Raw genomic sequence first — 57,043 nt, 5'->3', positions numbered from 1 at the left:
TCAATATGGATCAGTTTTCCTTTTTCAATAATGGCATAACGGTCGCACATCAGTTCCATTTCTGAAAGCAGGTGCGAGGAAACGAGGACAGATACCCCGCTTCCTGCCAGCTCCCGCAAATAGCCCCTGAATTCGCGGATGCCTTGCGGGTCAAGGCCGTTTGTCGGCTCATCAAGGATCAATAACGAAGGCTGGTGCAAAATCGCCTGGGCAACCCCGAGCCGCTGCCGCATTCCCAACGAATACGTTTTGACTTTTTGTTTAAGGGCATCTTCCAGTTTGACAAGCTTTGCGACTTCCCATAATCTCTCTTCGGAAACGGGTTTCCTTGACATTCTCTTATAGTGGACGAGATTTTGATAGCCGGTCATGTACGGATAAAATTCCGGATTTTCAACGATCGCGCCGATTTCATTCAAAGCCCCTTTGAAATCTTTATCAAGGCTTTTGCCGTTAATAAAGATTTCCCCGCTTGTGCGTTTCATCAATGAAACAATCATCCGGATAATCGTTGTTTTACCGGCGCCGTTTGGACCGAGAAGGCCGAAAACCTCACCTTTTTTCACTTCAAAACTGACCTGGTCCACAATTTTGCGCGAGCGGATTTGTTTTGTAATCCCTTTGACCGAGAGCGCCATTTCACTCATAACATCCCTACTTTCTGCTAAACGAGTCTAATCCATATACGAAACTGGCCTTAAAAAGTTTCAAAAAAGATTCGGTTAAAAAAGCATTTGATTGTGGTATATACATATTTTAATGAAGAGCCCCATAAAGATATTCATAGAGACGTTCTGGGAGTAGAGGGATGACAATGGAAAAACTGAAATGGAAACTGGCTTTATTCATCATCTGTCTGGCCGTGCTTGCAGGATTGATCTTTTTTCAGCGCCCGGTAAGCTATCAGCGCGTAAAGATTATCGATAAATTTTACACGCCCAACCGGAAAGAAATGCCGGTTGCAACCGGTGTGAAAACAAAGCGAAAAATAAAAGTGGCACCAACAACGACAAAACCGTATTGCGCGATCGCATTCAATAACGGCAAAACGCTTGCGATCGACTGCGATACGTATTTAAATTTTAAGATTGGCGATCAAGTGTACATCAAATACCGTGGAAACCGGTTAACCGATATCCACCGGAAAGGATGAAAAACATCCCGGTTCCTTTGCGTATAAAAGAACCGGGATGTTTTTTAATCTTCCCCGATAATTTTTACTTCTGTCTCAAGATCCACCCCGAATTTTTCTTTCACCGTTTTTTGGACAAATTTGATCAAATTCATATAATCCGTTGCCGTTCCGCCGCCGACATTCACCATAAACCCGGCATGTTTGGTCGAAACCTCGACGCCCCCGATGCGTTTCCCCTGGAGCCCGCTGTCCTGGATCAGTTTCCCTGCAAAATAGCCGGGCGGCCTTTTAAACACGCTGCCGCACGATGGGTATTCAAGCGGCTGTTTCGATTCCCTGAGATCAGTCAATTCATCCATTTTGGCTTTGATCTCCTGTGCGTCGCCCGGCTCCAGGCTGAACGTCCCTTCAAGCGCAATCTCCCCATTTTCCGCAATGGAACTTTTCCTGTACTGGAAGGACAAATCGCTTTTTTCAAGTCTTTTCATCTCGCCTGTTTTGGTCAGGACAAGCGCGCTTTTCAGAACATCTTTGACTTCCCCGCCATACGCCCCCGCATTCATATACAGCGCACCGCCGACAGATCCCGGTATCCCGCAGGCGAACTCAAGCCCTGTCAGCTTTTGCTTTAAAGCATAGCGCGATACATCGATAATGGCTGCACCACACTGGGCTGTAATGTCATTGCCTGTGTGCGATATTTTCGCTAATTTGGTCAGAATCAGCACAATTCCCCTGATGCCGCCGTCTTTGATGATCAGATTGGAGCCGTTGCCGAGGATCGTGTACGGCACGCCGTTCAGAGAGGCAAAACGGACCGTCTTTTGCACTTCTTCATATGTCTCAGGAAAAATCAAAATATCCGCTTTTCCCCCTGTTTTTGTAAAAGTATATTTGCTTAACGGTTCATCTTCCAGAATTTCACGCGGATAAATGAGCGAACGCAAGTCTTGTAAAATTGTCTTTTCAGCCATGCTCTTCTCCTTCTTTTCTTTGATGCCTCTTTATTTCCGGATAGTGGAGGATCATCGCCGCCAAACAAAAAAGCGGATACCCGATCAGCACCACACCCGAAACAAAACCGTTTTTCGTAAACCATTCATGAATGATTGTATGTAAAATAAACGGGACCGTCATGACAAAGCATGACATTTTCCATAAATGCTGGTACGCCAGTTTTCTCTTCCACAGCTTCCTGAGCCCGTATCCGGCACAAGCGAGCAGGGAAATGCCGGCCAATACGCCACACAGGACAACGAGCACATAAGCGAACAGAAAATAAAAAACAAATTGGATGGCATTCAGGGCATCAAGGGATCCGCCGGTTAAAAGTGCAGGGATATGCAGACAGGAAACCATAAGAACAAGCAGAACCACATACAAAACAGTCCTGTCCATCGGAAGCCTGTTCAAACGAAAAGCAGCTCTTTTTCCCGGCAATAAACAGCTGTATTTGAATGCAGTCCAAATATCCATCCTGTTATCCCCCTCTCCCGAATGCTCCACTCCACATTATAATATAAAAAACAATTTGAAACGAGAACCATTTACGACAGATTCTTTAATTCCGTTTCAATTGCTGCTTTTATTTTTTCAAGGCAAGCCTCAGGCGTTTTGGCAAAAATCCTTTTTCCGTTCACCATCGCAAACGGACTGTAGGTGCATAACCCGCACGCCATTAAGCATTCATTTGAAATCACCGCAACTTCAGGATACCGGGATTCAAGTTCTGCTTCCACATCAATTGTGTTGATCAGGCTGCCTTCACATATTTCGACTAAAATAATGCCCAATCCCGTTTCCTCCTTTTGCTTAAAAGCCGTAAAACGGCATCTTTATCCATTATACTGTAAGCTTTAAAAAAATCCCAACAGGCGCGCTTTCCCGGAGGTCCCCGTTCATCGGAAATCGTATACACGGACACTTCTTTCCCGGAAAATATAAATATTTTCCGGCCAGGCTGTCTTTTTCTTTATAATAACAGGAGATATTTGGTACAATAATGTAAGACTTCCATTTTGCTTGCAGCCACCTGCGCGCAAAGGAAAGACTTTACAATCTAATCATGTTGAGGTGTCTACATTGGAAAAACAGCAAATCGGCGTCATCGGTTTGGCCGTCATGGGGAAAAACCTTGCGTGGAATATCGAAAGCAAAGGTTACACCGTTTCGGTCTTCAACCGTTCCCGTTCAAAAACCGAGCAAATGTTAAAAGAATCGGAAGGAAAAAATATTTTCGGTTATTTTACAATGGAAGAATTCGTCCATTCGCTTGAAAAACCGCGAAAAATCCTGCTGATGGTCAAAGCGGGCGAAGCAACAGACGCCACGATCGAGCAGTTAAAACCGTTTCTCGACAAAGGCGATATCTTGATTGACGGCGGCAACACATTCTTTAAAGATACACAGCGCCGTAACAAGGAATTAAGTGCACTCGGCATCCATTTTATCGGCACCGGTGTCTCAGGCGGTGAAGAAGGCGCGCTGAAAGGCCCTTCGATCATGCCTGGTGGGCAAAAAGAAGCATACGACCTTGTTGCACCGATTTTAAAAGACATTGCTGCTAAAGTAAATGGTGACCCGTGCACAACCTATATCGGTCCGGATGGTGCCGGCCATTATGTGAAAATGGTTCATAACGGCATCGAATACGGCGATATGGAGCTCATCTCAGAGTCCTACAATCTGCTCAAAAATATCCTCGGCCTCACTGCGGACGAGCTGCACGAAGTGTTTGCCGACTGGAACAAAGGCGAGCTCGACAGTTATTTAATCGAAATTACCGCTGATATTTTTACAAAAAAAGACCCAGAAACCGGCAAACCGCTTGTCGACGTCATTTTAGATACGGCCGGCCAAAAAGGGACAGGCAAATGGACAAGCCAGAGTGCGCTTGATCTAGGGGTTCCGCTGCCATTGATTACGGAGTCCGTATTCGCCCGCTTTATCTCGGCCATGAAAGAAGAACGGAAAGCGGCAAGCAAATTGCTAAAAGGGCCTGAAAAACCCGCTTTTTCAGGAGACAAAAAAGCGTTCATTGAAGCGGTCAGAAAAGCATTGTACATGAGCAAGATTTGTTCTTACGCCCAGGGCTTTGCGCAAATGCGGGCCGCTTCGGAAGAATATAACTGGGATTTGAATTACGGTGAAATTGCGATGATTTTCCGCGGGGGCTGCATCATCCGCGCGCAATTTTTGCAAAAAATCAAAGATGCGTACGACCGCGATCGCAATCTTAAAAACCTGCTCCTTGACCCGTATTTCAAGGAAATCGTGGAAAGCTACCAGGATGCGTTGCGCGAAGTCATCGCGACAGCTGTCCGCTTCGGCGTACCTGTGCCGGCTTTGTCCGCAGCGCTTGCCTATTACGATTCGTACCGTTCGGAAGTGCTGCCTGCCAATCTCTTACAGGCCCAGCGTGACTATTTCGGTGCCCATACGTACCAGCGCGTTGACAAAGAAGGCATCTTCCATACGGAATGGCTTGAGTTATAATTCAGAAAAATCCCGCCGCACCTGGCGGGATTTTTTTACTCTCCGTACATTTTGAACACGATTTCGCCTTTGATCACTTTTCCCCCGTCTTGATTGGCCACCACTGCTTCATACGTTTGCCGGGCGCCTTGCGCTTCTTTCAGCGTTGCCGACAGTGTCAAGCGATCGTCTAGAAAAACCATGCCCGCAAAGCGCACGCTAAATTTTTCGATGAATCCTTCGCCAACATACGGTGTAAACAGCTTTCCGAGATTTCCCATTGTCCACATCCCGTGGGCAATAATGCCGGGCAGCCCGGCTTTTTCTGCTGCTTCATCGATCGTATGAATCGGATTAAAGTCGCCGGAAGCACCAGCGTACTTGATTAAGTCCAACCTTGAAACCGGCGGGAGTTCCATGCTTTCCAGGCTGTCCCCGGGTTTTTTCGCGCGAAGGCTCATCCTTTCATCCCCTTCCGGACCGTTTCAGAAAGAATAATCGTTTGGGTTGCGGTCATGACGATTTCACCATTCTTATCTTCCGCCGTGCTTTTTATAAACAGGAAACCCATCTGTCCGAGCTTTCCTTTTCTTTCCTGATATTTTTCAATTTCCCTATAGCAGTGCAATGTTTCTCCGACATAGAGCGGCCGTTGATATTCGAAATTTTGTTCCCCGTGTATGAGCCCAGCTTTCGGAAGGTCCAGGCCTTCTATTATCCCGTAGTCAAACGTGACCGGGAATGTCGGCGGTGCGATGTTGGCTTTAAACCCTTTTTCAGCCGCAAAGGCAGGATCTGTAAAAACAGGGTGCGGGTCACCGATGGCTTCGGCGAACTTTCTGACAGCGCCCCTTTCGATCGTATTTTTGACCGGATTTGACCGTTTTCCAATCAGTTCTTCAAACATCCGCTCGCCCCCTTATTATGCTTTCGGCCCGCCGGCAACATAGAGCACCTGGCCGTTTACGAACGACGATTCTTCCATCGCAAAGAAAAGGACCGCGTTTGCAATATCTTCCGGCTTTCCTGTCCGGCCGACAGGAATCATCGATTGATTAAATGCGATAAAGTCGTCAAATTTAACGCCGAGCCGCTCAGCCGTCGCTTTTGTCATGTCGGTTTCAATAAAGCCGGGCGCAACCGCATTGGCGGTAATGCCAAACTTTCCGAGTTCAATGGCCAGCGTTTTTGTAAAGCCCTGAATGCCCGCTTTTGCCGCCGCGTAGTTTGCCTGGCCGCGGTTGCCGAGCGCGGAAGTGGAAGAGGTGTTGATGATTCTTCCGTATTTGTTTTCAACCATATTTTGCTGGACAGCCCTTGAAAAGAGGAACGCCCCTTTCAAATGGACATTCATGACGGTATCCCAGTCTTCATCCGTCATTTTAAACAGCAGATTATCGCGGATCACGCCTGCATTGTTGACAAGAATATCAATCTTTCCATACCGGGTGCACACAGCTGAAACCACCGCTTCCACCTGCGTGCGGTTTGCCACATCCGCCAGCTGCCCGAATACATCGTAACCGCTTTCTTTGAGAGCCTTTACAGTTTCTTCTAAAGCCTTTTCATTGATATCGACGAGACAGACTTTTGCCCCTTCTTTGGCAAAGGCGGCTGCAACGGCTTTGCCGATCCCTCTGCTTGCACCCGTTACAATCGCAACCCTGTTTTCAAACCTTTTTAAAACCGCTCCCCCCTCGCATGTTCGAATTTTTCTGTTTGTTTTAAATATATACAGTAAACAGTTTAAATTAAACGCTTCCTTTTGTAAATATTTGTGCATCCCTTTCAAGCACTCCACTGCCAAAAATTTTGTCAGCGCTTTATTTTTCGTATATTATAAAAAGTAGAAATATACATAAAGAGGTGGCAAGCTTGGAAAATTTTATTTTAAAACTGAAAGAATTGATCGGCCCGGATTTGGTCAGCGGAAATGAAACGGTTCTTGAGCAGCACAGCAGGGACGAATCCTATCATACACCCCATTTGCCGCAGGCTGTTGTATTTCCCGAGTCGGTGGAGCAAGTAAGGAAAGTGGTTGCTTTTGCCAATGAAAACCGCATTCCGGTGATTCCTTTTGGCCTCGGTTCCAGTCTCGAAGGCCATGTCATTCCTTATCAGGGCGGGATTACGCTTGATATGATGCGGATGAACAAAGTGGTAGAAGTACTTGACCGTGACTTTATTGTCCGGGTGCAGCCGGGTGTGACGCGCACGCAGTTAAACCGGGAGCTGAAAAAGTATGGTTTGTTTTTCCCGGTCGACCCGGGGGCGGATGCAACATTGGGAGGGATGGCCGCGACCAACGCCAGTGGCACCACTTCTGTTAAATACGGGGTCATGCGCGACCAGGTGTATGATTTAGAAGTGGTACTGGCGGACGGAACGGTCATTCATACCGGAAGCCTTGCCGCAAAATCATCGTCGGGCTACCATTTAAACGGGCTCATGGTCGGGTCTGAAGGGACACTGGGCGTCATTACCGAACTGGCTTTAAAAGTATACGGCATTCCGGAAGCAATGGTTGCGGCAAGGGCCGTTTTCGAAACGGTCAGGCAGGCGGTTGATGCTGTTGTCGCGATCCGCCAAGCCGGGATCCCGATGGAAAGGATGGAACTGGTTGACAAACGGTCGCTTCAGCAGGCAAACCGGTTTATGGGGACATCGTATCCGGAATGGCCCACCTTATTTTTGGAATTTACAGGGAACGAATCCGGGTTAAAACAAGATGTCAACTTTGCGAAAGACATTCTTGCCGAATTTCATTGCAAAAATGTTATGTTTGAAAAAGATGAAAAAGCGCGCCATAAGCTCTGGGATGCGCGGCATAAACTTGCCTACGCTTTTGTCCGCGGCACGCCGGGAAAGAAAATGATGGTAACCGATGCCTGTGTCCCCCTTCATTTCCTCCCCGAAGCCATTGAAGATACGCGCAAAACGCTTGACAAAATGGGCATGGACGGGGCCATTGTCGGTCATGTTGGCGATGGCAATTATCATGTCATTTTAATGATCGATATGGGAAATGAAAATGAAATTCGGCAGGCACAGGCGTTAAATGAACATATTGTGTCATTTGCGCTTTCAAAGGGCGGTACCTGCACAGGCGAACACGGCGTTGGGATTGGAAAGGCAAAATATCAGCGTGAAGAACACGGGCCCGCTTATGGGATGATGAAGAAAATCAAGGATCTGTTTGACCCGAATCATATTTTAAACCCTGGTAAAATCTTTATTTGAGACTTTTGCCCGCATTTTTTTCACTTTTTGGGGCAAATGTCTATAACCATGCGCCCTGATCCACATACTCTAATGTTGAACACCGAAAAGGAGTGGGTTGAGATGGAACAAACATATGGAAATTATCCGCAATCTCAGGGGTTAGGGCATTTCGGCAGCTATGCCGGGGGAAGCCAGCCTTATTATGATGATGATATGGATATGATGCAGCATTACTGTCCGATGGGGCAAATGGGCCAGATGGGAGCATCAGACGGTTTGGCAGGGCAATATCCGATGGCAGGGCAAATGTACCCGGGACAGCATTCCGCAACTTCGATGTATCCGGGCATGTACGGCATGCCGGGGTACGGTCAGCATATGGGATTGCCGATGGGCCCGGGGTACACAGGCGCCGGTTACGGCCATGGACAAATGCCGGGTTATCCAGGATATGCGGGCGCTGGGATGGGCATGGCCCCGGGAATGATGCACGGTTATTACCCGGGCATGACAGGCAGGGATTGTCATTGCTGACCGGGGCATACCCGCGAGCCAAATCCATAAGGCGTACCAAATAAATCCGCAGTGATACATGTAAACAGCCGGCCTGCCATTGCTTTAGTGCAACGGAAGGCCGGCTGTTTTTAACATTTCTTTTAATTGGCCGAGCGCTTCGTCGGTATGTCCGGCCCGGATCGTTTTCACCCTTTCTGTCTCCTCTATTCCGAGCGAATGGTCATATCTTGGATCATAATAATATTCGAGCAGCCATTTTACGGCCTCATGATATCGTTCAGTCTGTAAATCTTTCTCGATTTCTTTTGCAACCGGCGTGTGAATCCGTTCTTTGATGCTTTGAAAGGCACGGATGCACGCTTCTTTGTTCTCCCACGGCCGGTAATCATCCAAAATATTGCGGACCCGTTCCTCCACCGGCAATTCAATCATAATTTTCGTGCCGCGCGCTTTGTTTTCCATCAAAAATTCCGGCACCACTACTTTTCCGATTCTTTTGCTTTCCGCTTCCATCAGAATATACGGCGCATTTTTCAATTGTAAAATGCGCTCTGCCAACAAAGCATCGAACGTTTTCTGGTTATGGGAGCTTAGGCCGATATCCCCGAAAATGCTGCCGCGATGATTGGCCATGCCTTCCAGGTCAAGGACCGGATAGCCTTCCGAAGCAAGCGCCCGGAGCATATACGTTTTACCGGTGCCTGTATAGCCGCCCAGCACATACGTAACCGGATGAAAGTCCATATTTTCAAGCAGACCTGTCACCCATTTCCGGTAGGCGCGGTAGCCTCCCTGGAGCCGGTAGGCATGGATGTCCATCAGATCCAAAACGGTTGCCGCCGTTTTGCTCCGCATACCGCCGCGCCAGCAAAATACCGCTTTTTCCCCTTCTATTTCACGGAAAGCCTCGATAAAACCGGGCAACTTTTTCGAAAAAATTTCAAGTCCGCGTTCTTTCGCAGCGCGGTTGCCGGATTGGGCATAAATCGTCCCCACTTCCGCCCGTTCTTCATCATTAAATAAAGGGATATTCACGCTCCCCGGAATCGTTGCGTTCCGGTATTCGGAAGGGGAACGGACATCCACCCATGTGAGCTGCTTTTTCTCCATCCGTTTTCTTGCTTCTTCAATGGTAATGTCTTGAAACAAATATTTCCCGCCTTTCTATGGTTCCTGATGGGACTATTGCACTTTGATACGGCCGGGATGACTCGCGACGACTTCACCGATCAGGCTGGCTTCCACCCCTGATTTTACAAGTTCTTCGAGCAGCTGTTCCGCTTCATCGCCGGCAACGGACAGCAATAGGCCGCCTGATGTGACCGCATCACTTAAAATCCATTTATCTATTTGGTCCATGCCTTCTGGGAAGTCGACGACATTTTCAATATGGGCAAAATTATTCTTTGTGCCGCCCGGAACAGCACCTGCTTCCGCCAGTTCACGCACGCGCGGCAGCACCGGCACTTTGTCTTGGTAAATACGGAGCCCATTTTTGCTCCCCTGCGCCATTTCGGATGCATGGCCCAAAAGCCCGAACCCGGTCACATCGGTCGAAGCATGGATGGTGTAATCCCGGGAAATTTCAGCTGCTTTTTTATTTAAGGTGGCCATGACATTGGTCACGCGTGTGATCTCTTCTTCCGTTAATAAATCCCGTTTAATGGAAGTGGTCAAAATCCCGACCCCGATCGGTTTCGTCAATATCAGCTTGTCCCCCGGTTTGGCCCCTGCATTCGTGCGGATATTTGCCGGGTGGATCGTGCCAGTCACCGCCATCCCGAATTTAGGTTCCTGGTCATCAATCGAATGCCCACCGGCTAAAGTGACCCCGGCTTCTTTGCACTTATCACCGGCGCCTTTTAAAATATCGGCAAGAATGGCTTTGTCGAGGGTATGGATCGGAAAAGCAACAATATTCAGCGCAGTTAGCGGCGTACCGCCCATGGCATAAATATCACTAATTGCGTTTGCCGCCGCCACCTGGCCGAATGCATAAGGGTCATTGACAATCGGTGTAAAAAAGTCGACTGTCTGCACGATTGCCAAATCATCCGTCAGCTTGTAAACGCCGGCATCATCGTTCGTATCGAGCCCGACAAGCAAATTCGGATCCGCTGCCTTCGGTGGCAGCGTCCGCATCACCTGCTGCAAATCCGCCGGACCGATTTTGCATCCGCATCCGCCTTTTGTTGTCAGTGAAGTCAATTTTATTTTTTCTGATTGTGCCATATTGCATCAACCTGACCTTTCTTAAAGCATGTCTGATCCTTGTACCATTATAGACCACTTCGCAGCAAAATGCATTTTCTTCCGCTCCGTCCGCCTAATGAGGACGCTGAAAACGGATCCCGGTGGTGAAACCAGGCAGGTCGGGATAAACCCGCAACCCATTATGGTATAATAAAGGAAACAAATTTTTGAGGTGATCGCGTTGAAACTGGCATTTATATCCGATATTCACGGCAATGCGCATGCGCTCGAAGCCGTGCTGGAAGATATTGAACAAAAGCGGGCCGATAAAATTTTTGTCCTCGGCGATCTTTGCTTTCGCGGCCCGGAACCACAGCGGGCATATGAGATGGTGATGGCTTTAAATACGGAAGTGATTAAAGGAAATGCTGATGAATGGGTGTACAGGGGTGTCGGCATGAACGAAGTGCCGGAAAAGGCTTATGAAATGATGAACCGGGAGCGGGACTGGACGGTTTCCCGGATGGAGCAGAATGCAGTGGAGTCGTTGCACCAGCTCCCCGAAGAGGTAAAATACGAATACGGCGGCATCAAAATTCACGGATTTCACGCCACCCCGTACAGTTTGTTTGAAAATGTGCCGCCGGATAGTGAAAACAGCAAGTTGAAAGAGAAGTTAATGCAGGAAGACGCGGATATTTATTTATACGCGCACATCCACCTGCCGTTTATCCGCACGTTTGATGGCAAAACGTTTGTCAATCTCGGCAGTGTCGGTCTGCCGTTTGACGGGATCGCCAAAGCCTCTTATGCGATGGTGGAAATTGGCGATCACGATTACCAGGTTTCCAATGTCCGTGTTTCCTACGATGTGCAAAAGACGATCGGGTTATTTGAAGCTTCCGATTATCCGAATAAAGACAAGCTGATCGACATTTTAACCCGGGCAAAAAATGATTGAACCCACCCCCGGTTTTAACCGGGGGTTTTTTCGGCAGAAGTTTTTGTGAAATTTTTCACGAAAGAGCATAAAAAAGCGCAGCAGCCCCATGCCAAAAAAGAGACAGCCTTTGGCATCACCCGCCATTTATTTTTTCACCTTATTATGTTATCATTAACAATTGGTATAAATTTTACTGTCATAGAAATGGAGATGTTGTTGCTTTGGCTGTTGTGAATCATACGGCAAAACCTGAACAGCAATCCGAGAAAAAGGCGGCATGGCTTGCCGTTTTGTTTCTCGTCATTGCCGCGTTCGGCCTTTTTTATGTAAAATGGTGGCCGTACTATGAGAAGTCTTTGCTTGCCGCCCATACGCATTCCATCGGGACATCGATTCTCGGGGATCCGGGCAAATCGGCATCATTTTCATGGGATGGCACCTTCCAATATGTGATCGCGTATTTTCAGGCTGTTTGGAAAGCGGCCGTGCTCGGCATTTTGCTCGGTTCGCTCGTGCAAGTGCTCCTGCCTTCTGCATGGCTGCTTAAAGTGCTCGGCAAAACGTCATTTGGAAGTACGGTCATTGCCGGAGCGAGCGCCATTCCCGGCATGATGTGCACATGCTGCGCAGCACCGATTGCAGTCGGGCTGCGCAAAAAACAAGTGTCCACACCTGCGGCACTCGCCTTTTGGATTGGTAACCCGATGCTGAATCCGGCAACGCTGATTTTCATGGCTTTTGTATTATCATGGAAATTTACCCTTCTCCGCATCGTCGCAGGGCTTATCATGACGTTCGGGGTCAGCTGGCTGGCGGGCCGGCTTGTGAAAAACGAACAACCGGTGAACATCCGCCAGTTCGAGCCAGATGCCGGAGAAAACAACGGGTCCTTTTTCTTAAGATGGGGAAAGGCCGCCGGAAATATGATCCTGTATCTTGTTCCGGCTTATTTGCTTTCGGTTGTTGTGTTAAGTGCGGCCCGTTTCTGGTTGTTTCCGGCATTCGGCCAGCATGCCGGAAACAGCATTACGGCGGTGATCCTGCTTGCTCTTGCCGGCATGCTGTTTGTCATTCCGACAGCAGCTGAAATTCCGATTGTCCAGACGATGATGGCTTTCGGGCTCGGGACAGGTCCGGCCAGCGCACTGCTTGTGACGCTTCCGGCCATCAGCCTTCCTTCCTTGATCATGGTTGGCCGGTCGTTTTCAAAACAAACCCTTCTGTTTGTTGCAGCCTCCTGTGTTGTGGTCGGGATTGTGGCAGGATTATGTGGAATGTTTTTTTAACCAAACGATTGCCCGGAGCATATGAATAAAACGGCGCGGCTATCTGGCCGCGCCGTTTTGCATTCATTCTCTGACTTGGCCGCTCCCGTAAATCCAATATTTTGTGGACGTTAAGGCATCCAACCCCATCGGACCGCGGGCATGCAGTTTCTGGGTGCTGATGCCGATTTCCGCCCCGTATCCGAACTCAAAACCGTCTGTAAAGCGGGTGGACGCATTATGGTACACACAGGCGGCATCCACCATGAACATGAAATGTTCCGCCCGGGCCCCGTCTTCTGTTACAATCGCCTCTGAATGTTTTGTGCCGTAACGGTTGATGTGCCGGATCGCTTCATCTGTATCTTCCACCGTTTTGACGCTGATTTTAAGCGCGAGGTATTCGCAATACCAGTCCTCTTCCGCCGCCTCTTTTGCAGCCGGAAAAATTTTTCGCACCGGCTCGTCTCCGTAAATCTCCACCCCTTTTTCGGCCAGTGCGCTAAGCAGCTTTTCACCGTGCTGGGCGAGCCAATGCGCATGGATTAAAAGCGTTTCGATAGCATTGCAGACGGATGGGCGCTGTGTTTTTGCATTGACTGCGATCCGGACGGCCATTTCCGGCTGTGCTGTTTCGTCAATATATAAATGGCAATTGCCCGCCCCGGTTTCAATCACCGGTACAGAAGCTTCGCGGACAACAGTATCAATCAGCTTTTTCCCGCCTCTCGGGATCAAGACATCAAGATAATCACGAAGGTGGAACATTTCTGTTGCCGCCTCCCTGCCTGTATCTTCGATGAGCTGGACGGCATCTTCAGGAAAGCCTGTCTCCGCCAATGCGCGGTGAATGGAAGTGACGAGCGCCTGATTTGAGCAGATGGAAGACGAGCTTCCCCTTAAAATGACCGCATTGCCCGTTTTGATCGCAAGCGTGGCAGCATCGGCCGTAACATTCGGGCGCGCTTCGTAAATCATGCCGATGACACCGACCGGCACTTTCTTTTTGAGGATGAGCAATCCGTTTTCTTTCTTGATTTCCTCGACCGTTTCCCCGACCGGATCTCTTAATTTCACAAGCAGCCGGACCGCTTCTGACATATCATGGATCCGCTTCTCGTTCAGCATCATCCTGTCGAGTATATTTTCCGGAAGGCCTGCCCGACTCCCCCGGCTGAGGTCTTTTTTGTTTTCGGAAATGATCGTTTCCCGGTCCTCAAGCAAAACACGGGCAATCGCCAAAAGCGCTTTGTTTTTTTCTTCCGTTGTTTTTTTGGCGAGCACCATGCTAATATTCTTCGCTTTTTTTCCCTTTTCTGCGGCTTCAGACATTTAACCCAGCCCCTTTCTGTTTAAAGGCACCCAATGATCGCGGTGAATGACTTCTTCTGCTGCCCGCCCGCTAGGCCTCATAAGCACGCGCAACAGCTCTTCTGCATCATAAAGCACTTCCCCTTTTCCAAGCAGCCCTTTTGCGCCGTAGACGTCCACGACATCGCCTTTTTGGAATGTGCCGGAAATTTTTTGAATGCCTGCCGGAAGCAGGCTGCTCCCTTTTTGCAGCAAAGCCTGTTCCGCGCCGCGGTCAATGTATATTTTTCCGGCACTTTCCGAAAACAGCGCGATCCATTGTTTCCGGCTCTTTACAGCTGGGCGGGTGGCTCCGATATACGTGCCGTCCCCTTTTCCTTCGAGTATCCTGACGAGTTTATCGCACCCTTTTCCTTTTCCAATAAACACCCGGACGCCGAGGGAGACAGCTGTATTTGCGGCTTTTAACTTTGACAACATGCCGCCTGTTCCCGCTTTCGACCCGGCGCCTCCAGCCATTTTCATCATCTCGGGCGTAATATGATCGATAAAATCAATGCGCTGCGCACAACGGTCGTATTTTGGATTCGTGCTGTACAGCCCATTTACATCCGTTAAAATGATGAGGCATCCGGCGTGGACAAGCCCGCTGACAAGCGCTGACAGCATATCATTATCGCCGAAAGTCAGTTCTGAGACCGACACGGAATCATTCTCATTGATAACTGGGATGACGCCGCGGCGCAAAAGCTCTGTTATCGTTGAATAAGCGTTATGGTACCGGTCTTTTGTGGAAAAATCTTTCCGGGTCAACAAAATTTGCGCCGGTATTAAGCCGTAAGCACCGAGCGCTTCCCTGTAACGCTGGATGAGCACACTCTGGCCGATAGCAGCAGCAGCCTGCTTCCCTTTTAACGTGACGGGCCGCGCCGGGTAACCGAGCAGCCGGAACCCGCACGCGACGGCGCCGGATGAAACGACGACCACCTCATGCCCGGCTTTGTGCAATGCGACAAGGGCGCCGATATGATCGGCAAACTTCTGTTCATCGATTTCACCGGCGTCATTTGTTAAAGAACTGCTTCCGATTTTTACGACGACTCTGTTTTTCTCCATGGCTTTTCTCTCCTTCTAAAAAAGGTGAAACAAAAAGGCCTTTCCGTCCCTGTAAAAAGGACGAAAAGGCCTTGCTTTTCGCGGTACCACCTTTTTTGGGCGACATTTGCGCCCCGCTCTTTTTTGATAACGCAAAACTTTGCGCCCGGTTTTCCGGGACCCGGAAGGCAGGTTCGGCAGGCCGCCTGCTGCTGCACCTTTCAGCCTGTGGGTGCCGCTCTCTTATGCAAGGGTGATCCGCCTACTATTCCTTCGTTCACGTTCAGTATTTTTAATTATCTTACAACAGCAGTCGCAGAAATGCAAGCAAAATATTTTGCTATGCATAACCCAGGCAGCCGGGACAGAAAATAAGCTTACATGCGGATTTCCCCCGAAAATGGAAAGCAAATTACTTTCTATACGGTGAAAATTTGATATACTAGTCATGTATGAGGTTTCATCACCTTTCTTTGTGAATCTTGGTACGTAATTATGGGAGGAAATTCACAATCAGGAGGGGGGAATCAGGGAACCCGTATATTTTTTTGCATCTACATATGTGTGGGAATTCCATCAGAAAAGGAGAAATAGGAGATGGCAGAAACTTCAGCTCAAAAAGGCAATCCTGAAGAAAAACCGGAAGTAACCCCGGAAACGGCAGTCGCACAGAAAGATTTGCTGGATCAATTATTGGATCCGGAAATCCAGCAATCTTTGACGGTGTTGGTTGAAAGCCTGCCGAAAATGGCCGAACTGGTCACCATGTTAAACAAAGCCTATGATTTTGCGCAATCCATTATGACAGATAAAGTGCTGGTCAATGATTTTAAAGGCGGATTTCAAGGCTTTCTGGATCCCGTTGCCGAAAAAGCAAAGGGGCTTGCCCAAACTGCGATTGAAGCAAAAGACCGTGCCGAGACGTCCACAGACACGATCGGATTGTTCGGCCTGTTGAGATTGCTGAAAGATCCGCAAGCCCAGAAGCTGTTCCGTTTCCTGCAGTCTTATCTTGCAGTCGCGGAAGAACGCAGCAAACAGCAGTAAGGTGAATGAGAATGAATGAAAACGGGGGATCCATATGAGTAAAAAAATTGTCATTTTAGGGGCCGGTTATGGCGGCCTGTTATCTGCGTTATCAGCGCGTGAATATTTGTCAAAAGACGATGCAGCGATCACGGTCGTAAACCGTGTGCCGGACCATCAAATTATTACGGAATTGCACCGTCTGGCAGCGGGCGGCGTTTCTGAAAAACGGGTGTCGCTTCCGCTCAGAAAACTGTTTAAGGGCAAAGATGTCGACGTTCAGGTGGATGAAGTCACAAAAATCTCGCCTGATTCGAAAGAGGTATCGCTTGGAAGTGGCTTTAAGCTGAATTACGATGTGCTTGTTGTCGCACTCGGCAGCGAAACAGCTTTCTTCGGCATTCCGGGCCTTGAAGAAAACAGTTTTCTGTTAAAATCAGTGGACGATGCGAAACGCATTCATGCCCATATTGAGTCCTGCCTTGCGCAGTATGCCAAAACGAAAAACAAAGCGGATGCCACATTTGTTGTCGGCGGCGGCGGCCTGACCGGGATTGAACTGGTTGGTGAGCTGGCGGACAAGGTGCCGGTATGGTCGAAAAAATTTGCGATCGACCCTTCCGAAATCTCGCTTATTTGTGTCGAAGCGGCGCCTTCCATTTTGCCGAACTTCGCGCCAAATCTGATTGAGCGGGCAACGAAGAGCCTGGAAGCGCGCGGCGTGCAATTTTTCACAGGCATCCCTGTTACAAAATTCCAAGACAATGTCGTGGAATTAAAAGACGGCCAGAAAATCGAAACGAAGACGCTTGTCTGGACGGGCGGCGTGCAAGGAAACCGTGTCGTTGCGAATTCCGGGATTGAAGTAAACCGCGGGCGTGCAACGGTAAACGCCTTTTTGCAATCCACTTCCCACCCGGATGTGTTTGTTGCAGGCGACAGCGCGGTTGTCTTCCCGTCAGAAGGCGCACGCCCTTATCCGCCAACAGCACAAATGTCATGGCAAATGGGCGAATTGATCGGCTATAATCTTTATGCTTATTTAAAAGGCGGAAAAATGCAGACGTTCCAGCCGGTCAACTCCGGTACGCTTGCAAGCCTCGGCAGAAAAGATGCCATTGCGTTTATCGGGGAAAACCAAACGCAATTAAAAGGCTTCCCTGCTTCCGCTATGAAAGAAGCAAGCAATATTCGTTACCTGGCCCATATTAACGGGTTATTCTCACTTGTATATTAAGGAAAAAGGCGCATCCAAACGCGGATGCGCCTTTTTTAAGCCTCTTTTTCCCCGGCAAACCTAAGTTGCAGGCCGCGCTTTTTTTTCGTGCAAATTGGCCGCAACCGGCTCTATACCTGCACGAAAAAAAGCCCGGCATCACCGGGCAGCTTTACAAACCACTTTCGCTTCTTTTTTTCTTTTTGTCCATATATTCCAAATACGCCTCATCGTGGGTAAGCCATGCTTGGAACTGGCGCTTTACAAATTTTTCCGCTTCTTCAAAGGCAGAAAAAGAAGGAGACTGCTTTAAGCCTCTTGCTTCGATCGCCCAGCCTTTTTGAGGGTCTTTATAAATAAAGATTGGTTCCCCGCTGCGGTTTTGGTATAAACATCCCGCTTCCTGCCCTTTGATATTGGACTGGTTATGGGCAAAATCGCGTTTCAGCGGTTCTGTTTTAAACGTTTCGACGACAAACTGCCGGAACGCCTCTTCCGTCAGCACGGCCCCCGATGCTTTTTTGTGCCCGCCCCCGTCGTATTTTTTGGCAATTTCCGATACGTCAATATGGTCATGAATCGTCCTGAAACTGATCCGTTTCTTTCCGACCATGCAAATGGCGATATAATCGAGATGCGGGTATTCTTTTGCAACGGCATTCCCCAATTCGGAATGATGCGACTCGGCATGAATAACGCCTGCATAATAACCGTCAATCACAGCCTGGTAGACTTCCCGCTTTTTTCCATTTATATATCTTTCGATTTTTTTCTCTTCCAGATCAAGTATTTTTTCTTCCAAATCATCAAATGAAAACGTTTCACTGCCGCTAAGTTTATGTAGCAAAATCTCTTCAAACTCTTCGATCGGATACAGATAGAAAAGATCATTTAATTTTTTGGCCTGCATATTCCCGTTGCGTTCCCATTCCCATGTATCCATTTGCCGGACAAGTTCGACAAACGCGTCAACAGCACCTGTCGGGTTGATTTTTCCTTCCGCTTGCAGATACCGATAAAACAAAGAAGTGGCGCTTGCCTGTTTGCCGTCTTCCTCCACCTGGACAGAAGCCCATTCATGCTCATTTAAGTGAAGCGCGCTTTTATGGTGGTCAATCAGTTTCACTTTTCCGCCCTGTGCGGCATAGGCATCAAGGAGCTCCGCATTTTTTTCGTTGACCGATAAATCGGTAATCCACAGTATGTCTTCTTTATGTTCCTTTTTCAAAAAAGCTTCAACCTGGGGATTTAAACCGGACACAGAATTATACTGGATTTCAATGTCTTTTCCGAATGCAAGCCTGGCAAGAATCCCACAGCCAAGCCCGTCCAGGTCATTATGGGTTAATAAACGATACATCAATCTTCCTCCGAAATTAAAATTTCTGTATGGTCTCCCATACGGATGTTTTTCACAAAATAATATTCTTTGCCTCCGCCCGGTTCTTGGTATATACCTTGCTGCCGTCCCCGATGACAACAAGATCGCAAATGCCGAGAAAAAGCCCGTGTTCAACAACACCTGTGTAACCATCAAGCCAGGCTCCAAACGCGCCGATATCAGGCGATTTGAGCTTTATATCCACGATATAGTGGCCGCCGTCTGTTACATACGGCCGGCCTTCTTTCATCCGGAGGACAGGGTTTAATCCTTCCCGCTCAAACGTTTTCATCAAATGCTTGTATCCGAACGGGACCACTTCCACCGGCAGCGGAAAAGCGCCAAGTTGTTGAACCATTTTCCGGGAATCCACCACCCAGATATTTCTTTTTGATGCCTTTGCCACCAGCTTTTCAAACAACAACGCCCCGCCGCCGCCTTTAATGCCATTTAAGGAAGGGTCCACTTCATCGGCCCCGTCAATGGTCACATCCATTTGTGCCGTGTCGTTCAAGTCTGCTATCGGAATGCCGCATTCGCGCGCAAGTTTTTCTGTCGCACGCGAGGTGGGCACACCGGTGATGTGCAGGCCGCTTTGCACCCGTTCCCCTAATTTTTTTATCGTGTAATAAACAGTTGAGCCGGTCCCAAGCCCGACAATCATTCCATCTTCTACGAGTTCCGCTGCTTTCTCCCCGGCCATCTTTTTCCCGTCCATACCTCTGCACCTGCCTTTACTTTGATTTTATAACAGTCTTAAAGAATTATAAAGGAAAGCGCAAACAGCCATGAAATGAAAATAAAAAAATCGCTCTGCCTTTCAAGGTTTAAACGCAACACGCACACACACGGGCCATTTTTGGATAATATAACCGGACATGCCGGGCCTTATACAAGCATACATTCACGGGCGGCCGCTTTTTGCGCTTTTTCGGGCAATCCAACAACTTTGAAGCTCGTTTTCCGTCAGGCTTTTTGTTCACCGGATCACAATGGCCTGGCTGCCCATCTGCTTCCACGCTTTCTCAAATGCTTCACGGCCAAGCTGCTTATTTTTTGTTCCATACGGGTCATTCACATAAATATGGCCTGGATCGTACCCTGTAATGACAACACTGTGTTCGCTGTATGTGATGTTAATACTTCCCTGGGGCGTGTCCCATGTTTTGAAATCAGAAACCGGCTGAAACCGGGCTGTCGTAATCACCCAGACAGCATGCCCTTCCTCAACATTTTCCAGGATTTTTGAAAAAGGCTGTCCCGTTAAATCCGCCGCTCTTTTGCCGGCATATTTTTTGGCCAGTTCAAAAACAGGGCCGTGGTACACGCCATACCCGGGACCATCCTCCATGTTCCCGACAAAACCTGCGTTCGGATTGCCGTGCTGCCCGTTTTTATAGGTAAACGGCACATACTTGATTTCTTCCGCCAATTGATTCTTGGTCACATGAAAACCGTTATCGACAAGCAGCATCGCGAGGCTTGTCACTTCACAGCCGTTATAAAGGCGGGGCGCATCCATTTGCCTGATAATCGGCACATCGAGCAGTTTTTTGGCAGCAGCGTTATTTTGCGCGGATTTTTGGGCCGATTCTTTATGGGTCAGATACTCATTTAAGGCGAGCAACATGACGATCAATACGATTGCTGCAAAAATGAGCCTGGATGATTTCATCTGTGCTACTCCCCTTTCGGTTATGGCGAAAGCATTCACCGTCTTTCCGTTCTTTCCTGTATGCACTTTAACCCCTGCCGGCCGGGGAAGCGCACGGGAAACTGTCTGTCCCGCTTTTAAGCCGGCCACGGGAAGCCGCCATTCCTGCAGAGAAACCAGTCTTGAATTATTATATGGATAAATTGGAAAGAACTCAACTCCGCGTAAGAGCAATCCAAAATGAACATCAAAGGACTGCTGTTATGTAATCTCACGTGCCGATGAAAAATACGTATATTTTTGTCAGGTTTTCTTACACAAAGATGGTCTAAACGGCTTTTTTGGTATATATTAATAAAAACACCTTACAAAGGGAGGATGCACCGGTGGCAACGAATGAATCATACTTGGAAAAGAAAGTCATCTCGATCGGAACGGTATGTGAATTAACCGGCTTAAGTGAAAGAAGAATCCGCTACTATGAAGAAAGGAAATTGATTTTCCCGGAACGGACAAACAGAGGGATCCGGAAATATTCATTTACCGATGTTGAACGCCTGATGGACATCGCCAATAAACGTGAAGAAGGCATCCAGACTGCGGAAATCCGCAAAGAATATATGAAAGAGAAAAAATACAATGAACGCACGATGCGCGAACAAGTCATCCGCGGCCAGCTGAATGCTTATTTCCGCACAAGAGAATAATGCATCAAACGGCAGCCGGGCAGGCTGCCGTTTGCGCAAGCTGTTTATTCATACACGCTCCGGATATCCGTGTTTGCAGGAAGGGCGAACGGATTGTCCTTGTTAATATGGTCATAGAACATAATCCCGTTCAAGTGGTCCATCTCATGCTGAAAAACAATCGCGGGATAGCCCTTTAATTTAATGAGCACTTCATTCCCGTCCAAATCGTATGCCTTTACTTTAATCCGTTCATAACGCGGCACAAAACCATCCACTTTCCGGTCAACCGACAGGCAGCCTTCCCCTTGCGGAAGGTAGATCATCGATATCGAATGGCTGACCAGTTTTGGATTAAAAACCGTGTACGCCTTTTCACCGTCTTCATCCGCAATATAAACGGCAAACATCCTTTTATTAAGGCCGATCTGATTTGCGGACAATCCAACGCCTGCACGCAAATTGCATTTGCCGGCAATCTCCGGATCCTGGCTGTTTTTTAAAAACTGGAGCATGCAGCGCAGTTCCGCTTTGTCTTCTTCAGTTGGCGGCATGTTCACTTCATCCAGCACTTTTCTTAAAATCGGATCGCCTTCCCTGACGATATCATCCATTGTAATCATATAATCATCATTATATTTGCTCATAGATTGAACCCTCATCTGCCTTTTTCCTGAAATTCTATTTACCCGGCACGGGACGGCCCCGGAACCGGCTGCCATTATACCTGTTTGGACATTGTTAATCTTACCATACCGCAGCAAAAAAATCTAAACAGACGGAACGCCGGACACGGTTTCCGCCAATGCGAACCCCCTGCCTATCATAAACCGGGCACACCTTTTAAAGGGCGGCCCGGTATTTTCAGCTTTTTGCCGTTTTGGCCCGAGATGGAGCGTCCGGCGCACAACAGCTTGCTGTATTGCAGTGGTTTTTCAATGCACAGGAAGCGCACTGCCCTTCCCTGCTTTTTTTGATAAAACGGATCAGCGTAAATGCCGCATAAGCAAAAATCACAACACCGAGCAAAATACTAAATAACATCGGAACATTCCCCCGTTTTAAAAAGCGATGAACCGCCCAATATTGTAAATCAGAAAAGCGATCAAGTAAGCAATCACAAGTGCATAAGCGATCGAAAAAAGCGTCACTTTCCCCGAACCGGTTTCTTTATGGATAATGGCCACGGTCGAAAGGCATGGAATGTATAAAAGAATGAATACCATGAAACTATAGGCCGAAAGCGGTGTAAAAGCATGGGAAATCACACCTGCCAGAGATGCGCCGTCTGGAACAAAATAGAGGACGTTCATCGTCGAAACGACCACTTCTTTTGCCATAAAACCGGTCAGAAGGGCAGCCGCGGCCTGCCATGTTCCAAAACCGAGCGGCTTGAAGACAGGCGCAATCCATCCGCATAGGATCGCCATAAAACTTTTATCGACAGGCACATTGAATCCGCCCGGCCCCGCATTCGAAATGAGCCAAATGGCTACCGTGCCACCGAAAATCAAAGTCCCTGCTTTCCGGACGAAACCTTTCCCTTTATCCCATGTGCTTCTGTACAAACTCCGCGCATTCGGCACGCGGTACGGCGGCAGTTCAATGACAAAAACAGAACCTTCCGTTTTTACCACCATTGAAAATACTTTGGCAAGCAAAAGCGCAACGACAATGCCGAGCACATACAGCGACAGGACAATGAGTGCCTGATGGTGGCGGAAAAAAGCCGCGACAAACAAACTGTAGACCGAAAGCCGCGCAGAACAGGACATCAATGGGGTCAAAAGCGTCGTTAACAGCCGCTCTTTCGGCTGTTCAATCGTCCTTGCTGCCATGACGCCGGGCACATTGCAGCCGAAGCCGATAATAAGCGGAATAAACGCTTTTCCGTTCAAGCCGACTGATTCCATCACCCTGTCCATGACCATCGCTACCCGTGCCATATATCCGGAATCTTCAATCACCGAGATAAAGAAAAACAAAACAAAAATTTGCGGCACAAAAACGAGAACGCCGCCAACTCCGGCCACAATCCCGTTTAACACAAGATCACGGATAAACGGTGTTGCCCCCGCTTCTTTCAACCCTGCTTCAATCCAGGCGGTCAGCGGGCCTGAAAAAAACTTGTCAAGCCAATCCGATAAAGGGGTGCCGAGCCAGTTGAATGTAATGCAAAATACCAAATACATCATCACAAGAAAGATCGGCACGCCAAGGTATTTATTCGTGACGACGGCATCTATTTTCTCCGTCAGCGTTTTCTTTTCTGCCGCCGTTTTTTCAACAGCGGTTTCCATTAGCCTGTCAATAAATTGCTGCCGCTTTTTAAACATTTCCTGCTTAATGGAAGTATGCGGGTTGGCGGCACGGAGCCTGCGCTCCACACCCGCGCAAAAATCTTCGAGTTCCGGCTTTACATTCATAAACGCCGGAATTTGGCGAATCACTTCATTGCCTTCCAAAAACTGGAGCGCCAGCCATCGTTTGTTCAATGACCGGAAATCCGGCAGCCGGTCCATGAGATAGGTCGCCGCATGCTCCAATTCATCGCCGTAATCAATACGGAAATCGGGCACAACCGCCTTTTCTTGCATCTGCTCCGATATGGCCTTGCATCCTTTTCCTGTCCTTGCAATAATCGGCACGACTGGAATGCCGAGGGCTTCTGCAAGTGAACGATCGTTCACTTTCATGCCGCGCGATTTTGCAACATCTATCATATTCAGCCCGATCAAAACCGGCTTTCCGTACTCCATCAATTGGATGGTCAAATGCAGGTTCCGTGCAAGCTGGGAAGCGTCGACGATATTCAAAACGGATGTGAAGTCTTCCTCAATTAAGAATCTCGATGCCACCGCTTCATCTTTAGAAAGCGGGTTCAAGGCATAAATACCGGGCAAATCAATCAGCACCCCGGCATTTTCCTTCAGCTGGCCCACCTTTTTTTCAACGGTGACACCTGTCCAGTTTCCAACATATTCATATGATCCGGTAAGCTCATTAAAGAGTGATGTTTTTCCCGTATTGGGGTTTCCAAATAAAGCGACCTGCATTATAAACACTCCACTTGGATCCGCATTGCTTCTTTTTTGCGGATGCCGATGCACTGCCCGCTGACTTCAAGCATGCAAGGCCCGCCGAAAGGCAATCCGCATTTATAACAAACTTCCCGGCCTTCAAGCACACCCAAATCAAGAAGGCGCCTTTGAATACTTTGATCAATGCTTGATAAATCTGTAATAATCCCTTTGCTTCCGGGTTTCAGTTCGGTCAAGACCATGGTATGCCCCTCCCAGAGATAGAGAAATAGCGTCTGTTCATTGATAATGATTATCATTCTATATTCCTATCATACCGCATTTCATTGTGAGCGTCTATCTTATTTTCAGGGAACAAGGGAAACTTTCACATATTTATGTGAAATTATTCACATAATATGCATTGACAGCCGGCTTGGCCGCCCCAACATGCAAAAAGCGGGCCCCTTAAAGGAGTCCCGCTTTTTGCGGCAAATGCACGCCGCTTTTTTCAATGCGGCGGACAGCTTCCATAAGCCTTTCTTCATCCTGTACAAGCGCGATTCTGACATATCCTTCGCCGTGGGGACCAAAGGCGTTGCCAGGCGTAACCACAACGCCGGCTTTGTCCATCAGTTCATATGTAAAAGCGAGGGACTTTTTGCCTTCCGGGATTTTGGCCCACAAAAACATCGTAGCATCAGACGGGCGGATTTCCCAGCCGATCCGCGATAATCCGGAAACAAACAAATCCCTTCTTTTCTCATACAGTGCAGCATTGTGGCGCGCGAATTCCTTGCCGTTTGCCAAAGCAGCGGCAGCCGCCCTTTGGACCGGTTCAAAAATGCCGTAATCCATATGCGATTTCATTTGGGCAAACAGCCGGATCACTTCCCGGTTCCCTGCCAGAAAACCGATCCGTGCCCCCGCCAGGTTAAAGCTTTTCGATAAGGAATTAAATTCAACCCCCACATCTTTTGCCCCGTCAACAGACAGGAAACTGATCGGCTTTTTCCCGTTAAAGACGAGTTCACAATAGGCAAAATCGTGGACGACGACGAGATCATATTGTTTTGCAAACCGGACGGCTTCTTCAAAAAACTTTTTCTCAGCAAGCACCGGGATTGGGTTGCCCGGAAAATTCAGCATCATCATTTTCGCTTTTTTTGCGATCTCTTCCGGGATTTTTGACAAATCCGGCATAAATCCGTTCTCTTCCAGAAGTGGCATCGGATAAGGTACGGCTTCCGCCAGTTTTACCCCTGATTCATAGGCTGTATAACCGGGATCCGGAACGAGAATGATATCGCCGGGGTTACAAAAGACGAGTGGAAGATGGATAATGCCATCCTGGGAACCCGCAAGCTGAATGATTTCGTGTTCAGGATCCAGTTTCACTCCGAACTGTTCGTAATACCGGGCCGCCGCCTCGTAGAAAGGTCCGATCCCGGAAATTGTATACCCGTATTGGCGTGGGTCAGCTGCATTTCGGGCCATTTCTTCCATTACAAAAGCAGGCGGTGCCTGATCCGGACTCCCGATGCTTAAGTCAATCATCCGGTTGCCTTCTTCTATTTTTTTCTTTTTGTACGCCAAAAGCTCATTGAATATCAACGTCGGTAACTGGTTCATGCGTCTTGCAGTGTCAACCAAAAGCTTTTCCTCCCAATTTCCCGGTCCTAGGGCTTTGTGTGCCTGTTCCAGGATGCATTAGCATAAGATTAAAAGGTTTATAATGATTTATTGTACCACACTTTCCGGCATCCTGGGAGCTGTTATCATACAGTTATAGTTGGAAGCGAAGGATCCGGCCTGATTAAAAGCCTGACGATTGCGTAAGAAGCCCGTTTCTTATGCTTTTGATTCCGTAGCCACGTTTGCATCCGCTTGTTCAATCCGGTTTGCGGAGTTGTTTTTCCGCCATCTGAAGCTGTGCCGCCACTTGTGCATGTCCTGTTCCCCCGGCGCTGTTCCGCATTTTTACAACATGAACCGGTTTCAGCACTTCAAAAATATCGGCCTCAAAAAGCGGGCTGAACGACTGGTATTCATCCAGTGTCAGGTCAAGCAAATACTTGCCGTGCTGAATGCCATAAAGGACAATCTGCCCGATCACCGCATGCGCCTCACGGAACGGCAGCCCTTTTTTTGCCAAATAATCGGCAATATCGGTTGCATTCGCGTAATCGTTCGAGACAGCCCGGAACATCTTCTCCCGGTTCACTTTCATCGTTTCAATCATCGGCGCAAGCAGCTTAAGCGCCCCTTGAAGCGTATCAGCCGTATCAAAAATGCCTTCTTTATCTTCCTGCATGTCTTTATTATAGGCAAGCGGCAACCCTTTCAGGACGGTCAACAGCCCGATGAGGTTCCCGAACACCCTTCCCGTTTTCCCGCGCAAAAGTTCGGGGACATCGGGATTTTTCTTTTGTGGCATAATGCTTGACCCCGTGCAAAAAGAATCATCCAGCTCGATAAACTGGAATTCCTGGCTCGACCACAGCACCAGTTCTTCCGACAAACGGGAAATATGCGTCATCAATATAGCGGCATTTGCCAAAAATTCAAGCACAAAGTCGCGGTCGCTGACAGCATCCAGGCTGTTCGGATAAATGCGGGAAAATCCGAGCAGTTCGCGCGTCCGTTCCCTGTCAATCGGAAAAGTCGTCCCGGCAAGCGCCCCGGCACCGAGCGGCAGCCAGTCCGTCCGCTTTAAGCTGTCTGAAAATCTCTCTTTATCACGTTCCAGCATCCAAAAATAAGCGAGAAGATGGTGGGCAAACAACACCGGCTGCGCCCGTTGCAGATGGGTGTAACCGGGCATCATCGTTTCTTTGTTTTCTTTTGCTTTCGTCACGATGGCTTCCTGGACGAGCGCAATCAGGCGGATCATTTCTTTTGTCGTTTTCCGGACATACAGGTGCATATCGGTCGCAACCTGGTCATTCCGGCTCCGCCCTGTATGCAGCTTCCCGCCGGCAGGGCCGATTTCATCCATCAGCATTTTTTCGATATTCATATGGATATCTTCATTCTCAACTGTAAATGCTGCTTCCCCGTTTTTAATTTTTTCGGCAATTTTCCGAAGCCCTGCTTTGATCTGTTCCACATCGTTCTCAGGCAAAATGCCGCATTCGCCAAGCATTTGGACATGGGCAAGGCTCCCTTCAATATCTTCAAAAGCAAGCCTTTGGTCATATCCGATCGAAGCTGTATAGGTTTCAACAAGCTGATTCGTTTCCTTTGTAAAACGTCCGCCCCAAAGCTTTGACAATGTCATTTCCTCCTGCTGCAATAGAATTAAAAAATGAAGGCTGCACGGCAAACCGCCACAGCCTTCCGGATATTTTACCGTTTTCTCCCGGCCCGGTAAACAGGTGAAAAATACCTGAACGGGCCGGTTCCAACCTTGAAATTTGCCGTGCTTATGATTTAACATCAGAAACAACGGCCAAATGGCTTATTGATTTAACACTTTCCCGTTTTCCTGGATTTCGGCAAATACTTTTGTCGGCAGCCCCCACAGTTTGATGAAGCCGACTGCAGCATTATGGTCAAACGAATCGCCTTTCAAATAGGTCGCCAGTTCTTCATTATACAGGCTGTATGGGGATTTTCTTGCCACTACCGTGTGGGTGCCTTTAAACAGTTTCACGCGGACCGTGCCGGTGACCGTTTTCTGTGTTTCCTCGACAAACGCATCGAGCGCGGCCTTTAACGGCGAATACCAGAGCCCTTCATAAATGATTTTGGTCAACTGCTGTTCCACCGTTGTTTTAAATTGTGTCACTTCACGTGGCAGCGTTAAAAATTCCAGTTCTTTATGGGCATTGATCAGCACGACTGCAGCAGGGTTTTCGTATACTTCGCGCGATTTGATCCCGACAAGGCGGTTTTCAATATGGTCGATTCTGCCGATGCCATGTTTGCCGGCTGTCAGGTTCAGCTCTTCGATCATTTGGACGAGGCCCATCGCTTTGCCGTTTAAGGCAACCGGGACGCCTTTTTCAAACGTAATTTCAATATATTCTGGCTCATCCGGCGTCATTTCGATCGGCGCAGTCCAGTCGAATGCTGCTTCCGGCGCTTCGTTCCAAGGATTTTCAAGGACGCCGGCTTCGCACGCTCTTCCCCATATATTGGCATCAATCGAAAACGGATTATCTAAGTCTACCGGAATCGGAATATTGTTTTTCTCCGCATATGCAATTTCTTCATCGCGGGTCATGCCCCATTCACGGACAGGCGCAACGACTTTCAGGTTCGGGTTCAGCGCCTGAACGGACACTTCAAAACGGACCTGGTCGTTCCCTTTTCCGGTACAGCCGTGCGCCACGGCAACGGCGCCTTCCTGTTCCGCGACATCTACCAAAAGCTTTGAAATAAGCGGGCGGCTGATCGCAGAAGACAGCGGATATTTTCCTTCATAGAGCGCATTTGCCTTTAATGCCGGCAATATATAATCTTTTGCAAGCATTTCTTTCCCGTCTATGATCACAGCTTTGATTGCACCGACATTCAGCGCTTTCTGGCGGATTGCATTTAAATCTTTGCCTTCGCCGACGTCAATGCCAAGCGCAATAACATCATAGCCGTATTTTTCCTGAATCCATTTAATCGATACGGATGTATCCAAACCGCCTGAGTAGGCCAATACAATTTTTTCCTTTGCCATTTCTCTCTCCCTGCCTCTTTGTATAATTAATATTGAAGTTGAATTTTTATACACCCATTATATCGGATTCATTCAACATTTTCCAGTAGTTTTTTTAAAATGGCTTTATGGGCATGGAGCCGGTTCTCCGCCTCGTCAAAAACCGCGGAATGCGGGCCGTCAATGACCGCCTCCGTGACTTCTTCGCCGCGGTGGGCGGGCAGGCAATGGAGGAAAAGAAAATCTTTTTTTGCCAGTTTGCATAATGATTCATTTACCTGATAATCTTGTAAATCTTCGAGCCGTTTCTTCGTTTCGTCTTCCTGCCCCATGCTCGCCCACACATCGGTGATGACCACATCGGCATTCCGGATCATTTCTTCCGGGTTTTGGCCCATTTCAATACAGACCCCTTTTTTGGCCGCTTCTTTTTGAGCCCCGGCAAGAATGCCGGCATTCGGCAAATAGCCTTCCGGGGCAGCGACGGACATATGCATACCCGCCTTTGCCGCCCCCTCGAGCAATGAGTGGCACATATTGTTATTGCCGTCCCCGAGGTAGCAGATTTTGAGCCCGGCCAGTTGTCCTTTATATTCCTGAATGGTCAGCAAATCGGCCAAAACCTGGGTCGGATGGTGCAGATCGGTCAGCCCGTTGATCACAGGGACATCTGCGTGGCGCGCAAAAGATTCGATGGTTTCGTGCGCGAATGTGCGGATCATCAGGCAGTCGACATAACGCGACAACACTTTTGCCGTGTCATGGATCGTCTCACCGCGCCCGAGCTGAATATCCCTTGAACTGAGGAAAAGAGCGTGGCCGCCGAGCTGGAGCATGCCGGCTTCAAATGAAACCCGGGTGCGCGTGGATGATTTTTCAAAAATCATACCGAGCACTTTCCCTTTTAAGTACGGGGTCTCCTTCCCTTCTTTATGCGCTTTTTTTAAAGCGGCCGCTTCCTGGAGCAGATCGTTCAGCTCCTCTTCCTGCAGCGCGCCGATTGTTAAAAAATCTTTCTTTTTCGTACGGGCCAATGTCGCCATCTGTATCTTCCTTTCTGCTAAACTTCTGCTTTTATACGGTTAAAATCGTGAAGCGGGGCCACTTTTGGCGTTGTCCCTGTGGCATAGCGGGTAATGGCTTCCAATGTATCCAGACAGGTAAACAGCGGAATATGGAAACGCATCGCTGCTTCACGCAGCTTGCTGCCGCCCCTTCTTTGGTCCCGCCCTTTTGTCGGGATGACCACCGCAGCGGTCACGGGTTGCTGTTCGAAAAAGGCGGAGGCATCCTCAAGGCCTACTGTTTCCGCCGCCACGCCGTTTTTCGCCAGGAACCGGGCCGTATGTTCCGTTGCGGCAATCCGGTAGCCTCTGTCCGCCAATGTTTTCAATACCGGGAGCGCGGCTGCTTTTTCGCGGTCCGTCACCGAGCAAAATACAAATTGTTCTTCAAGCGGCGGCTCAAACACCGGATCTTGGACGGACAGAAGCGTTTTTTCGAGTGCTTCCCCGAATGTCCGGGCAAGGCCGAGCACTTCGCCTGTTGATTTCATTTCAGGCCCTAAAACAGGGTCGACATCTTTCAGTTTTATATAGGAAAATACCGGTGCCTTCACGGCGACAAGTTCCGGCGGTGCAGGAAGCCCTTTTTCTGCAAGCGGTTTTCCGAGTTGTATGGCAATGGCGAGATCAATCATCGGAATGCCGGTGACTTTGCTTAAAATTGGGACGGTTCTTGAAGCACGCGGATTCACTTCCAGCACATAAACGGTCCCTTCATAAATTAAAAACTGGATATTGGCAATGCCTTTGATTTTGCCCTTTAAACAGATTTTTTCGGCATACCGGATAAGCGTTTCCTGCACAGACGGGCTTAAATGCTGGGGCGGATAAACGGCCATGCTGTCGCCGGAGTGGACGCCCGCTTTTTCAATATGTTCAAAAATGCCCGGGATGAGCACCTTCTCCCCGTCACAAATGCAGTCGAGTTCGCATTCCGTACCCGGCAAATACTGGTCAATCATAAGCGGCCAGCTTTTTTCGCTTGCGTACTTCAACGCATCCGCATAAGCGTTGAGTTCGTCTTCGTGGTAAAAAATGAACATTGACTGTCCGCCAATAACATAGGACGGGCGGACAAGCACCGGAAACGACAGGTCTTTTGCCCCCCGTTTCAGTTCTTCTGCATCATAGGCGGTATGCCCTTTAATATGCGGAATGCCAAGCTCATCCAGCAGCTTGTAAAAAAGGTTGCGATCCTCAAGCTGGTCGATTTGTTCCACGTTCGTTCCAAACAGTTTCACGCCTTCAGCTTCAAGGCTCGATGCGACATTGATCGCGGTCTGGCCGCCGAATTGCGTGAAGACGCCTGCCACCTGCTCTTTTTCAATAATATGCAGCAAATCTTCCGGGCGCAGCGGGTCAAAATACAATTTATCCGCCATTGAAAAATCGGTGCTGACCGTTTCCGGATTGTTGTTTACAACAATCGTTTCATAGCCAAGTTGTTTGAGCGCCATAACGGCATGGACCGAGCAGTAATCAAATTCAATTCCCTGCCCAATGCGGATCGGTCCGGAACCGATGATCAGCACTTTCGGGCGGTTTGATACTTCCACTTCATCCCGGCCGCCCCAGGTGGAATAGTAGTACGGCGTTTGCGCCTCAAACTCGGCGGCACAGGTGTCCACAAGTTTATAAACCGGCATAAGCCCGAGCTGTTTTCTTTTTTCGCGCACCGCTTTTTCGCTGCATCCGCATAATGCCGAAAGACACTCATCACTGATGTTCATTTTTTTGGCTGCGCGCAGCAAAGCAGCCGGCATCGTATCGATCGTATATTGCTTGCATGTTTCTTCCATATCCACGATATTTTTTATTTTTTCAAGAAACCAGCGGTCGATTTCCGTGTATTTTTCAATGTCATCCAGCGCCATGCCTTTACGCATCGCTTCCGCCACCGCAAACAGGCGGATATCGGTCGCTTCCGTTAAAAGTGGGACCAAATCATCCGGCTGTTTTTCAGCAAGCGCCGGATAGAACAGACCTGAAAGCCCGAGTTCAAGCGAACGGATTCCTTTGTTAAGCGCTCCTTCAAATGTGCGGTCGATCGCCATTGCTTCGCCGGTCGCCTTCATTTGCGTGCCAAGTTTCCGGTCCGCTTCCGTAAATTTGTCGAACGGAAAGCGCGGAATTTTCACGACAACATAATCAAGGGCCGGTTCGAAGGAAGCAAACGTGTTGCCGGTTACCGGGTTTAAAATTTCATCCAGATGATAGCCGATTGCGCATTTCGTGGCAATGCGGGCGATCGGGTAACCGGTTGCTTTCGAAGCCAAGGCGGATGACCGGCTGACGCGCGGATTGACTTCAATAATATTGTACTGGTCGGAGTGGGGATCGAGCGCAAATTGGATGTTGCACCCGCCGATCACCCCGAGCGCGCGAATCACTTTTAAAGAAGCGTCCCGGAGCAGCTGGTACTGCACATCCGATAAAGTCTGCGATGGCGCGACCACAATCGAGTCGCCCGTATGCACTCCGACCGGATCGATATTTTCCATATTGCAGACAATGATGCACGTGTCGTTTGCATCGCGCACGACTTCGTATTCAATTTCTTTCCAGCCTTTGATGCTTTTTTCAAGCAGCACCTGGTGGATCGGGCTCAGGTCAAGGCCGCGCTGGAGCACTTCCCGAAGTTCTTCATCATTGGCTGCAAATCCCCCGCCGGAGCCGCCAAGCGTATAAGCGGGGCGGATAATGACGGGGTAGCCGATTTTTTTCGCAAATGCCAGCCCGTCTTCCATATTTTCCACAATTTTTGACGGCGGGATCGGTTCCCCGATATCAAGCATCAACTGGCGGAACTTTTCGCGGTCTTCCCCCTTCTGGATCGAATCCACCGGTGTCCCGAGCAATTGTACCCCATACTTATCGAGAATCCCCGCTTCATAGAGCTGGACGGTGAGATTCAGGCCGGTTTGCCCGCCCAATGTCCCGATAATGCCGTCCGGACGCTCTTTTTGTAAAATCTGTTCTATCGACTCCACCGTCAGCGGGTCAAAATAAATCCGGTCGGCCATTTCTTCATCAGTCATGATCGTTGCCGGATTGCTGTTGACAAGCACGACTTCAATTCCTTCTTCTTTCAAGGCAAGGCAGCTCTGCGTACCCGCATAATCAAATTCGGCGGCCTGGCCGATAACAATCGGGCCGGAGCCGATCACAAGCACTTTTTTGATCGATTTATTGAATGGCATAAGACAAAACTCCCGCTCTTTGTTGTACTCGTTGTAAAAAGTGGTCAAAAATGTATTCGGAATCACGCGGCCCCGGATGTGCTTCCGGGTGGAACTGGACGGAATAGACCGGCAAGTCCGGATGGATGCAGCCTTCAACCGTGCCGTCATTCACATTCTTAAAGGAAAGCTCGAGTTCCGATCCGGCAAGTGATGCTTCATCGACAACATAGCCATGGTTTTGGGCTGTCATCAACACTTTTCCAGTCTTTAAATCTTTAACCGGATGGTTGCCGCCCCTGTGGCCGAACGGCAGCTTTTTCGTCTTTGCCCCGTAAGCGAGTGCCAATAGCTGGTGGCCGAGGCAAATGCCAAGCACCGGATAAGCGGCGCTTACTTTTTTGATTTCCGGCAGCCACTCGGCTAGTTTAGCAGGATCCCCAGGGCCGTTTGAAATGACAATGCCGTCAGGTGCAAGTTCCGCCATTTGTTTTGCCGTAAAATCAAAGGGCACGACGGTCACTTTGCAGTTGCGGTCAAGCAAGTATTGCAAAATGGATTTTTTGTAGCCGAAATCCATCAAAGCAATGTGCAAAGGGCCATCTCCATACGTTTCCGGTTGTTTTATGGCCACTTCGGCTACGAAAAATTCATCGCCGCCGCATGGCACTTTTTGATCGCGGGACGTTGAAACAAGGCCGCGCACAGTGCCGCGTTTTCTGATCGTTTTTACAAGCGCGCGCGTGTCCACTCCTGCAAGGCAAGGGACACCCGACTTTTCCAAAAAGGATAGGGCCGTCTTTTCCACTTTATAAAAACTCGGGCTTGCGCATATTTCACCGGTCACAACCGCGCGCGCCGAGATGCTTTTGCTTTCGTGATCATCGCCGTTTACGCCGTAATTGCCGATTAAAGGGTAACAAAACACCAGAATCTGCCCGGTGTACGACGGGTCGGTGAGCATTTCCTGGTACCCCGTCATGCCGGTGTTAAATACCACTTCTCCCGTTGTTTCAGCGGGGTTTCCCGCAAAAAAGCCTTCAAAAATTTCTCCCGTTTCAAGAATAAGATATCCGCTTGTCACGATGTCTGTCCTCCCTTGTCTCTTTGCCGGTTAAAGATTGTTTTGGCTTGCCTTAGTAAAAACAGTTTTCATTTTTTCTGCAAAAAGCGCCGTTTCCTTTTCCGTAATAACAAGCGGCGGCAACAGACGGACAACATGCGGGCCTGCTGTTAATACAAGCAAATGCTCAGCCAATGCCGCCCGGGTGATTTTTACAGCTTCCATTTCCGTTTCAAGGCCGGCCATCAGCCCTTTCCCGCGGATTTCTTTAATAAAAGAAAATTGCGTCTTCAAGTCTTCCAATTTTGTCCAAAAATCGATGCTTTGTTTTTGGACATGTTCGATGATATTTTCTTCCGCAAACGTTTCAAGCGTTGCCAGACCGGCTGTCGCAGATAGCGGGTTGCCGCCAAAAGTGCTGCCGTGCGTACCGGGCGTAAAGCTTTGCGCGATTTTTTCTTTCGCGAGCATGGCGCCAATCGGAATGCCGGACCCCAGCCCTTTTGCAAGCGTCATGATATCCGGTTCGAAGCCGTACTGTTCATAGGCAAACAGTGTACCGGTACGGCCCATGCCCGTCTGCACTTCATCTACAATGATTAAACAATCGTTCTTTCTGCACGTGCGGACAAGGGCATCCACCCAATCCTGTTCCGCAGGGATGACGCCGCCTTCCCCCTGAATCAGTTCAAACATGACGGCAATGGGCTTAAGCTTTTCGAGATCGCGGAGTGCCGTGATGTCGTTAAACGGCAAATAGGTGAATCCCGGCACAAGCGGTTCAAAGCCATGCTGGATTTTTTCCTGTGCCGTTGCCGACAATGTCCCGAGTGTCCGGCCGTGGAACGAAGCCTTGAAGGTGACGATGGGCCCCGATTTTCCGCGTTTTTTTGCATCAAGGCGGGCCAGTTTGATCGCCGCTTCATTGGCTTCCGCGCCGCTGTTTGCGAAAAACACCCGGTCAAATACGCTTTGTGCTGCTAGTTTTTCAGCCAGCTCTTCCTGCGGCCCGATTTCAAACAGATTGGAAGTATGCCAGATTTGGTCCAGCTGGCCGGTCACCTTGGTTTTTACCTTTTCGGGGACATGGCCGAGATTGCAAACGGCAATGCCTGAAGTAAAATCCAAATATTTTTCTCCATTTTCATCCCATACATAACTGCCTTTTCCTTTTACAAACTTTACCGGCGTCCGGCTGTACGTTTGCATAAGTGCTTGCTTTTTTACCGTTTGCGTCATCTTATCCATCGATCAAAACCCCGTTCCCTGTAAATTTCGTCCCGGTTTTTCCGCCGCCTGCCAAAAACAGGAGGCTGTCTTCTTCTGTCCCGTCCACAATCACCACTTCTTTTACGCCGGACCGGATGCATTCCGCTGCTGCCCGGACTTTCGGAATCATGCCACCGGTAATGACTTGTTTTTGGATGAGCCCGTCAACCTGTCCGGGGGTAAGATAAGGGAGCACTTTCCCTTCCATCATGACCCCGGGGACATCCGTCACCATCCAAACACGCGCGTTCATTTTCCGGGCAACCGCGGCTGCTGCCAAATCAGCATTGACATTCAGGCGCTGGCCGTTTTTATCCGTCGCAACCGGGGAAATGACTGGGATAAACTGCTGTCGCAATAAAGCAAGCAGCACCTGTTCGTTTACAGATTCGATTTCCCCGACATACCCGAGATTCGGTGTCTCAATCTTCCTGGCAGTTAAAAGCCGTGAGTCGGTTCCGCTGATGCCGACCGCTTTGGCCCCCGCCTGCGAGAGCCGGCGCGTAATCCATTTGTTGATGGAGCCGGAAAGCACCATCTCAACGACGTTTAACACCGGCTCGGTCGTAACGCGCAACCCGTTTTTAAATTGCGTTTTGATCTGCATTTTTTCCAACATGGCTGAGATCGCCGGTCCCCCGCCGTGAACGATGACAGGTTCAAGCCCGAATCGCGCTTTGATTTGCACCAGATTTTCAAAAAATGCATCCGGCAGCTGATGGAGAATGCTGCCGCCGCACTTGATGACAACGTATGCCAATTTGGCCAACCCCTTATAAATAGTTATTGAATTGTATAATTATGCAACAATGCGTGCACAAACATTATGAGCGATAAGTAGCATTGATTTTCACATAATCATAGGTCAGGTCGCATCCCCATGCAGTACCCTGGCAAGTTCCGGCACCAAGGTCGATGGCGATACAGATTTTATCATTTTCCTTTAAATAGGCATGTGCCTCGTCTTCGGAATAGGAAGCCGGCATGCCCTTTTCCACTACGGGAATCCCGCCGATGCGGATAGAAAGCGTTTGTTCATCCACTTGGACACCGCTGTATCCGATCGCATTGATAATCCTTCCCCAGTTCGCATCGGCGCCAAAGACAGCAGCTTTTACCAAATTTGAGCCGATAACGGTTTTTGCGACCGTTTGTGCCTCTTTTTCCGTTTCAGCCCCGGTTACACAGACTTCAACCAGTTTCGTCGCGCCTTCCCCGTCTCTTGCAATTTGTTTGGCAAGTTCCCGGGCAATATAGGCAAAGCTTTCTGCGAATTTCTTCCAATCCGGGTGTGCATAGGAAAGCGTATCGTTTCCGGCCAGCCCGTTTGCCATTACAACGACCATGTCATTTGTGCTTGTGTCGCCGTCCACCGTGATCATATTGAACGTTTCATCGACCGTTTGTTTCAGCAGGTTTTGCAATGCAGCGGCCTCAACTTTGGCGTCTGTCGTGATAAAAGCGAGCATCGTTGCCATGTTCGGATGGATCATCCCCGATCCTTTGGCGCAGCCGGCAACCGTGACCGTTTTCCCATCAATTTCAAGCGTTACGCAGGCGCGTTTTTGAAAGGTGTCCGTCGTAAGTATCGCTTTTTCAAAAAGGTCCGGATGGGATGTGCCCTCTTTCTCGATACGGCGAATGCCGGTTTCAATTTTTTCAACCGGTAAAAGCTCGCCAATGACACCTGTTGAGGCAACGCCGATCAGGCTTTCGTTTACGCCGATTTGAGCGGCGAACCATTCCCGCATCAGGCGGGCGTGGCGGAGGCCTTCATTGCCTGTAAAGGAGTTCGCGTTTCCCGAATTCACAATGATGCCGGACAGCTTCCCACTTTCCATAATGCTTTCTTTTGTAATCTGGATGGGTGCAGCTTGAAACTGATTCGTCGTGTAGACCGCAGCCGCTTGTGCCGGGACAGCGGAGTAAAGCCACCCAAGATCCGGACGTTTTCTTTTAATGCCGCAATGGAGCCCACCGGCAAAAAATCCTGCCGGGCTCGAGATGTTTCCGTCTGTTTTCGTAAAAAATGCAGTACTTTCTTTTTCATATAATTGATTCATTGCCATCCTCCATATATAAACGGTATGTTTAAGATTGCCTTATGGATAAACCGGAACATGGTCGAGCCCTGTATCTTCTTCCAGCCCGAAAAGCAGATTCATATTTTGGATTGCCTGCCCGCTTGCACCTTTTACAAGATTGTCAATGGCAGAAATGACCACGAGCCTCCCCGTCCGTTCATCCACATGGACGCCTATATCACAGTAATTTGAGGCGTATACTTCCTTTGTAGATGGAAAAGAACCAGCCGGCCTGATCCGGATAAATTTCCGGCCTTTATACACTTTCCTATAATATTGGCGGACATCTTCGGTGGTGACTTTTTTTGCTAAAGGCGCGTATATCGTGCAAAGAATCCCCCTCGTCATCGGAATAAGATGGGGCGTAAATGAAATTTTCGCTTCTTTTCCGGCAAACGCCTTGATGAACCGCTCGATTTCCGGTGTATGCTGGTGGCTTCCGACTTTGTACGCACCGGTATTTTCATTTACTTCAGTAAACAAGTTGCCTAGAGAAGGGGTTCTTCCCGCACCGGAAACACCGGTTTTACCATCAATCACAATAAAGGAAGTATCGATGAACCCCCCTTGAACAGGCGGGAGAAGTCCTAAAAGCGCTGCGGTCGGGAAGCAGCCGGGATTGGCGATCAGTTGAGCCTCTTTTATCCTGTCCGCATTCATTTCTGAAAGGCCGTAGATAGCTTTATCCAGCTCTTTTTGCGGGGCGGGTTCGCGTTTATACCATTGCCTGTACGCTTCCCCATCCAGCCTGAAATCCCCGGACAGGTCGATACACTTTAAACCTTTATCAACAAACCGTGGTACCCAGTTTTTGGCTACCCCAGACGGCGTTGCGAAAAACAATAGTTCTACCCTGCCTGCGATTTCATCCGGAACCATGTCTTCCAATCCGGCTTCTATGATTTGCTGGAAATGCGGGTAATGTGCGGTCAGCATCGTGCCTTTTGTGCGGTGCGATATCAACATTTCCAGTTGTGCGCGGGGATGGCGGGCAAGAAGTCTGACAAGTTCCGCACCGCTGTATCCGTTTGCCCCGACAATCCCTATTTTCAACATTTTCATCTCCCTATTGTTATGTATGTGCATTATTATAATTCATTATGTATGATTATACAAGGTTAAAAATATAAAAAAATAGAAACTTTTCGCTTTCAAGCATAACAAAAAAGATCAAGGCCTGCATCCGGCAGGGCTTGATCTTTTTCGTCTGCAAGGAAAATTAGTCGTGTGCCAATACGACGATTTTTCCGTTTGCCGCCGCACCGACATACCGGGTGGCAATTTCAAGCGGAATTCCGAGCTCAAGGACCTTTTCCAATATTTTTTCCGGGTATGTTTTTCTTTTGACCAGTGCTTTCAGTTCATTCATGAGATCCACATCCGTATGAAGGCATATTCCGTTTACACCTTTTCCGGCTTCGCGGCCGACTTCACGGATGGCCGCAGCATTGTTGGCGATGACAGTAATGCGCCCATTTTCTCTATGATGATGTAAAATGGCTTCCGCTGCTTCCCCGGGTCCGGCAAAAATTCCAATTAACTGCATATGCGTGTCCCCATATTAATCACCAAAAGAAATGACGAGTTTTTCCAGTTCCGCCGCGCTGGGTTCCGTCATCGTAAAGCCGAGTCTTTTCATTTCTTCAGCTACTGCCGCTGCATGGCTTTGATCCGTAACAATAAAGGTGCGGTCGCGCTGAATGGTGTCTTTCACTTTCGCCAAAAAGGAAAACAAAGCAGCGGTTTTCGGTTCTTGAATTTCACGCATAAAATGGGAAGATTTCTCGGTTACCGGCAAAATCCAAATCTCACATGCATATGGCATTTTTAAAATTTCATAGAAAGCATCTGTTTTTTCGAGCGGCGTACGCAGCGTATAATCGAAAAACTCATACACTTTCCGGCTGGAAAAAGGGAAGTTTGCAAACGGGCGAGAATCTTCCTTGTCGAACACGTGAATGTCCACTTTCGATTTATTTTTTTCAAAATAATTGTCTTCTGTTTTTGCAACGATATTTTGCATCGTTATGTTCCCCCTTGTATGTAAATCAGATTTCTTTTTATATTGCCTTTTTGCCCCGTTCTTAAACACCGGCGTTCGTTTTTTTCGAATGTTTAACCCGTTTTTCCTAGGGTAGACAGGAATTGAAGATCAAAACCGGAACAGGAGTGGAGCAGATGTTTTTACACAAAAAAGAGTTGCAGTTTGAAGCAAAACCTGAAAGGCCGGATCCGGTTTTCGCCAATAAAGTGCAGGAAGTGCTCGGCGGGCAATACGGGGAAATCTCTGTGATGATGCAGTATCTTCTCCAAGGATGGAACTGCCGGGCAGATGAAAAATACCGGGATATGCTGCTTGATATCGGGACAGAAGAAATCGGCCATGTGGAAATGCTCGCCACATTAATCGCCCGCCTGCTCGATAAGGCACCGGTCAAAATGCAGGAAGAAGCGGTTGCGAAAGACCCTGCCATTGCAGCTGTCATGGGCGGGATGAATCCGCAACACGCCATTGTCGGCGGGCTCGGCGCGTTGCCGGTCAACAGTGCGGGTGTTCCGTGGAGCGGCAGTTATATCGTATCAAGCGGGAATTTAATCGCTGACTTCCGCGCCAATCTCAACGCTGAATCGCAGGGGCGACTTCAAGTCGTCCGCTTATATGAAATGACGGACGATCCGGGCGTGAAAAAAACACTATCGTTTTTGATCGCGCGGGACACGATGCATCAGAACCAGTGGCTGGCCGCCCTGCGTGAACTGGAAGAACAGGAAGGTGTTGTCGTGCCGAGCACATTCCCTCCTGAACAGGAGCCTGAAGAATTTACCCATCTCTTTATCAATCATTCGGAAGGCAAAGAAAGTGCCAAGGGAAGATGGGCGAGCGGCGAAAGCATTGATGGAAAAGGTGAATTTAAATTTGTCGAACCTTTTGCATCCCATGACCGTGTCGGACAACAACCGGCACCGCCCTATGTGCACGGAACACTGCCAATCGTTAAATAAAGCAAAAACCGAAAGAAGACTTTCCTTCTTCCGGTTTTTTTGCCATTTCTTAATATGCACCCGCCATCACCGGTTGGCGGTAGGCAGATAGCGACTCATCCATGATTTTTTGAAAAAGCGGCTCAAGATGTACGGGGATCAGCTGGCCGGCAAAATCCCACGCATTTTGCTCAATCGTAAGTGCCAGTGCTTGCTTTTCCGGTAAATGCCCGGACTCTTCAAAGGCGGCGGACAATAGAGGCAGATTTTCATCCATCGCATGGCCGATTTCATGTGCAAGCACAATCGTGGCGTAAGGCAAAAACCATTCGCAGCTTCCAAACAATAGCTCGCACTGCCGCCGGATTGTCTCTATATACAGCGTAATCGTATCGGTGTGCGGATGGTATTTGCCGCCAACAAGGCGCCCGCCGGGGAACTGTTTCTTTATTTTCAAATGGGCGGTGCACCCGGCGTTTTTTAGTAATTCTGTTGCCATTTCTCTGATTTGCAAAATTCCCCTGTCTCCTTTATCCATATTGGCATTGCTCTTATCATATATTATGAAAGATCGCGATTGCAATATGTATCTATTTTTTATCCGAAGCGGCCGGATTAAAAGGATATTTTTTTTCCTAGCAAAGGGACGTGTGAACCTGATTCCCAAGGCAAAAAAAACAGGCCATAAAGGCCTGTTTTTTATAATTTCGAAACGTTTGCAGCTTGTGGTCCGCGGTTGCCTTCTTCAATATCAAAAGATACGGATTGGCCTTCTTCCAAAGTTTTAAAACCTTCGCCCTGAATCGCTGAGAAGTGAACAAATACATCGCTGCCGCCTTCACGTTCGATAAATCCGTAGCCTTTTTCCGAATTAAACCATTTTACTTTACCTTGTTCCATTTTGTTTCCTCCTAATGTGTTTGAACACAAAATTACTATCCTTGCTCAAGTGATTTCAGGGGGTCAGTTTTAAAACTTTTTCCTTCCTTACCATACCGAACAAAAATAATTCTTTATTATAATAGCAGATTATAAATGTGGTGTCAAGACGAATTGATTATTTTTTTCTTTATTTTTTTCTTTATTTTTTTCTCCACTAATGCCGTGATTTTTTCGGATGAAAACCTTTCATGGCTGCCGAATCCATCCGCCTGGAAAAATGCTGCTGCAAAAATGGGAAAAAGATGCCTGCACGCAGGCATCTTTTTCGGTAAAGCGTTTTATTTTTCTTCCCTGTACCCGTGGCCCGGAAAATTCCCGTATCCGCTGTGGCCGTAATGCCCGGAATGGTAATGATGATGGTGGCCGTGCGGGTAACCATAACCATGTGAGTGGCCGTACGAGTGGCCGTACGAATGCCCGTACGGATAACCGCCGTAACCACCGTATCCTCCATAATGGTGGTGGTGCCCATACGGCATATAATGGCCCGGATAGCCGCCATAATACTGCCTGGATTCTGCCAAATTTGTCACTCCTTTATCCATTGCTGCTTTTACAATATGGCAGTTGGAAGCGCATCGTTTGTGCATCCGCCTGCAAGCGGGAAAACAGGCGCCAATTTAAACGGCCGGATGTGCGTCTGCATTGTAAACCCCTTGCTAGGCCAGCCTGCTTCCGGACATACCGTACGGGCAATAAGTATGCGGTTATGATGAGAACGATATGCAAGCTTATTCAACGACAATGGTTTCGCAAAAATGCAGGCGTTGGCCTACCGTATCCAGTGTGACCGGGATGCCGAGCGGAAGCGCCAGATTCGGGGTACCGTGCCCGGACTGTATGCCGGCAAGCACCGGCTTACCGCTCCCGTAAAAAAACTTTTTCAGGACATCCTGTGCCGTAAACCCATCCGCGTATGCTTCCGGCTCACAGTCCGTCCATTGCCCGAGCACAAACCCGGAGGCGTCATCCAGTTTTCCGGAAAGCTGAAGCTGGGTCAGCATCCGGTCGATCGCATATGGCTCTTCATGCACTTCTTCAAGAAAAAGAATTTTTCCGCTTGTATCGATTTCAAACGGCGTTCCCATCAGTGCGCAGATTAATGACAGATTCCCGCCTGTAAGCGGCGCTGTCATGACCCCTTCACCCCACGCTTCCCCCGTGTAACTGCCGGTAGGAACACCGGTTGACGCCAGCTTGAGCAATGATTGTACCGAAAGCGCATCGTCTGTGATAAATTCGACAGCCGCCATCGGGCCATGGATCGTGGCGAGGCCGCATTTTTGCTGGAAAACGATGTGTAGTGCTGTAATATCGCTGTAACCGATAAATAATTTCGGATTCTCCCGGATCCATTCAACGTCGAGATACGGTAAAATTTGCGGTGTCCCGTACCCGCCGCGCAAACAAAGAATTGCCCGCACGTCATCGTCTGCAAACATCGCATGCAGATCGGCTGCCCGTTCAAGCGGCGTACCGGCCATATACCCACCGTATACTTTCTCCGCATTTTCTCGCACTTTTACCCGGAAACCGAGCCGCCGCAATTTCGCAACAGCAGTTTGAAGCCTTTCGATTGAGACCGGGCTTGCAGGCGCGACCAGCCCGATCGTATCTCCCGCCTGTAATCGTTTCCCTTTTCTCATCCTTCTCCCCCCTGGTTGATGAATTGCAGTACAATTTGCTCTTCCGCTTGATGTACTGCTTCTTCATCCAGTACATTATTGATCAAAATGGAAAAAATCAGCTTTTCCCCGGATGTTGCCTGCATATAGCCGGAAAGTGTGCTGACGCCTGTAATCGACCCAGTTTTGGCAAACACCTGTCCTCGAGCAGCCGTCCCCTTAAACCGGTTTCTGAGGGTTCCGCCTTCCAACCTGTTTTCAGCCCCCGCAACAGGCAGCGCATCGAAAAAGCACGGAAACCAGTCTTTTTCCTGTATCCGGTATAAAAGCGCCGTCAAATCATTTGCCCGGACCAAATCGGCGTGAGATATGCCCGAACCATCACGGAGCATCATCTGGTCAGGGTCCATGCCAAAGTTACCTGCAACGCTGCGAATGACTTCAAGCCCTTTTTCCCAGCTTCCTTCCCCTTTTTCCGTTTTCCCCATTTCTTTTACAAGCATTTCGGCGATGGTATTATTGCTGAATTTTAAAAACGGCACCATGATGCTTGATAAAGGCGGCGATTGCGAAAAGAGAACCGGAACTGCTGCATCCTTCACCCTGCCCGTTTTGATTGTGCCTTGAACGGTGATCCCGTTTTCCTCTAACGTTTTTTTGAAAACAGACAGCACCCATTTCGCCGGGTCCCAGACCGCTTTCCATTGCCGGACTGCGGCGGAATCGGCTGTAATCGTCCCGCTTGCCGTAAACGTATTCCCGCCATGTGCCCGGCTGATGACGATATCGTCCTCCTGCTGCTCACCGTCTCGCACGGTTCGGACATGGTTGACCAGTTTAACCATCCCGCTTTCCGGAACCATTTTGATTCGCGCTTTCATGCCGGGTTTTTTTGCCGGAACAACTTCAAAAATGGCCGTCCCTGCATCATAATCCCGGTTAGGCGATAAAGTTAAAGCCGAAATTTGTGCGCCGTAATATTCCTGTTCATCGCTCCATGGCAAGTCAAGTGAATACCGGGTATCATCATAGCGCGAATCATCCCCGACCAGGTCCCCCTGAATACGCCGGATTCCCTGCTTCTTTAATTCAGCCGCCCAGTCCGCTAAATCGGATTTCAATAAAGCAGGATCTCCTCCCCCTTGTATGTATATATCACCGTAAAGCGTACCGTTTTGGATCGCGCCTGTCCGGTACACGCCCGTTTTAAAACGGGTATTTTTCCCGAGCGTTTCAAGCGCGGCGGCTGCGGTCAGCAGTTTCATATTGGATGCAGGGCGCAGCAGCGTATTGCCATTTTGTTCGTAGAGCAGTTTCCCGCTATCAGCCGAACGGACGCTGATCGCAACGATCCCGCCTTTTAAAGGGGCGGCCTCAAGAATACCGGCAATCTTTGCGTCTGTTTCTTTTTTCCCGCAGCCTTCCCTGTCCCCTGCTGCATAAGGCCCAGTTCCCTGAATAAATAGAAATGCCATCGTCCATATCACGACCCATCTTTTATGCAATCCGTTTCCCTCCGTATGAAATTCTGCCTTGCTTTATCATATTCCTTCTTTATTTTAATCTTTCCGTAAACGCTGTTTTGGCTGCTATCTTCTTTTTTCCAATGATTCATTTCGCGTTTTTAAATATTTTTTTCCAAATTAGTAGAACAAGCATGCCTGTATAGTATAAAATGCTTGTGGGGGTGTAATCATGTACCGGTTTGGCTATTATGTTGTTGCCGGCATTTTTTGGCTGCTTGGCGGCAAAATCAAAAAAGAAAACAAAGAGAAAATCCCTGCGGCTCCGTTTGTGGTCGTTTGTACCCACCAAACATGGCTGGATATTATTTACCTGGCGATTGCCATCTGGCCTGTCCAAATTCATTATATGGCGAAACAGGAACTTTTCTCTAAAAAATGGTCAAAATGGCTATTCACGAAGTTGCACGCTTTTCCCGTCAATCGTGAAAATCCGGGCCCGAGCTCGATTAAAATTCCAATGAAACTTTTAAAAGAAGGGAAGGTCGTCGGCATTTTCCCTTCCGGAACACGCAAAAGCGAACATGTTTCTTTAAAACGCGGTGCCGTGACGATTGCTTTAAAAGCAAATGTGCCGCTTGTCCCGGCCATTTACGAAGGGCCGAAAACGTTCAAAGAAGTCCTCGCGAGAAAGCCGAAACGCGTGCGCTTTGGCGACCCGATCAGGCTGGCAGACGAAAAAAAAGGAACAAAAGAAGAAATTGAAAAAACGATTGTTCTGCTGCAAGACACTTTTGAAGCGCTGAAAAAACAGTAAAAATGCTTTCTGCTTGCCCGAAGCAGATGAAAAAGCACAAAAGAAATCAAAAAAACGGCGAGGCACCGCATTCAAAGTGCCTCACCGTTTTTTTCATGGACAAATAAAGATAAAACATCCCTTTTTCTCTGTCCCCTGCCGGCCGGCAAAAGGGTTTTTCCTTTTTTAATTGAAAAAACAGTCCATCTTTTCTTATAATAAAAGCGAGTACTTGCCAAGGAGGAGAGCGTCATGCTGAGTGGATGGTTTTCTGCCTTTATTTTAATATGGATCCTCTGTCTCGTTTTTCTCTTTTCAGTTGGCGGCTATTTTATGTTCCGGAAATTTTTGAAAAGGCTTCCGAAAGAAGACGGAAAATCAATACTTGACCGGCAGGAGGAGACAATCCTTAAAACGCGGCACCTCTGGACGCCGGAGTACAGGGAACTGCTTGAAGAACTGGTAAGCCCTGTCCCGGAATTGTTCCGCGATGTGGCCAGGAAAAAGATCGCAGCAAAAATCGGGGATGTGGCGCTTTCCAAAAATACAAAAAAAATGACACTGGACAATATCATTCAGGGCTATATTCTCGCTACGCCGAAACGCGACCATAAATTCCTCCGAAAAAAATTGAAGCAGCTGAACATCGACGACAGCCGATATGAGCAATTGTTTGCGCAGGAAAAAACAAAATCGGCCCAATAAATGAAAAAACATCATTCGGCAAAAGCGAATGATGTTTTTTCAAGCACGGACCCCTTCATCCAGTTCCTGCATGAGCCGCCTGTACTGAATATACATGGCGACGCGCCACGGCAGAATCATGCCGAATGCGAGCAGAAAAAACATGCCGCTCAGCTGCCCGATTTGAATCGAAGAACTAAGCACCACCTTCATCAGCAACCGGATGAGAAGAAGCCCGATCAAAATAAACGGAAAAGCTTTCGATCGTTTTAAATATACGTTTCCGTCACGGACTTCGAAACGGGAAGTTTTAATTAAAAATATGGAAAAGAACATTCCGACCACAAATGCTTCCAATACTTCGGCAGGTGTCACACGAAAATACGGGACGACAAACATCAATGCCCCGGTACTCATAAAGACCGGCGGCAACAATATTTTTTTTGTGGAAACGGGCTTGTTCTGCCCTTTTAAACGGACAAAAATGACCAAAGACCCCATCAAAATCGCAACAATGAACGAGATGATAATGCCTTCCATGTCTCAACCCTCTTTAGTAACAGATTTTTAACAAAAGAAATGTAGATACGATAAATATATGTTTCCTATGGTAATATTCAACCATAAAAGCGGGGTTGATGTCCAGCCGGAATGCCTGCCTCCCTTTTTTTGTGGCGCCTGTCAGTTCAAAACGCGTTCAACCGCTTCTAAAACACGCGTTTCATCAAAAGGCTTGACGATAAAATCCTTTGCGCCGGATTCAATTGCTTCGACGACCAGTTTTTGCTGGCCAAGCGCGGAGCAAATAATAATTTTTGCGTCCGGGAATTCGCGCACGATCTTTTTTACCGCTTCAATGCCGGTCATCTCCGGCATAGTAATGTCCATCGTCACAACATCCGGCCTGACTTCACGGTATAATTCAATCGCCCGCTGCCCGTTCTCCGCTTCGCCTACAACGGTATGGCCGCCGTTTTCCAGCATTTTCGCCAAAGTCATCCTCATAAATTTTGCATCATCCACAATTAACACATTTGCCATCGATCGAATTTCTCCTCCTCATTGATCCGTTAAAATGCAACCCGGATTAAAATCCCTGGAATCCCCCGAACAGTGCACTCATATAACCGGAAATGACAGGCATCCAGTCAAAAAAGAGCAGGATTCCGGCGACTATCATCACAACACCGCTCCATTTTAAAAGTTTTACGCTGTATTTTTGCATCCACCCCAACCGTCCGATAAAAAAAGCAAGGACAAAAAAAGGTATGGAAAAGCCAAGTACATATGCAGCCATATAGACCGACGCAGAAGCCGGATGGGCCACTGCCATTGCCAATACCGAGGCAAGAATCGGCCCGGTGCAGGGCGTCCAGCCGGCAGCAAACACTAGCCCGACGAGAAAAGAACCCAAAAATCCCGCCGGCTGCTTTTTTATATCGATTCGGTACACCTTCATAAAGATCCCCGGATGAAAAATGCCCGCTGCAAGCAGCCCAAAAAAAATGAGCGCGACTGCACCGAGCTGCCGGATGACATCCTGGTAACGGATAAAAAAACTCCCGATCCAGGAAGCACCAAACCCCAATGCAATAAAAACAGTGGAAAATCCCGCGAGAAACCAAACGGTATGCAGGATACTTTTCCACTCCCGCATGCCGCCCCCGCTTTTTAACCGGCTGACAGAAGCGCCTGTTATATAAGAAACAAAAGCAGGATAAAGCGGCAGGCAGCAAGGCGATATAAAGCTCATGAAACCTGCCCCGAAAGACAGCCATACAGTTACATCAGCCATCGGTTCACTCCCCATCCCGGCTCATTTTCATTTTAACATAAACTGATTGAAAGAGAAAAAACATCGTAAAAAGCATAAAAATGGAACATGAAATCAAAAACCACCTTTTCTGTGCAGAAAATTGGCAGAAAAAGTGGTTTACAGAATCGTGAGAAGCTTAACAATGGTGATGGATATACCACAAAAGCCGGTCGCCCAGCTTAAGATTTCATTTGTTTGTTCATGGCATTCATCATTTGATTGATTTTCTTTTGAGACGGCTTCATACCCATTTGCATCATCATCATTCTCAGCATTTGTTCATTAATCGGCGGATTTTTCTTCAGGTAATTCATCATATATTTACGGGCGATGAAAAACCCGATTGCTGCGCCTGCCAAAAGAGCAATTAGGGCTACAAGAACGAACACCCAAATCATAATATACCTCCTTCACTCACATACAGTGTACTAAATCCATTTGAATTATACAATACTTGTTTTCTTCTCACACGAATTTTCTTTCTTTAACCGGTTTTATCCAGCCGAATCGTTTATGGTCATAATCGATTGCAAGCAAATCTCCTTTAAAGTTCCTCAGAATTTCAAAAACGGCGGTTTCTGTATCATAACTCCCGTATACGTTCAGCTGGAGCATTCTTTCTTCTATGGTCACTTCCAGCACCTGCCCCTCTTTCTTTGAAAGAAGTTGGCAAGCGCCTGTTTTCGTCATGTTGCTGGTGTCAGAAAATAACGGCTGCAAGACATGATGGACAGACAAGAGCGGAATCGGCTTTGTAATATAATGGATCTGTCTGCTGAGGACATTTTTCAAACTTCCGGAAACGTGCGCATACTGGTGAAAAAGATTAAAAAACATTCGTTCCCTGCCGTAATAATATTGTGCAAACTCCTCTTTTATCAGATAGATAGAATAGGACCGCATATGATCTCACTCCCGCAACTTTGTTACCTTCACTATAATGGACGGGCCTCAAAAAAGTTGTCGTTTGTTGTAACAAAATTTAAAAAATGAATTTGAAACATTTGATTGCATGTACAGACAAGAAAATAAGCGTAAATACATCAACGCGCTGCCGATTATGCGGTAGCATCCAAGGGAAAAGCCATTCAGCTCAGCCCCCGCACTTTTAGTCCCCCTTTTCTTATACCCTTCCTGCATAAAAAATGAGCCTGCTTTCGCGAATACCGCAAAAGCAGGCCCGGAACGATTACATGCCCAATAATTTTTTTACACGTGCCACAACATTTTCAACGGTAAATCCGTATTTTTCCATAACGGTTTTACCGTTTCCGCTGGCGCCAAACGTATTAACCGACAAAATATCGCCTTCATCCCCGGTATACCTTTCCCAGCCGAATGGTGAAGCCATTTCAATGGCAAGGCGTTTTTTCACCTGTGCCGGCAATACGGATTCTTTGTATGCTTTGCTTTGCTGTTCAAAACGGTCCCATGACGGCATGCTGACAACAGCAGCATCAATCTTTTGTTCCGCCAATTGCTGTTGCGCGAGCACAGCCAGATGGACTTCCGACCCGCTGGCAAGAAGGAGAACGTCAGCCGTTTCTTTTTGTGCAGGGGACACGACATAGGCACCTTTTGAAACGCCTTCCAACGCTTTTTCAGACGTCCCTTTCAAGGTTGGCAGCCCTTGGCGCGTCAAAACAAGCGCTGTCGGATGGTTTTCAGATGACAGAGCAAGGCGCCAGGCAGCCGCCGTTTCATTGCCGTCCGCGGGGCGGATGACCGACAAGCCCGGCATCGCTCTTAAAGAAGGAAGCTGTTCAACCGGTTCATGTGTCGGACCGTCTTCCCCGACAGCGATACTGTCATGCGTAAAGACGTACGTTACCGGAAGGCCCATAAGAGCAGCTAGGCGGATGGCAGGACGCAAATAATCCGAGAAAACAAAGAACGTGCCGCCGTATACATGGACACCACCATGAAGCGCCATACCGTTCATGGCTGCGCCCATCGCAAATTCGCGGACACCGAACCAAATATTGCGCCCTTCATAGGCATCCGGCATATAGTCCTTGTCTTCTTTCAGCCGCGTATTGTTGGATCCGGCAAGGTCTGCAGATCCCCCGAACAAAGACGGCAAATGTTTGGAGACGGCATTTAGCACTTCCCCGCTTGCCGCACGGCTGGCAAGGGTTTTGCCTTCTTCATAGACCGGAATGTCCTTGTCCCATCCATCCGGCAGCCCGCCTTTTATCGCCTGTTTTAGTTCAGCCGCAAGCTGCGGGTATTGTTTTTCATAGGCCTCAAACAGGGACGCCCACTCCTGTTCCTTTTTCACGCCATTTTCCACAACCAATTCACGGAACCGTGCGTAAACTTCATCCGGAACATAGAAGTCTTCTTCAAATGTCCATTTATACGCTTCTTTCGTTAGTTTCAGTTCATCTTCTCCGAGCGGGGCGCCGTGGGCAGCCGATTTCCCGGATTTGTTTGGAGAACCGTAACCGATGATCGTTTTCACTTCAATGAGTGTCGGCCGACTTGTATCCGCCTTTGCTTCCTCGATCGCTTTTGCGACCTGTGCCATATCATTCCCGTCTTCAACCCGCAAATACTGCCAGCCGTATGCTTTAAACCGGTCGGCAACACTTTCGGAAAAGGCCTTATTTAAGTCGCCGTCAAGGGAAATGTCATTGGAATCGTACAATACAATGAGACGTCCCAATTTTAAGTGTCCCGCCAATGAAGCAGCTTCGGCAGATACGCCTTCCATTAAGTCGCCATCTCCGCATAAAGCATATGTATAATGGTCAATGACAGGGAAATTTTCTTTATTGTATACAGCCGCCAGATGCCGTTCTGCCATCGCCATTCCGACTGACATGGCAATCCCCTGCCCGAGCGGACCGGTCGTTGCTTCCACGCCTTCCGTATGCCCGTATTCCGGATGACCCGGGGTTTTGCTGCCATATTGCCGGAAATTTTTAATATCATCCATGCTTAATGCATAACCGGATAAATGGAGCAGGCTATAGAGCAGCATGGAACCATGCCCTGCGGATAATACGAAACGGTCCCGGTTAAACCAGTGCGGGTTTTCCGGATTATGGTTCAAATATCTTGTCCAGAGGGTGTATGCCATTGGTGCAGCCCCCATCGGAAGCCCCGGATGACCGGATTTTGCTTTTTCGATGGCGTCAATGGACAATGTTCGGATTGTTGTGACTGCCAGTTCGTCCGTTTTATCAAACATCTGTTAACATCCTTTCTTCATGGGTTACAACTCTATATTAAGGCAAGTGAAACCCATAACACAACTCTTTTACCATTTTGTATGGATTTTGTAAGAAAAAAGCAGGATGGTTTCCTTTTTAGTGCAGCTTTCTTTTTGTTTGAATTTGCTTAATTTTTTCCGGGGTAACGTCCTGGCCAGCCGGGTCAAGCACACGGACATTTTCAATCGTTTTTCTGAATGAAGAGCGGAACGCCTGCAAATACTCGCTTCGCAATTTTGACTGTTCCTTTGCTTCTTCACTTGTCAGGGCGCCGGTTTTCGCTTTTTTCGCCAATTCGTTAATCCTTGCCATTTTTTCTTTTGAAAGCATATTTTCTCTCCTTTTATCCGTAATTGATGCCATCTTACTAAAATATGGACCCGCCTGCAACGAAAGCGCACCCGTGAAACGGTTTTGATACTATTTATCATGCCCCGTTTCCTCCATATATTCCCTGTAACGCCGGTGGACGGTTGCTTTTGAAACTTGGTAGCCGAAACCGCGCATAGTCGCAGCAATTTCTTGAAAAGTCAAGCCGTTATCCCGCAGGCGGATAATTTCTTCAACCGGCACTTCCTTTCGCTCCCTGCCGTCCGGATTCCGCTTCCCTTTTAAATTTTTTTCCGGACGGTAGCCGTTTTTGACTGCACGCTCCATTCCCCTTTTAATTTTTAAGTTATGCAGCTTTCGCTGATACTCTTCAACCATGCTGACAATTTTCAGCACCATTGAATCAGATTCCGAAAGCTCCAATTCTCCGTTTTGCGCATAACAATATACTTTAATCCCTTTTTTATATAAAAAATGAAGCAATGCAATTTTTGCATTTCCTCTTCCGATCCGTGTTTCATCCTGCACCAGTACGGCGTCAATCTTTTCATTTTCAATCGTATCAAGAAGATCAAGGATGCCGGGCCTGTCCAGGTCATAGCCGCTTGCCCGGTCACAGATCACCCCGGCCACTTGAAAACCGTGGGAATCCGAAAGCTTCTCCAGCTCTTCCCGCTGCCTCGCCAAGGAAGTTTCCTGGCTTTCTTTTTCCGTGCTTACTCTGCAATATAAAACAACTTTCATTTTTTCGTCTCCCGTTGTGATTTCATCGCAAGTTCCCTATTATCATCGCTGAATTCATTTTTTTCTATTGGAATGACAATTTTTTCGCCGGCTTTGATCATGTTGCCGTCAATATCATTATGACGCTCAACCCAGCTGATAAATGCTTCCCTCGACATTTTGCCCTTTTCCGCATACTGCCCGGCGATGTTCCAAAGCGTATCGCCCTCTGTGACGCTGATTTTGATATAGTGTGGGGATGGATCCCGCAGACTTCCAATCATGAAAAATCCGAAAACAAGCGTAAGCCCTGCTAAAATCATAACATAGTTATACTTTTTCCATAATCGTGACATCTCCATCTTCCTCCCGCGAATATTCGTTCGTCCAATCACCAGTTCTATTATAAAACGAACGCCTGTTTTTCGTCAACATTTTTTCGAACTTACGTTTGTTTTATCTGCTGCAATGTGATATAATAATAGCAAATAATGGCATTCCTCCCGTAAACGTCCCCATACGCAGCGCGGGTGCCAAACAAAACTGTGACGAGGTGAATAGAATGGCAAAACTATCAAAACGGCAACAGGCGATACTTGATTTCATCAAGCATGAAGTAAAAACAAAAGGTTATCCCCCTTCCGTGCGGGAAATCGGCCAGGCAGTCGGACTTGCTTCCAGTTCAACTGTCCATGGCCATCTCGCAAGGCTTGAAAGCAAGGGGTTGATCAGGCGCGACCCTACAAAGCCGAGAGCGATTGAAATTTTGGACCATGATGAAGAAATACCGGCCCAAAATGTTGTCAATGTGCCTGTTGTCGGAAAAGTAACAGCAGGCATACCGATTACCGCTGTAGAAAATATTGAAGAGTATTTTCCGCTTCCGGAACATCTTGTCCCGTCTGACGAGTCCGTCTACATGCTGGAAATTGAAGGGGACAGCATGGTGGATGCCGGGATTTTAAACGGCGATTATGTGATTGTCCGCTCCCAGCAGACGGCAAACAACGGAGATATCGTGGTCGCTATGACAGATGAAAATGAAGCGACAGTAAAAAGATTTTTCAAGGAAAAAGACTACTTCCGGCTGCAACCTGAAAACCAGACAATGGAACCGATCATATTGAAAAACGTCACCATTCTCGGCGTTGTCATCGGGCTGTACAGGCAAATGGTGCACTGATCAAAAAGAAGCAGTTTCGGCTGCTTCTTTTTTAATAGAGCATATGCGAGTTTGATGGCAAAAATGCCTGTGACACTTGAGGATTTCTGGGCTTCCAATCTATTTTCGAAGGAAAAATCGGGGCAATTAATGGGCATTTTGTTTTTCTGGGCGTTCGACGCAAAAATGCCCGATAAACAAAAACCCCTCAAAGCCTTACGCTTCAAGGGGTTTCTTGCTTAATACATTTCGATATACTGGTCGCGTTCCCATTGGTGGACTTGTGTGCGGAACATATCCCATTCAATTTCCTTAGCTTCAAGGAAGTGTTCGAGAATGTGATCGCCAAGGGCGTCTACCATTACATCATCCGATTTTAAGTTTTCCAGCGCCTGCAGCAGTGTGCCCGGGAGGTCGACAATGCCGGCTTCTTCTCTTTCTTCTTTCGTCATGACATAGATGTTGCGGTCGACCGGTTCCGGCGCCTGCAATTTGTTCGCGATGCCGTCAAGCCCTGCTTTTAACAGGACGGCGAGCGCGAGATACGGATTGGCAGACGGGTCAACGCTGCGCACCTCAACGCGCGTGCTTAAACCGCGGGAAGCCGGAATCCGCATGAGCGGGCTGCGGTTGCGAGCGGACCAGGCAACATAACAAGGCGCTTCATAACCCGGCACAAGCCGTTTATAGGAGTTCACCGTCGGATTCGTGACAGCCGTAAAGTTCGAAGCATGCTTCATAATGCCGGCAATGAACTGGTATGCCGTATCGCTCAGCTGCAGTTCTGCATCGTTCGGGTCATAGAATGCATTTTCTTTTCCTTTAAAAAGCGAAAGATTGGTGTGCATCCCGGAACCGTTCACGCCAAACAACGGTTTCGGCATAAACGTCGCATGCAGGCCATGTTTGCGTGCAATCGTCTTGACCACCAGTTTAAAGGTCTGGATATTGTCGCATGCCCTGACTGCATCCGCATATTTAAAATCAATTTCGTGCTGGCCGGGTGCAACTTCATGGTGGGACGCTTCAATTTCAAAGCCCATTTCCTCGAGTTCCAATACGATGTCGCGCCGGCAGTTTTCGCCAAGGTCCGTCGGCGCCAGGTCAAAATAGCCGCCGTTGTCGTTCAGCTCCAGTGTCGGTTCATTTTTTTCATTCAGCTTGAAGAGGAAGAATTCCGGTTCAGGCCCAAGATTAAAACTCGTGAAGCCAAGTTCTTCCATTTCTTTCAATACCCGTTTCAAATTATTCCGCGGATCACCTTCAAACGGGGTGCCGTCCGGATTATAAATATCGCAAATCAGACGGGCGACTTTCCCTTTCTCAGCGGTCCACGGGAAAATGACCCATGTATCATAGTCCGGATACAGATACATATCCGATTCTTCAATCCGGACAAACCCTTCAATCGAAGAGCCGTCGAACATGATTTTATTGTCGAGCGCTTTTTCAAGCTGGCTGAGCGGGATTTCCACGTTTTTAATCGTCCCCAAAATATCCGTGAACTGCAAGCGGATGAATTTCACATTTTGTTCTTCGGCATTCTTCAAAATATCTTCACGTGTAAACTTAGGCATGAACAGTATTCCTCCCTTTAGGCAATAAAAAGTATATATCTAAGCTATAAAACTAGCTTTTCAACAATGTTAATGGAAAAACCGGGGCGCATCGGACAACCGCTGGCTCGGTCTTTGAAAACGGCCGGCCTGCAGCAGTTCCTGGCGAAGCCGTTTGCGGATTTCTTCATCCGTTACATGATTTTTGACGAGTACCGGCCCGGTTCCGCGGCGGTCGTTCATCAATAAGATTTTTTTGATGCCTGCAATATTGATCCCCTGATCCAGCAAATCTTTAATATCAAGAAGCCGGTCGACATCATTTAAAGAATAAAGGCGGCGATTGCCTTCCGTTCTTGCCGGTGTAATCAGCTCGTGTTCTTCATAATAGCGGATCTGCCGGGCCGATAAATCTGTTAGCTTCATAACGGTTCCGATCGGCAAAAGCGGCATCGAACGGCGGATTTCTTTTCGACCCATGTTATACGCTCCTTTTCTTTATATTTTTACTATATTCCATGTGAGTTTTTTTGTCAACAAAATGTTATATTTTCTCACATCATTTTTTATCCTCAGGAAGGCAAAACGAGTTTTTCGCGGATTTCCATCCATTCTGCCACGTTCACACTTTCTTCAAGGGCTTCAAGACGGGCATCGAACTGTTCGGCAATATCGAGTAAAGCTTCCGATTGCATTTTCGCAAACTCTTCCTCCAGCCATGAGCGGAACGAACCGGCAAGCTTTTCTCCTTGCACGTCAAGATACTGCTGCGCAAGCGGTTCAAACATCGCCTGCAGTTCTTCCTGCATGCCGGCTTTTCCCCCTTTTTCAAAAAAAGTGCGCGCATTTTTAAAATGGCGGAATGCCTTTTCAAACGGTTCCAAATCCGTTTCCGAAAAGGCCGCAGGAAAATCAGGCGTAGCGTGTGCGCCCGCTTCAAACGTGCTGACAGACAAATCAGGAAGCAAACGTTTCATCTCCCTGTTCCATTCCGCGCTTTGCAATGTGAATAATTTCCGGCAATGGGCTTCAAGCCTTACATTTGTCGCCCGCATCTCCTGCGCAAAATCATAGCCAACGAGTTCTGCAAGCTCTTGAAGGGCGCCCGGCAAATCTTTCGCTGCCTTCACCGTTGCCGGATTAAAAGCTTCCTTGAAAAAGTCGGCGAAGCGGTAGAAAACGCGCTGTTTTACGTAATAGAGCAGCTCCTTCTGCTCCTGCATGAAGCTGTCCGTGAAAAACGCCGGCTTTGTATTTTTCAAAATGGCTTCTGCCTCTTCCCGCCGTTTCCGGAGAAGTTCCCGTTTCGCTTTCTTTGTTTCAATCGATTCATTGGCATCGCGGATCACGGCATCCACCATGGCAAGGCCGCGTTCCAGCTCGTTTTGTGCAGACTGAAGCACCATATTCAGCAAATCATGGTCGAGAAATTGGCGGAAGCCCGCTTCAAATTCGGCCATTTTCGCTTCCTCCCGCCTGCCTGAAAGCGCAAGCAGGCTTGATACACCATAAAGGCGCGGATTGCGGATGCCGAAATGGAGCAGTTGACCCCTGACATAGTCCATCACTTCTTTATATTCTTCGCCGGACGAGGCAAGATCAATCGCATTGACAATAAAAAACATCTTATCCAGTTCAAATGCTTCTTTTACCCGCCCGAGCTGGATGAGAAATTCCCTGTCTGCGCGCGCGAAGGCATGGTTGTAGTATGTGACGAAGAAAACCGCATCCGAGTCTTTAATATATTCAAATGCTACGCCGGTATGCCGGGCATTGATCGAGTCGGCTCCGGGCGTATCGACAAGCGTAATGCCAAGTCTTGTGAACGGGCAATCATAAAACAAATCAATGGATTCAACAAAACAAGACTGGGTTTCATCGGCAACAAACCGGCGGAACGCTTCCATTCCGACATTCAAGTTCTGTCCGTCCCGCCCGTTAAAATCAGGGAAGCCTTTCGCAAAGGCACGCAAAAAAGATAAATGGACTTTTTCGTTTGCTTTGCCCGTTTCTTTTGCTTGTAAAGTTTCAATTTTTTCAAGCGCTTCTCCGAACGAACGGCAACTATGCCCGAAAACAGCGAGCGACTTGTTTACATCTTCCAGCATCTGCGCCTCCGTTTTCAGCTTTACGGCTGCTGTTTTATGCGGATGTGCCGCATCAGGCGGGCAGATCCTGCAAATGGCCGCTGTGGTGGGATTCGGTGAAACCGGCAGTACTTTTTCGCCGGCAAGCGCGTTTGCAAAAGACGATTTTCCCGCGCTGAACGCGCCGAACAGCGCAACGGTATAGCGGC

60 protein-coding genes (2 of these 60 only partly in view) are annotated in these 57,043 nt (G+C 48.2%); 13 read left to right on the top strand and 47 right to left on the bottom strand.

Features of this window, described 5'->3' with window-relative positions:
• Nucleotides 1-647, bottom strand: partial view of an ABC transporter ATP-binding protein gene (locus BCOA_RS32990; protein ID WP_014098264.1) — the 5' portion only. 292 nt of this gene lie to the left of the window's left edge; only the first 647 of its 939 coding nucleotides appear in the window; its start codon is at nt 645-647; its stop codon lies off the left edge, out of view.
• A 167-nt stretch (nt 648-814) separates the two neighbouring features.
• Between BCOA_RS32990 and BCOA_RS32985 the strand changes: the two genes are divergently transcribed.
• A complete protein-coding gene (locus tag BCOA_RS32985) occupies nt 815-1,153 on the top strand; it encodes a hypothetical protein (protein ID WP_014098263.1) in 339 nt (112 codons plus the stop codon).
• Between the two features lie 44 nt (nt 1,154-1,197).
• Here BCOA_RS32985 and murB read toward each other — a convergent pair whose 3' ends face one another.
• The 3 genes from murB to BCOA_RS32970 form a co-directional block, all read right to left on the bottom strand.
• Entirely contained in the window at nt 1,198-2,109 is a 912-nt protein-coding gene (gene murB / locus BCOA_RS32980) for a UDP-N-acetylmuramate dehydrogenase (RefSeq protein ID WP_014098262.1), read from the bottom strand.
• Nucleotides 2,102-2,611, bottom strand: coding sequence for a DUF1189 family protein (locus BCOA_RS32975; protein WP_014098261.1), 510 nt, complete (start codon nt 2,609-2,611; stop codon nt 2,102-2,104). Before BCOA_RS32975 ends, murB begins: the two co-directional genes overlap by 8 nt.
• Nucleotides 2,612-2,682: 71 nt before the next feature.
• Nucleotides 2,683-2,928 (bottom strand): YuzB family protein, encoded by a 246-nt coding sequence (locus tag BCOA_RS32970; RefSeq protein ID WP_014098260.1) that lies wholly within the window; start codon nt 2,926-2,928, stop codon nt 2,683-2,685.
• 289 nt (nt 2,929-3,217) lie between these two features.
• On the opposite strand from BCOA_RS32970, the gene gndA reads away from it, so the two are divergent.
• Nucleotides 3,218-4,630 (top strand): NADP-dependent phosphogluconate dehydrogenase, encoded by a 1,413-nt coding sequence (gene gndA / locus BCOA_RS32965; RefSeq protein WP_014098259.1) that lies wholly within the window; start codon nt 3,218-3,220, stop codon nt 4,628-4,630.
• Nucleotides 4,631-4,665: 35 nt separating this feature from the next.
• Here gndA and BCOA_RS32960 read toward each other — a convergent pair whose 3' ends face one another.
• From BCOA_RS32960 to BCOA_RS32950, 3 genes are read right to left on the bottom strand one after another with little or no spacing between them, the layout of a single operon-like run.
• Nucleotides 4,666-5,070 (bottom strand): MaoC/PaaZ C-terminal domain-containing protein, encoded by a 405-nt coding sequence (locus BCOA_RS32960; protein WP_014098258.1) that lies wholly within the window; start codon nt 5,068-5,070, stop codon nt 4,666-4,668.
• Entirely contained in the window at nt 5,067-5,516 is a 450-nt protein-coding gene (locus tag BCOA_RS32955) for a MaoC family dehydratase N-terminal domain-containing protein (protein WP_014098257.1), read from the bottom strand. Before BCOA_RS32955 ends, BCOA_RS32960 begins: the two co-directional genes overlap by 4 nt.
• A gap of 15 nt (nt 5,517-5,531) precedes the next feature.
• Entirely contained in the window at nt 5,532-6,392 is an 861-nt protein-coding gene (locus BCOA_RS32950) for an SDR family NAD(P)-dependent oxidoreductase (protein ID WP_014098256.1), read from the bottom strand.
• Nucleotides 6,393-6,484: 92 nt separating this feature from the next.
• Between BCOA_RS32950 and BCOA_RS32945 the strand changes: the two genes are divergently transcribed.
• Nucleotides 6,485-7,849 (top strand): FAD-binding oxidoreductase, encoded by a 1,365-nt coding sequence (locus BCOA_RS32945; RefSeq protein ID WP_014098255.1) that lies wholly within the window; start codon nt 6,485-6,487, stop codon nt 7,847-7,849.
• A gap of 102 nt (nt 7,850-7,951) precedes the next feature.
• A complete protein-coding gene (locus tag BCOA_RS32940; RefSeq protein ID WP_014098254.1) occupies nt 7,952-8,365 on the top strand; it encodes a hypothetical protein in 414 nt (137 codons plus the stop codon).
• A gap of 84 nt (nt 8,366-8,449) precedes the next feature.
• On the opposite strand, the gene mnmH is transcribed toward BCOA_RS32940, so the two are convergent.
• Both mnmH and selD read right to left on the bottom strand, forming a co-directional pair.
• The gene (gene mnmH, locus BCOA_RS32935) at nt 8,450-9,496 is read right to left on the bottom strand and encodes a tRNA 2-selenouridine(34) synthase MnmH (protein WP_014098253.1); all 1,047 of its coding nucleotides are present in this window, start codon (nt 9,494-9,496) and stop codon (nt 8,450-8,452) included.
• 33 nt (nt 9,497-9,529) lie between these two features.
• Nucleotides 9,530-10,579: a selenide, water dikinase SelD gene (selD, locus tag BCOA_RS32930; RefSeq protein ID WP_014098252.1), complete on the bottom strand. Its 1,050-nt coding sequence runs from the start codon at nt 10,577-10,579 to the stop codon at nt 9,530-9,532.
• Between the two features lie 202 nt (nt 10,580-10,781).
• Between selD and BCOA_RS32925 the strand changes: the two genes are divergently transcribed.
• Both BCOA_RS32925 and BCOA_RS32920 read left to right on the top strand, forming a co-directional pair.
• On the top strand, nt 10,782-11,501 hold the full coding sequence (locus BCOA_RS32925; RefSeq protein WP_013859407.1) for a metallophosphoesterase family protein: 720 nt from the start codon (nt 10,782-10,784) through the stop codon (nt 11,499-11,501).
• Nucleotides 11,502-11,704: 203 nt separating this feature from the next.
• Nucleotides 11,705-12,769 carry a permease gene (locus BCOA_RS32920; RefSeq protein WP_013859408.1) on the top strand — a complete coding sequence of 355 codons (1,065 nt, stop codon included), beginning with the start codon at nt 11,705-11,707 and terminating at the stop codon, nt 12,767-12,769.
• A gap of 63 nt (nt 12,770-12,832) precedes the next feature.
• On the opposite strand, the gene BCOA_RS32915 is transcribed toward BCOA_RS32920, so the two are convergent.
• Both BCOA_RS32915 and proB read right to left on the bottom strand, forming a co-directional pair.
• Complete coding sequence (locus BCOA_RS32915; RefSeq protein ID WP_014098251.1) at nt 12,833-14,080, bottom strand: glutamate-5-semialdehyde dehydrogenase; 1,248 nt, start codon at nt 14,078-14,080, stop codon at nt 12,833-12,835.
• Nucleotides 14,081-15,175: a glutamate 5-kinase gene (proB, locus tag BCOA_RS32910; protein WP_014098250.1), complete on the bottom strand. Its 1,095-nt coding sequence runs from the start codon at nt 15,173-15,175 to the stop codon at nt 14,081-14,083.
• 576 nt (nt 15,176-15,751) lie between these two features.
• On the opposite strand from proB, the gene BCOA_RS32905 reads away from it, so the two are divergent.
• Entirely contained in the window at nt 15,752-16,201 is a 450-nt protein-coding gene (locus BCOA_RS32905) for a DUF1641 domain-containing protein (RefSeq protein WP_014098249.1), read from the top strand.
• A 34-nt stretch (nt 16,202-16,235) separates the two neighbouring features.
• Complete coding sequence (locus BCOA_RS32900; protein ID WP_014098248.1) at nt 16,236-17,417, top strand: NAD(P)/FAD-dependent oxidoreductase; 1,182 nt, start codon at nt 16,236-16,238, stop codon at nt 17,415-17,417.
• 151 nt (nt 17,418-17,568) lie between these two features.
• Here the strand turns inward: BCOA_RS32900 and BCOA_RS32895 are convergent, their stop codons facing one another.
• The 3 genes from BCOA_RS32895 to BCOA_RS32885 form a co-directional block, all read right to left on the bottom strand.
• Nucleotides 17,569-18,756, bottom strand: coding sequence for a DHH family phosphoesterase (locus BCOA_RS32895; protein ID WP_014098247.1), 1,188 nt, complete (start codon nt 18,754-18,756; stop codon nt 17,569-17,571).
• 52 nt (nt 18,757-18,808) lie between these two features.
• A complete protein-coding gene (gene rpiA / locus BCOA_RS32890) occupies nt 18,809-19,495 on the bottom strand; it encodes a ribose-5-phosphate isomerase RpiA (RefSeq protein WP_014098246.1) in 687 nt (228 codons plus the stop codon).
• A 261-nt stretch (nt 19,496-19,756) separates the two neighbouring features.
• On the bottom strand, nt 19,757-20,452 hold the full coding sequence (locus BCOA_RS32885; RefSeq protein ID WP_014098245.1) for a C39 family peptidase: 696 nt from the start codon (nt 20,450-20,452) through the stop codon (nt 19,757-19,759).
• A 365-nt stretch (nt 20,453-20,817) separates the two neighbouring features.
• On the opposite strand from BCOA_RS32885, the gene BCOA_RS32880 reads away from it, so the two are divergent.
• A complete protein-coding gene (locus BCOA_RS32880; RefSeq protein WP_014098244.1) occupies nt 20,818-21,138 on the top strand; it encodes a MerR family transcriptional regulator in 321 nt (106 codons plus the stop codon).
• Nucleotides 21,139-21,182: 44 nt separating this feature from the next.
• On the opposite strand, the gene def is transcribed toward BCOA_RS32880, so the two are convergent.
• From def to BCOA_RS32800, 16 genes are all read right to left on the bottom strand, one after another.
• Nucleotides 21,183-21,764, bottom strand: coding sequence for a peptide deformylase (def, locus tag BCOA_RS32875; protein WP_014098243.1), 582 nt, complete (start codon nt 21,762-21,764; stop codon nt 21,183-21,185).
• A 217-nt stretch (nt 21,765-21,981) separates the two neighbouring features.
• Nucleotides 21,982-22,161 (bottom strand): FeoB-associated Cys-rich membrane protein, encoded by a 180-nt coding sequence (locus BCOA_RS32870; protein WP_014098242.1) that lies wholly within the window; start codon nt 22,159-22,161, stop codon nt 21,982-21,984.
• A gap of 17 nt (nt 22,162-22,178) precedes the next feature.
• Entirely contained in the window at nt 22,179-24,173 is a 1,995-nt protein-coding gene (gene feoB / locus BCOA_RS32865) for a ferrous iron transport protein B (protein ID WP_014098241.1), read from the bottom strand.
• Nucleotides 24,173-24,400 (bottom strand): FeoA family protein, encoded by a 228-nt coding sequence (locus BCOA_RS32860; protein WP_026104508.1) that lies wholly within the window; start codon nt 24,398-24,400, stop codon nt 24,173-24,175. Before BCOA_RS32860 ends, feoB begins: the two co-directional genes overlap by 1 nt.
• A gap of 205 nt (nt 24,401-24,605) precedes the next feature.
• Nucleotides 24,606-25,790: an LL-diaminopimelate aminotransferase gene (locus BCOA_RS32855; RefSeq protein ID WP_014098239.1), complete on the bottom strand. Its 1,185-nt coding sequence runs from the start codon at nt 25,788-25,790 to the stop codon at nt 24,606-24,608.
• Between the two features lie 238 nt (nt 25,791-26,028).
• Entirely contained in the window at nt 26,029-27,411 is a 1,383-nt protein-coding gene (argH, locus tag BCOA_RS32850) for an argininosuccinate lyase (RefSeq protein WP_026683381.1), read from the bottom strand.
• A gap of 186 nt (nt 27,412-27,597) precedes the next feature.
• A complete protein-coding gene (locus tag BCOA_RS32845; protein WP_014098237.1) occupies nt 27,598-28,812 on the bottom strand; it encodes an argininosuccinate synthase in 1,215 nt (404 codons plus the stop codon).
• A gap of 68 nt (nt 28,813-28,880) precedes the next feature.
• Nucleotides 28,881-29,834: an ornithine carbamoyltransferase gene (gene argF / locus BCOA_RS32840; protein WP_014098236.1), complete on the bottom strand. Its 954-nt coding sequence runs from the start codon at nt 29,832-29,834 to the stop codon at nt 28,881-28,883.
• A 17-nt stretch (nt 29,835-29,851) separates the two neighbouring features.
• Complete coding sequence (gene carB / locus BCOA_RS32835; RefSeq protein WP_014098235.1) at nt 29,852-33,055, bottom strand: carbamoyl-phosphate synthase (glutamine-hydrolyzing) large subunit; 3,204 nt, start codon at nt 33,053-33,055, stop codon at nt 29,852-29,854.
• On the bottom strand, nt 33,042-34,118 hold the full coding sequence (locus BCOA_RS32830) for a carbamoyl phosphate synthase small subunit (protein WP_014098234.1): 1,077 nt from the start codon (nt 34,116-34,118) through the stop codon (nt 33,042-33,044). The genes carB and BCOA_RS32830 overlap by 14 nt, the downstream gene beginning before the upstream one ends.
• Before the next feature lie 30 nt (nt 34,119-34,148).
• Nucleotides 34,149-35,345, bottom strand: a complete 1,197-nt coding sequence (locus tag BCOA_RS32825; RefSeq protein WP_014098233.1) for an acetylornithine transaminase — start codon at nt 35,343-35,345, stop codon at nt 34,149-34,151.
• Complete coding sequence (gene argB / locus BCOA_RS32820) at nt 35,338-36,126, bottom strand: acetylglutamate kinase (protein ID WP_014098232.1); 789 nt, start codon at nt 36,124-36,126, stop codon at nt 35,338-35,340. The genes BCOA_RS32825 and argB overlap by 8 nt, the downstream gene beginning before the upstream one ends.
• A gap of 64 nt (nt 36,127-36,190) precedes the next feature.
• Complete coding sequence (gene argJ / locus BCOA_RS32815; RefSeq protein WP_014098231.1) at nt 36,191-37,429, bottom strand: bifunctional glutamate N-acetyltransferase/amino-acid acetyltransferase ArgJ; 1,239 nt, start codon at nt 37,427-37,429, stop codon at nt 36,191-36,193.
• 39 nt (nt 37,430-37,468) lie between these two features.
• Nucleotides 37,469-38,506, bottom strand: a complete 1,038-nt coding sequence (argC, locus tag BCOA_RS32810) for an N-acetyl-gamma-glutamyl-phosphate reductase (RefSeq protein WP_014098230.1) — start codon at nt 38,504-38,506, stop codon at nt 37,469-37,471.
• A 163-nt stretch (nt 38,507-38,669) separates the two neighbouring features.
• Entirely contained in the window at nt 38,670-38,996 is a 327-nt protein-coding gene (locus BCOA_RS32805; protein WP_014098229.1) for a hypothetical protein, read from the bottom strand.
• A 15-nt stretch (nt 38,997-39,011) separates the two neighbouring features.
• Nucleotides 39,012-39,473: a hypothetical protein gene (locus tag BCOA_RS32800; RefSeq protein ID WP_014098228.1), complete on the bottom strand. Its 462-nt coding sequence runs from the start codon at nt 39,471-39,473 to the stop codon at nt 39,012-39,014.
• 155 nt (nt 39,474-39,628) lie between these two features.
• On the opposite strand from BCOA_RS32800, the gene BCOA_RS32795 reads away from it, so the two are divergent.
• On the top strand, nt 39,629-40,453 hold the full coding sequence (locus BCOA_RS32795) for a manganese catalase family protein (RefSeq protein ID WP_014098227.1): 825 nt from the start codon (nt 39,629-39,631) through the stop codon (nt 40,451-40,453).
• 49 nt (nt 40,454-40,502) lie between these two features.
• On the opposite strand, the gene BCOA_RS32790 is transcribed toward BCOA_RS32795, so the two are convergent.
• The 5 genes from BCOA_RS32790 to dacB form a co-directional block, all read right to left on the bottom strand.
• A complete protein-coding gene (locus BCOA_RS32790) occupies nt 40,503-40,970 on the bottom strand; it encodes a hypothetical protein (protein WP_014098226.1) in 468 nt (155 codons plus the stop codon).
• A gap of 161 nt (nt 40,971-41,131) precedes the next feature.
• Complete coding sequence (locus BCOA_RS32785) at nt 41,132-41,332, bottom strand: cold-shock protein (protein WP_013859436.1); 201 nt, start codon at nt 41,330-41,332, stop codon at nt 41,132-41,134.
• Nucleotides 41,333-41,652: 320 nt separating this feature from the next.
• Entirely contained in the window at nt 41,653-41,898 is a 246-nt protein-coding gene (locus tag BCOA_RS32780; protein WP_014098225.1) for a hypothetical protein, read from the bottom strand.
• A 207-nt stretch (nt 41,899-42,105) separates the two neighbouring features.
• On the bottom strand, nt 42,106-43,020 hold the full coding sequence (locus BCOA_RS32775; protein WP_014098224.1) for a S66 peptidase family protein: 915 nt from the start codon (nt 43,018-43,020) through the stop codon (nt 42,106-42,108).
• Complete coding sequence (dacB, locus tag BCOA_RS32770) at nt 43,017-44,504, bottom strand: D-alanyl-D-alanine carboxypeptidase/D-alanyl-D-alanine endopeptidase (protein WP_014098223.1); 1,488 nt, start codon at nt 44,502-44,504, stop codon at nt 43,017-43,019. The genes BCOA_RS32775 and dacB overlap by 4 nt, the downstream gene beginning before the upstream one ends.
• A gap of 190 nt (nt 44,505-44,694) precedes the next feature.
• On the opposite strand from dacB, the gene BCOA_RS32765 reads away from it, so the two are divergent.
• Both BCOA_RS32765 and BCOA_RS32760 read left to right on the top strand, forming a co-directional pair.
• Nucleotides 44,695-45,279 carry a lysophospholipid acyltransferase family protein gene (locus BCOA_RS32765; RefSeq protein WP_014098222.1) on the top strand — a complete coding sequence of 195 codons (585 nt, stop codon included), beginning with the start codon at nt 44,695-44,697 and terminating at the stop codon, nt 45,277-45,279.
• Between the two features lie 231 nt (nt 45,280-45,510).
• Complete coding sequence (locus tag BCOA_RS32760) at nt 45,511-45,963, top strand: DUF2621 domain-containing protein (RefSeq protein WP_014098221.1); 453 nt, start codon at nt 45,511-45,513, stop codon at nt 45,961-45,963.
• Between the two features lie 39 nt (nt 45,964-46,002).
• Here the strand turns inward: BCOA_RS32760 and BCOA_RS32755 are convergent, their stop codons facing one another.
• From BCOA_RS32755 to yneA, 9 genes are all read right to left on the bottom strand, one after another.
• Nucleotides 46,003-46,482 carry a CcdC family protein gene (locus BCOA_RS32755; RefSeq protein WP_014098220.1) on the bottom strand — a complete coding sequence of 160 codons (480 nt, stop codon included), beginning with the start codon at nt 46,480-46,482 and terminating at the stop codon, nt 46,003-46,005.
• 141 nt (nt 46,483-46,623) lie between these two features.
• Nucleotides 46,624-46,983, bottom strand: a complete 360-nt coding sequence (locus tag BCOA_RS32750; protein WP_013859444.1) for a response regulator — start codon at nt 46,981-46,983, stop codon at nt 46,624-46,626.
• Between the two features lie 46 nt (nt 46,984-47,029).
• On the bottom strand, nt 47,030-47,737 hold the full coding sequence (locus BCOA_RS32745; RefSeq protein ID WP_014098219.1) for a cytochrome c biogenesis CcdA family protein: 708 nt from the start codon (nt 47,735-47,737) through the stop codon (nt 47,030-47,032).
• 200 nt (nt 47,738-47,937) lie between these two features.
• Nucleotides 47,938-48,156 (bottom strand): YneF family protein, encoded by a 219-nt coding sequence (locus BCOA_RS32740; RefSeq protein WP_013859446.1) that lies wholly within the window; start codon nt 48,154-48,156, stop codon nt 47,938-47,940.
• 67 nt (nt 48,157-48,223) lie between these two features.
• A complete protein-coding gene (sirA, locus tag BCOA_RS32735; RefSeq protein WP_014098218.1) occupies nt 48,224-48,661 on the bottom strand; it encodes a sporulation inhibitor of replication protein SirA in 438 nt (145 codons plus the stop codon).
• Between the two features lie 286 nt (nt 48,662-48,947).
• Nucleotides 48,948-50,954 (bottom strand): transketolase, encoded by a 2,007-nt coding sequence (tkt, locus tag BCOA_RS32730; RefSeq protein ID WP_014098217.1) that lies wholly within the window; start codon nt 50,952-50,954, stop codon nt 48,948-48,950.
• A gap of 118 nt (nt 50,955-51,072) precedes the next feature.
• Nucleotides 51,073-51,306, bottom strand: coding sequence for a DUF896 domain-containing protein (locus BCOA_RS32725; protein ID WP_014098216.1), 234 nt, complete (start codon nt 51,304-51,306; stop codon nt 51,073-51,075).
• A gap of 90 nt (nt 51,307-51,396) precedes the next feature.
• Nucleotides 51,397-52,050 (bottom strand): YneB family resolvase-like protein, encoded by a 654-nt coding sequence (locus tag BCOA_RS32720; RefSeq protein WP_014098215.1) that lies wholly within the window; start codon nt 52,048-52,050, stop codon nt 51,397-51,399.
• Nucleotides 52,047-52,385: a cell division suppressor protein YneA gene (gene yneA, locus BCOA_RS32715; protein WP_014098214.1), complete on the bottom strand. Its 339-nt coding sequence runs from the start codon at nt 52,383-52,385 to the stop codon at nt 52,047-52,049. The genes BCOA_RS32720 and yneA overlap by 4 nt, the downstream gene beginning before the upstream one ends.
• Before the next feature lie 206 nt (nt 52,386-52,591).
• On the opposite strand from yneA, the gene lexA reads away from it, so the two are divergent.
• Nucleotides 52,592-53,212 (top strand): transcriptional repressor LexA, encoded by a 621-nt coding sequence (gene lexA / locus BCOA_RS32710; protein ID WP_014098213.1) that lies wholly within the window; start codon nt 52,592-52,594, stop codon nt 53,210-53,212.
• 218 nt (nt 53,213-53,430) lie between these two features.
• On the opposite strand, the gene glnA is transcribed toward lexA, so the two are convergent.
• The 3 genes from glnA to BCOA_RS32695 all read right to left on the bottom strand — a co-directional run.
• On the bottom strand, nt 53,431-54,768 hold the full coding sequence (glnA, locus tag BCOA_RS32705) for a type I glutamate--ammonia ligase (protein ID WP_014098212.1): 1,338 nt from the start codon (nt 54,766-54,768) through the stop codon (nt 53,431-53,433).
• A 69-nt stretch (nt 54,769-54,837) separates the two neighbouring features.
• Nucleotides 54,838-55,227, bottom strand: coding sequence for a MerR family transcriptional regulator (locus tag BCOA_RS32700; RefSeq protein ID WP_014098211.1), 390 nt, complete (start codon nt 55,225-55,227; stop codon nt 54,838-54,840).
• A 92-nt stretch (nt 55,228-55,319) separates the two neighbouring features.
• Nucleotides 55,320-57,043 carry the 3' portion of a dynamin family protein gene (locus tag BCOA_RS32695; protein ID WP_014098210.1) on the bottom strand. The gene runs 1,876 nt beyond the window's last position, so the window shows 1,724 of its 3,600 coding nt (coding positions 1,877-3,600); its start codon lies off the right edge, out of view; it ends in the stop codon at nt 55,320-55,322.

The sequence above is a fragment of the Heyndrickxia coagulans 36D1 genome, assembly GCF_000169195.2.
GTDB classification, from domain to species: domain Bacteria; phylum Bacillota; class Bacilli; order Bacillales; family Bacillaceae_C; genus Weizmannia; species Weizmannia faecalis.
Note: the sequence above shows the minus strand (reverse complement) of the source record. Positions and strands in the feature narration are given on the sequence as shown.

Excerpts from the sequence above, each read along its gene's own strand:
- BCOA_RS32985 (WP_014098263.1), top strand. The coding sequence starts at position 815 with ATGGAAAAACTGAAATGGAAACTGGCTTTATTCATCATCTGTCTGGCC.
- murB (WP_014098262.1), bottom strand. The coding sequence starts at position 2,109 with ATGGCTGAAAAGACAATTTTACAAGACTTGCGTTCGCTCATTTATCCG.
- BCOA_RS32975 (WP_014098261.1), bottom strand. The coding sequence starts at position 2,611 with ATGGATATTTGGACTGCATTCAAATACAGCTGTTTATTGCCGGGAAAA.
- BCOA_RS32960 (WP_014098258.1), bottom strand. The coding sequence starts at position 5,070 with ATGAGCCTTCGCGCGAAAAAACCCGGGGACAGCCTGGAAAGCATGGAA.
- BCOA_RS32955 (WP_014098257.1), bottom strand. The coding sequence starts at position 5,516 with ATGTTTGAAGAACTGATTGGAAAACGGTCAAATCCGGTCAAAAATACG.
- BCOA_RS32950 (WP_014098256.1), bottom strand. The coding sequence starts at position 6,392 with ATGCACAAATATTTACAAAAGGAAGCGTTTAATTTAAACTGTTTACTG.
- BCOA_RS32940 (WP_014098254.1), top strand. The coding sequence starts at position 7,952 with ATGGAACAAACATATGGAAATTATCCGCAATCTCAGGGGTTAGGGCAT.
- selD (WP_014098252.1), bottom strand. The coding sequence starts at position 10,579 with ATGGCACAATCAGAAAAAATAAAATTGACTTCACTGACAACAAAAGGC.
- BCOA_RS32915 (WP_014098251.1), bottom strand. The coding sequence starts at position 14,080 with ATGTCTGAAGCCGCAGAAAAGGGAAAAAAAGCGAAGAATATTAGCATG.
- proB (WP_014098250.1), bottom strand. The coding sequence starts at position 15,175 with ATGGAGAAAAACAGAGTCGTCGTAAAAATCGGAAGCAGTTCTTTAACA.
- BCOA_RS32905 (WP_014098249.1), top strand. The coding sequence starts at position 15,752 with ATGGCAGAAACTTCAGCTCAAAAAGGCAATCCTGAAGAAAAACCGGAA.
- BCOA_RS32900 (WP_014098248.1), top strand. The coding sequence starts at position 16,236 with ATGAGTAAAAAAATTGTCATTTTAGGGGCCGGTTATGGCGGCCTGTTA.
- BCOA_RS32895 (WP_014098247.1), bottom strand. The coding sequence starts at position 18,756 with ATGTATCGTTTATTAACCCATAATGACCTGGACGGGCTTGGCTGTGGG.
- rpiA (WP_014098246.1), bottom strand. The coding sequence starts at position 19,495 with ATGGACGGGAAAAAGATGGCCGGGGAGAAAGCAGCGGAACTCGTAGAA.
- BCOA_RS32885 (WP_014098245.1), bottom strand. The coding sequence starts at position 20,452 with ATGAAATCATCCAGGCTCATTTTTGCAGCAATCGTATTGATCGTCATG.
- def (WP_014098243.1), bottom strand. The coding sequence starts at position 21,764 with ATGAGCAAATATAATGATGATTATATGATTACAATGGATGATATCGTC.
- BCOA_RS32870 (WP_014098242.1), bottom strand. The coding sequence starts at position 22,161 with ATGTTATTTAGTATTTTGCTCGGTGTTGTGATTTTTGCTTATGCGGCA.
- feoB (WP_014098241.1), bottom strand. The coding sequence starts at position 24,173 with ATGCAGGTCGCTTTATTTGGAAACCCCAATACGGGAAAAACATCACTC.
- BCOA_RS32860 (WP_026104508.1), bottom strand. The coding sequence starts at position 24,400 with ATGGTCTTGACCGAACTGAAACCCGGAAGCAAAGGGATTATTACAGAT.
- BCOA_RS32845 (WP_014098237.1), bottom strand. The coding sequence starts at position 28,812 with ATGGCAAAGGAAAAAATTGTATTGGCCTACTCAGGCGGTTTGGATACA.
- argF (WP_014098236.1), bottom strand. The coding sequence starts at position 29,834 with ATGGCGACATTGGCCCGTACGAAAAAGAAAGATTTTTTAACAATCGGC.
- carB (WP_014098235.1), bottom strand. The coding sequence starts at position 33,055 with ATGCCATTCAATAAATCGATCAAAAAAGTGCTTGTGATCGGCTCCGGC.
- BCOA_RS32825 (WP_014098233.1), bottom strand. The coding sequence starts at position 35,345 with ATGGATAAGATGACGCAAACGGTAAAAAAGCAAGCACTTATGCAAACG.
- argJ (WP_014098231.1), bottom strand. The coding sequence starts at position 37,429 with ATGAATCAATTATATGAAAAAGAAAGTACTGCATTTTTTACGAAAACA.
- argC (WP_014098230.1), bottom strand. The coding sequence starts at position 38,506 with ATGTTGAAAATAGGGATTGTCGGGGCAAACGGATACAGCGGTGCGGAA.
- BCOA_RS32805 (WP_014098229.1), bottom strand. The coding sequence starts at position 38,996 with ATGCAGTTAATTGGAATTTTTGCCGGACCCGGGGAAGCAGCGGAAGCC.
- BCOA_RS32800 (WP_014098228.1), bottom strand. The coding sequence starts at position 39,473 with ATGCAAAATATCGTTGCAAAAACAGAAGACAATTATTTTGAAAAAAAT.
- BCOA_RS32795 (WP_014098227.1), top strand. The coding sequence starts at position 39,629 with ATGTTTTTACACAAAAAAGAGTTGCAGTTTGAAGCAAAACCTGAAAGG.
- BCOA_RS32790 (WP_014098226.1), bottom strand. The coding sequence starts at position 40,970 with ATGGATAAAGGAGACAGGGGAATTTTGCAAATCAGAGAAATGGCAACA.
- BCOA_RS32785 (WP_013859436.1), bottom strand. The coding sequence starts at position 41,332 with ATGGAACAAGGTAAAGTAAAATGGTTTAATTCGGAAAAAGGCTACGGA.
- BCOA_RS32775 (WP_014098224.1), bottom strand. The coding sequence starts at position 43,020 with ATGAGAAAAGGGAAACGATTACAGGCGGGAGATACGATCGGGCTGGTC.
- BCOA_RS32765 (WP_014098222.1), top strand. The coding sequence starts at position 44,695 with ATGTACCGGTTTGGCTATTATGTTGTTGCCGGCATTTTTTGGCTGCTT.
- BCOA_RS32760 (WP_014098221.1), top strand. The coding sequence starts at position 45,511 with ATGCTGAGTGGATGGTTTTCTGCCTTTATTTTAATATGGATCCTCTGT.
- BCOA_RS32755 (WP_014098220.1), bottom strand. The coding sequence starts at position 46,482 with ATGGAAGGCATTATCATCTCGTTCATTGTTGCGATTTTGATGGGGTCT.
- BCOA_RS32750 (WP_013859444.1), bottom strand. The coding sequence starts at position 46,983 with ATGGCAAATGTGTTAATTGTGGATGATGCAAAATTTATGAGGATGACT.
- BCOA_RS32745 (WP_014098219.1), bottom strand. The coding sequence starts at position 47,737 with ATGGCTGATGTAACTGTATGGCTGTCTTTCGGGGCAGGTTTCATGAGC.
- BCOA_RS32740 (WP_013859446.1), bottom strand. The coding sequence starts at position 48,156 with ATGATTTGGGTGTTCGTTCTTGTAGCCCTAATTGCTCTTTTGGCAGGC.
- sirA (WP_014098218.1), bottom strand. The coding sequence starts at position 48,661 with ATGCGGTCCTATTCTATCTATCTGATAAAAGAGGAGTTTGCACAATAT.
- tkt (WP_014098217.1), bottom strand. The coding sequence starts at position 50,954 with ATGTTTGATAAAACGGACGAACTGGCAGTCACAACAATCCGAACATTG.
- BCOA_RS32725 (WP_014098216.1), bottom strand. The coding sequence starts at position 51,306 with ATGCTTTCAAAAGAAAAAATGGCAAGGATTAACGAATTGGCGAAAAAA.
- BCOA_RS32720 (WP_014098215.1), bottom strand. The coding sequence starts at position 52,050 with ATGAAAGTTGTTTTATATTGCAGAGTAAGCACGGAAAAAGAAAGCCAG.
- yneA (WP_014098214.1), bottom strand. The coding sequence starts at position 52,385 with ATGTCACGATTATGGAAAAAGTATAACTATGTTATGATTTTAGCAGGG.
- lexA (WP_014098213.1), top strand. The coding sequence starts at position 52,592 with ATGGCAAAACTATCAAAACGGCAACAGGCGATACTTGATTTCATCAAG.
- glnA (WP_014098212.1), bottom strand. The coding sequence starts at position 54,768 with ATGCCTAAGTTTACACGTGAAGATATTTTGAAGAATGCCGAAGAACAA.
- BCOA_RS32700 (WP_014098211.1), bottom strand. The coding sequence starts at position 55,227 with ATGGGTCGAAAAGAAATCCGCCGTTCGATGCCGCTTTTGCCGATCGGA.